Annotated in this window: 53 protein-coding genes, 2 tRNA genes and 1 other RNA gene (1 of these 56 running past the window's edge); 32 read left to right on the top strand and 24 right to left on the bottom strand. The window is 69.3% G+C overall.

The window, feature by feature from the left end:
* Positions 1-247: 247 nt before the first annotated feature.
* From ACFOSH_RS34010 to ACFOSH_RS34020, 3 genes are all read right to left on the bottom strand, one after another.
* Positions 248-1,336: a chitinase gene (locus ACFOSH_RS34010; protein WP_378244028.1), complete on the bottom strand. Its 1,089-nt coding sequence runs from the start codon at positions 1,334-1,336 to the stop codon at positions 248-250.
* 156 nt (positions 1,337-1,492) lie between these two features.
* Entirely contained in the window at positions 1,493-1,963 is a 471-nt protein-coding gene (locus ACFOSH_RS34015) for a heme-degrading domain-containing protein (protein ID WP_378244030.1), read from the bottom strand.
* A gap of 33 nt (positions 1,964-1,996) precedes the next feature.
* Positions 1,997-3,226, bottom strand: coding sequence for a M20 metallopeptidase family protein (locus ACFOSH_RS34020; RefSeq protein ID WP_378244033.1), 1,230 nt, complete (start codon positions 3,224-3,226; stop codon positions 1,997-1,999).
* 76 nt (positions 3,227-3,302) lie between these two features.
* Between ACFOSH_RS34020 and ACFOSH_RS34025 the strand changes: the two genes are divergently transcribed.
* From ACFOSH_RS34025 to ACFOSH_RS34035, 3 genes are all read left to right on the top strand, one after another.
* Positions 3,303-3,785 carry a tRNA adenosine deaminase-associated protein gene (locus ACFOSH_RS34025; RefSeq protein WP_378244035.1) on the top strand — a complete coding sequence of 161 codons (483 nt, stop codon included), beginning with the start codon at positions 3,303-3,305 and terminating at the stop codon, positions 3,783-3,785.
* 23 nt (positions 3,786-3,808) lie between these two features.
* The gene (locus ACFOSH_RS34030; protein WP_378244177.1) at positions 3,809-4,261 is read left to right on the top strand and encodes a nucleoside deaminase; all 453 of its coding nucleotides are present in this window, start codon (positions 3,809-3,811) and stop codon (positions 4,259-4,261) included.
* An 84-nt stretch (positions 4,262-4,345) separates the two neighbouring features.
* Positions 4,346-4,552: a CsbD family protein gene (locus ACFOSH_RS34035; RefSeq protein ID WP_034314526.1), complete on the top strand. Its 207-nt coding sequence runs from the start codon at positions 4,346-4,348 to the stop codon at positions 4,550-4,552.
* 48 nt (positions 4,553-4,600) lie between these two features.
* Here ACFOSH_RS34035 and ACFOSH_RS34040 read toward each other — a convergent pair.
* Both ACFOSH_RS34040 and ACFOSH_RS34045 read right to left on the bottom strand, forming a co-directional pair.
* A tRNA-Ser gene (locus ACFOSH_RS34040) sits at positions 4,601-4,688 on the bottom strand.
* 42 nt (positions 4,689-4,730) lie between these two features.
* Positions 4,731-5,282 (bottom strand): DUF305 domain-containing protein, encoded by a 552-nt coding sequence (locus ACFOSH_RS34045; protein WP_378244037.1) that lies wholly within the window; start codon positions 5,280-5,282, stop codon positions 4,731-4,733.
* 125 nt (positions 5,283-5,407) lie between these two features.
* Here ACFOSH_RS34045 and ACFOSH_RS34050 point away from each other — a divergent pair, with 125 nt between their 5' ends.
* Entirely contained in the window at positions 5,408-5,539 is a 132-nt protein-coding gene (locus tag ACFOSH_RS34050) for a hypothetical protein (RefSeq protein ID WP_378244039.1), read from the top strand.
* A gap of 214 nt (positions 5,540-5,753) precedes the next feature.
* Here ACFOSH_RS34050 and ACFOSH_RS34055 read toward each other — a convergent pair whose 3' ends face one another.
* Together ACFOSH_RS34055 and ACFOSH_RS34060 are read right to left on the bottom strand one after the other, a co-directional pair.
* On the bottom strand, positions 5,754-5,924 hold the full coding sequence (locus tag ACFOSH_RS34055) for a hypothetical protein (protein WP_378244041.1): 171 nt from the start codon (positions 5,922-5,924) through the stop codon (positions 5,754-5,756).
* A 124-nt stretch (positions 5,925-6,048) separates the two neighbouring features.
* The gene (locus tag ACFOSH_RS34060) at positions 6,049-7,377 is read right to left on the bottom strand and encodes a BNR-4 repeat-containing protein (protein ID WP_378244043.1); all 1,329 of its coding nucleotides are present in this window, start codon (positions 7,375-7,377) and stop codon (positions 6,049-6,051) included.
* Positions 7,378-7,550: 173 nt separating this feature from the next.
* Here ACFOSH_RS34060 and ACFOSH_RS34065 point away from each other — a divergent pair, with 173 nt between their 5' ends.
* Entirely contained in the window at positions 7,551-10,037 is a 2,487-nt protein-coding gene (locus ACFOSH_RS34065; RefSeq protein WP_378244045.1) for an endonuclease/exonuclease/phosphatase family protein, read from the top strand.
* A 71-nt stretch (positions 10,038-10,108) separates the two neighbouring features.
* Here ACFOSH_RS34065 and ACFOSH_RS34070 read toward each other — a convergent pair whose 3' ends face one another.
* From ACFOSH_RS34070 to ACFOSH_RS34100, 7 genes are all read right to left on the bottom strand, one after another.
* Positions 10,109-10,927 carry an LLM class flavin-dependent oxidoreductase gene (locus ACFOSH_RS34070; RefSeq protein ID WP_378244047.1) on the bottom strand — a complete coding sequence of 273 codons (819 nt, stop codon included), beginning with the start codon at positions 10,925-10,927 and terminating at the stop codon, positions 10,109-10,111.
* A gap of 51 nt (positions 10,928-10,978) precedes the next feature.
* A complete protein-coding gene (locus ACFOSH_RS34075; protein ID WP_378244049.1) occupies positions 10,979-11,350 on the bottom strand; it encodes a hypothetical protein in 372 nt (123 codons plus the stop codon).
* Complete coding sequence (locus ACFOSH_RS34080) at positions 11,343-14,084, bottom strand: FtsK/SpoIIIE domain-containing protein (RefSeq protein WP_378244051.1); 2,742 nt, start codon at positions 14,082-14,084, stop codon at positions 11,343-11,345. The genes ACFOSH_RS34075 and ACFOSH_RS34080 overlap by 8 nt, the downstream gene beginning before the upstream one ends.
* A gap of 15 nt (positions 14,085-14,099) precedes the next feature.
* Entirely contained in the window at positions 14,100-14,345 is a 246-nt protein-coding gene (locus ACFOSH_RS34085; RefSeq protein WP_016337967.1) for a hypothetical protein, read from the bottom strand.
* A gap of 2 nt (positions 14,346-14,347) precedes the next feature.
* Positions 14,348-14,608 carry a hypothetical protein gene (locus ACFOSH_RS34090; protein WP_037320341.1) on the bottom strand — a complete coding sequence of 87 codons (261 nt, stop codon included), beginning with the start codon at positions 14,606-14,608 and terminating at the stop codon, positions 14,348-14,350.
* A 140-nt stretch (positions 14,609-14,748) separates the two neighbouring features.
* Positions 14,749-14,833, bottom strand: a tRNA-Ser gene (locus tag ACFOSH_RS34095).
* Between the two features lie 72 nt (positions 14,834-14,905).
* A complete protein-coding gene (locus tag ACFOSH_RS34100; RefSeq protein ID WP_378244053.1) occupies positions 14,906-15,652 on the bottom strand; it encodes a PP2C family protein-serine/threonine phosphatase in 747 nt (248 codons plus the stop codon).
* A gap of 77 nt (positions 15,653-15,729) precedes the next feature.
* Between ACFOSH_RS34100 and ACFOSH_RS34105 the strand changes: the two genes are divergently transcribed.
* From ACFOSH_RS34105 to ACFOSH_RS34125, 5 genes are all read left to right on the top strand, one after another.
* Positions 15,730-17,391 (top strand): N-6 DNA methylase, encoded by a 1,662-nt coding sequence (locus ACFOSH_RS34105; RefSeq protein ID WP_378244055.1) that lies wholly within the window; start codon positions 15,730-15,732, stop codon positions 17,389-17,391.
* A 44-nt stretch (positions 17,392-17,435) separates the two neighbouring features.
* Entirely contained in the window at positions 17,436-18,320 is an 885-nt protein-coding gene (locus tag ACFOSH_RS34110) for a serine/threonine-protein kinase (RefSeq protein ID WP_378244057.1), read from the top strand.
* Positions 18,321-18,414: 94 nt separating this feature from the next.
* Positions 18,415-19,077 (top strand): L,D-transpeptidase, encoded by a 663-nt coding sequence (locus ACFOSH_RS34115; RefSeq protein ID WP_378244059.1) that lies wholly within the window; start codon positions 18,415-18,417, stop codon positions 19,075-19,077.
* A gap of 139 nt (positions 19,078-19,216) precedes the next feature.
* On the top strand, positions 19,217-22,036 hold the full coding sequence (locus ACFOSH_RS34120; protein WP_378244061.1) for a PQQ-dependent sugar dehydrogenase: 2,820 nt from the start codon (positions 19,217-19,219) through the stop codon (positions 22,034-22,036).
* A gap of 88 nt (positions 22,037-22,124) precedes the next feature.
* The gene (locus ACFOSH_RS34125; RefSeq protein ID WP_378244063.1) at positions 22,125-24,944 is read left to right on the top strand and encodes a PQQ-dependent sugar dehydrogenase; all 2,820 of its coding nucleotides are present in this window, start codon (positions 22,125-22,127) and stop codon (positions 24,942-24,944) included.
* Positions 24,945-25,025: 81 nt separating this feature from the next.
* Here the strand turns inward: ACFOSH_RS34125 and ACFOSH_RS34130 are convergent, their stop codons facing one another.
* Positions 25,026-26,549, bottom strand: a complete 1,524-nt coding sequence (locus tag ACFOSH_RS34130; RefSeq protein WP_378244065.1) for a 3-hydroxyacyl-CoA dehydrogenase — start codon at positions 26,547-26,549, stop codon at positions 25,026-25,028.
* A gap of 171 nt (positions 26,550-26,720) precedes the next feature.
* Between ACFOSH_RS34130 and ACFOSH_RS34135 the strand changes: the two genes are divergently transcribed.
* Positions 26,721-26,915, top strand: a complete 195-nt coding sequence (locus tag ACFOSH_RS34135) for a hypothetical protein (protein WP_378244067.1) — start codon at positions 26,721-26,723, stop codon at positions 26,913-26,915.
* A 9-nt stretch (positions 26,916-26,924) separates the two neighbouring features.
* Positions 26,925-27,548 carry a TetR/AcrR family transcriptional regulator gene (locus ACFOSH_RS34140; protein ID WP_378244069.1) on the top strand — a complete coding sequence of 208 codons (624 nt, stop codon included), beginning with the start codon at positions 26,925-26,927 and terminating at the stop codon, positions 27,546-27,548.
* Here the strand turns inward: ACFOSH_RS34140 and ACFOSH_RS34145 are convergent.
* The gene (locus tag ACFOSH_RS34145) at positions 27,532-28,221 is read right to left on the bottom strand and encodes a TetR/AcrR family transcriptional regulator (RefSeq protein ID WP_378244071.1); all 690 of its coding nucleotides are present in this window, start codon (positions 28,219-28,221) and stop codon (positions 27,532-27,534) included. The genes ACFOSH_RS34140 and ACFOSH_RS34145 overlap by 17 nt on opposite strands.
* Before the next feature lie 117 nt (positions 28,222-28,338).
* Here ACFOSH_RS34145 and ACFOSH_RS34150 point away from each other — a divergent pair, with 117 nt between their 5' ends.
* Positions 28,339-28,800 carry a nitroreductase family deazaflavin-dependent oxidoreductase gene (locus ACFOSH_RS34150; protein ID WP_378244073.1) on the top strand — a complete coding sequence of 154 codons (462 nt, stop codon included), beginning with the start codon at positions 28,339-28,341 and terminating at the stop codon, positions 28,798-28,800.
* A gap of 131 nt (positions 28,801-28,931) precedes the next feature.
* Here ACFOSH_RS34150 and ACFOSH_RS34155 read toward each other — a convergent pair whose 3' ends face one another.
* The 3 genes from ACFOSH_RS34155 to ACFOSH_RS34165 form a co-directional block, all read right to left on the bottom strand.
* A complete protein-coding gene (locus ACFOSH_RS34155; protein ID WP_378244075.1) occupies positions 28,932-29,138 on the bottom strand; it encodes a hypothetical protein in 207 nt (68 codons plus the stop codon).
* Positions 29,139-29,206: 68 nt separating this feature from the next.
* A complete protein-coding gene (locus tag ACFOSH_RS34160) occupies positions 29,207-29,863 on the bottom strand; it encodes a response regulator (protein WP_378244077.1) in 657 nt (218 codons plus the stop codon).
* Positions 29,860-31,035, bottom strand: coding sequence for a sensor histidine kinase (locus tag ACFOSH_RS34165; protein ID WP_378244079.1), 1,176 nt, complete (start codon positions 31,033-31,035; stop codon positions 29,860-29,862). Before ACFOSH_RS34165 ends, ACFOSH_RS34160 begins: the two co-directional genes overlap by 4 nt.
* 52 nt (positions 31,036-31,087) lie before the next feature.
* Between ACFOSH_RS34165 and ACFOSH_RS34170 the strand changes: the two genes are divergently transcribed.
* On the top strand, positions 31,088-32,161 hold the full coding sequence (locus ACFOSH_RS34170; RefSeq protein WP_378244081.1) for an AAA family ATPase: 1,074 nt from the start codon (positions 31,088-31,090) through the stop codon (positions 32,159-32,161).
* Here ACFOSH_RS34170 and ACFOSH_RS34175 read toward each other — a convergent pair.
* Positions 32,155-32,796 carry a hypothetical protein gene (locus ACFOSH_RS34175; protein WP_378244083.1) on the bottom strand — a complete coding sequence of 214 codons (642 nt, stop codon included), beginning with the start codon at positions 32,794-32,796 and terminating at the stop codon, positions 32,155-32,157. The two genes, ACFOSH_RS34170 and ACFOSH_RS34175, sit on opposite strands and share 7 nt — an antisense overlap.
* A gap of 169 nt (positions 32,797-32,965) precedes the next feature.
* On the opposite strand from ACFOSH_RS34175, the gene ACFOSH_RS34180 reads away from it, so the two are divergent.
* Together ACFOSH_RS34180 and ACFOSH_RS34185 are read left to right on the top strand one after the other, a co-directional pair.
* Positions 32,966-33,715 (top strand): response regulator transcription factor, encoded by a 750-nt coding sequence (locus tag ACFOSH_RS34180; protein ID WP_378244085.1) that lies wholly within the window; start codon positions 32,966-32,968, stop codon positions 33,713-33,715.
* Entirely contained in the window at positions 33,693-35,165 is a 1,473-nt protein-coding gene (locus tag ACFOSH_RS34185; RefSeq protein WP_378244087.1) for a sensor histidine kinase, read from the top strand. The genes ACFOSH_RS34180 and ACFOSH_RS34185 overlap by 23 nt, the downstream gene beginning before the upstream one ends.
* Before the next feature lies 1 nt (position 35,166).
* Here ACFOSH_RS34185 and ACFOSH_RS34190 read toward each other — a convergent pair whose 3' ends face one another.
* Complete coding sequence (locus tag ACFOSH_RS34190) at positions 35,167-36,057, bottom strand: serine/threonine dehydratase (protein ID WP_378244089.1); 891 nt, start codon at positions 36,055-36,057, stop codon at positions 35,167-35,169.
* Positions 36,058-36,102: 45 nt separating this feature from the next.
* On the opposite strand from ACFOSH_RS34190, the gene ffs reads away from it, so the two are divergent.
* Positions 36,103-36,199: signal recognition particle sRNA small type (ffs, locus tag ACFOSH_RS34195), an RNA gene on the top strand.
* Positions 36,200-36,285: 86 nt separating this feature from the next.
* Here the strand turns inward: ffs and ACFOSH_RS34200 are convergent.
* The gene (locus tag ACFOSH_RS34200) at positions 36,286-37,119 is read right to left on the bottom strand and encodes a spermidine synthase (protein WP_378244091.1); all 834 of its coding nucleotides are present in this window, start codon (positions 37,117-37,119) and stop codon (positions 36,286-36,288) included.
* Between the two features lie 29 nt (positions 37,120-37,148).
* Between ACFOSH_RS34200 and ACFOSH_RS34205 the strand changes: the two genes are divergently transcribed.
* A complete protein-coding gene (locus tag ACFOSH_RS34205) occupies positions 37,149-39,230 on the top strand; it encodes a DNA polymerase III subunit gamma and tau (RefSeq protein ID WP_378244095.1) in 2,082 nt (693 codons plus the stop codon).
* Between the two features lie 74 nt (positions 39,231-39,304).
* On the opposite strand, the gene ACFOSH_RS34210 is transcribed toward ACFOSH_RS34205, so the two are convergent.
* Entirely contained in the window at positions 39,305-40,138 is an 834-nt protein-coding gene (locus ACFOSH_RS34210; RefSeq protein ID WP_378244179.1) for an N-acetylmuramoyl-L-alanine amidase, read from the bottom strand.
* 101 nt (positions 40,139-40,239) lie between these two features.
* On the opposite strand from ACFOSH_RS34210, the gene ACFOSH_RS34215 reads away from it, so the two are divergent.
* The gene (locus ACFOSH_RS34215; protein WP_005166259.1) at positions 40,240-40,596 is read left to right on the top strand and encodes a YbaB/EbfC family nucleoid-associated protein; all 357 of its coding nucleotides are present in this window, start codon (positions 40,240-40,242) and stop codon (positions 40,594-40,596) included.
* Between the two features lies 1 nt (position 40,597).
* Complete coding sequence (gene recR, locus ACFOSH_RS34220; RefSeq protein WP_378244098.1) at positions 40,598-41,194, top strand: recombination mediator RecR; 597 nt, start codon at positions 40,598-40,600, stop codon at positions 41,192-41,194.
* Between the two features lie 372 nt (positions 41,195-41,566).
* Here recR and ACFOSH_RS34225 read toward each other — a convergent pair whose 3' ends face one another.
* A complete protein-coding gene (locus ACFOSH_RS34225) occupies positions 41,567-42,679 on the bottom strand; it encodes a UDP-N-acetylglucosamine 2-epimerase (RefSeq protein ID WP_378244100.1) in 1,113 nt (370 codons plus the stop codon).
* 61 nt (positions 42,680-42,740) lie between these two features.
* Between ACFOSH_RS34225 and ACFOSH_RS34230 the strand changes: the two genes are divergently transcribed.
* The 12 genes from ACFOSH_RS34230 to ACFOSH_RS34285 all read left to right on the top strand — a co-directional run.
* Positions 42,741-43,772, top strand: a complete 1,032-nt coding sequence (locus ACFOSH_RS34230) for a glycosyltransferase family 2 protein (protein ID WP_378244102.1) — start codon at positions 42,741-42,743, stop codon at positions 43,770-43,772.
* Positions 43,769-45,067 carry a hypothetical protein gene (locus tag ACFOSH_RS34235; RefSeq protein WP_378244104.1) on the top strand — a complete coding sequence of 433 codons (1,299 nt, stop codon included), beginning with the start codon at positions 43,769-43,771 and terminating at the stop codon, positions 45,065-45,067. The genes ACFOSH_RS34230 and ACFOSH_RS34235 overlap by 4 nt, the downstream gene beginning before the upstream one ends.
* A 72-nt stretch (positions 45,068-45,139) precedes the next feature.
* Complete coding sequence (locus ACFOSH_RS34240; protein ID WP_378244106.1) at positions 45,140-47,119, top strand: DUF6541 family protein; 1,980 nt, start codon at positions 45,140-45,142, stop codon at positions 47,117-47,119.
* A gap of 59 nt (positions 47,120-47,178) precedes the next feature.
* Positions 47,179-47,880: a glycosyltransferase family 2 protein gene (locus ACFOSH_RS34245; protein WP_378244181.1), complete on the top strand. Its 702-nt coding sequence runs from the start codon at positions 47,179-47,181 to the stop codon at positions 47,878-47,880.
* A gap of 12 nt (positions 47,881-47,892) precedes the next feature.
* Complete coding sequence (locus tag ACFOSH_RS34250; RefSeq protein ID WP_020632199.1) at positions 47,893-48,330, top strand: DUF2304 domain-containing protein; 438 nt, start codon at positions 47,893-47,895, stop codon at positions 48,328-48,330.
* Between the two features lie 29 nt (positions 48,331-48,359).
* The gene (locus ACFOSH_RS34255; protein ID WP_449224202.1) at positions 48,360-48,878 is read left to right on the top strand and encodes a uridine kinase family protein; all 519 of its coding nucleotides are present in this window, start codon (positions 48,360-48,362) and stop codon (positions 48,876-48,878) included.
* A gap of 343 nt (positions 48,879-49,221) precedes the next feature.
* Positions 49,222-50,895: an ABC transporter substrate-binding protein gene (locus ACFOSH_RS34260; protein ID WP_449224201.1), complete on the top strand. Its 1,674-nt coding sequence runs from the start codon at positions 49,222-49,224 to the stop codon at positions 50,893-50,895.
* Positions 50,896-50,980: 85 nt separating this feature from the next.
* Positions 50,981-51,982 carry an ABC transporter permease gene (locus tag ACFOSH_RS34265; RefSeq protein WP_378244111.1) on the top strand — a complete coding sequence of 334 codons (1,002 nt, stop codon included), beginning with the start codon at positions 50,981-50,983 and terminating at the stop codon, positions 51,980-51,982.
* A complete protein-coding gene (locus ACFOSH_RS34270) occupies positions 51,979-52,914 on the top strand; it encodes an ABC transporter permease (RefSeq protein WP_378244113.1) in 936 nt (311 codons plus the stop codon). Before ACFOSH_RS34265 ends, ACFOSH_RS34270 begins: the two co-directional genes overlap by 4 nt.
* 6 nt (positions 52,915-52,920) lie before the next feature.
* On the top strand, positions 52,921-53,916 hold the full coding sequence (locus ACFOSH_RS34275) for an ABC transporter ATP-binding protein (RefSeq protein WP_378244115.1): 996 nt from the start codon (positions 52,921-52,923) through the stop codon (positions 53,914-53,916).
* Complete coding sequence (locus tag ACFOSH_RS34280) at positions 53,913-55,031, top strand: ABC transporter ATP-binding protein (RefSeq protein WP_378244117.1); 1,119 nt, start codon at positions 53,913-53,915, stop codon at positions 55,029-55,031. Before ACFOSH_RS34275 ends, ACFOSH_RS34280 begins: the two co-directional genes overlap by 4 nt.
* 111 nt (positions 55,032-55,142) lie before the next feature.
* Positions 55,143-55,388 carry the beginning of an SDR family oxidoreductase gene (locus ACFOSH_RS34285; RefSeq protein ID WP_378244119.1) on the top strand. It continues 396 nt past the right edge of the window, so the window shows 246 of its 642 coding nt (coding positions 1-246); its start codon is at positions 55,143-55,145; its stop codon lies off the right edge, out of view.

Raw genomic sequence — 55,388 nt, forward strand, 5'->3', positions numbered from 1 at the left:
CACCGGCTTCAACGACATCAGCAGCCACACTCCACAGATCCGCGATCATCACAAGACCCTGACCAGCGTAGACGCCACCACCCCGAATAAACCAACAGCATCGTGTTGGATGACCGGAAATCCACACACCCCTCACCCTGAGTGACACCTCGCGCCCTCGTCGGACACGTCGACCCGACACCGTTGCCCTACCCCTCGATAACCGTCCTCACCACTCACGAGCCGCGCCCCCCGTCGGTTTCCGGACTCAGCCGAAGTACGAGCCGAAGTTCTTCGAAAACTCCCACCCGGTGAACTTGTCCCAGTTGATCGACCACGTCATCAGCCCGCGCAGCGCCGGGAAGGTGCCGTGCGGCTTGTAGGCGCCACAGCCGCTTCCCTTCATCAGGCAGTCCAGCGACGCGCGCACGTCCGCCGGTGTCGTGTGCCCGTTGCCCGCCGACGGCGCCGCCGGCAGGCCGATCGCGACCTGCTCCGGCTTCAGCGCGGGGAAGACGTTCGCGGCGTCGCCCGCGACGGGGAAGCCGGCGAGCACCATGTCGGTCATCGCCGTGTGGAAGTCCGCGGTCCCCATGGTGTGGTACTGGCCGTCGAGCCCCATGATCGGGCCGGAGTTGTAGTCCTGGACGTGCAGCACGGTCAGCGAGTCCCGCAGCGCGTGGATCACCGGCAGGTAAGCCCCCGATCGCGGATCGGCGCTCCCGTTCGGACCGGGGCCGTAGAACTGGTGCCCGAGCTGGACGAAGAACGTCTCCGGCGCCATCGTCAGCACGAAGTCGTTGCCGTACCTGGCTTTCAACGTCTTCAGTGCGGAGATCAGGTTGACCACCACGGGAGTCTTCGGGTTCTTGAAGTCGGAGTCGCCCGCGTCCAGGGACAGCGAGTGGCCCTCGAAGTCGATGTCGATCCCGTCCAGGCCGTACTTGTCGATGATCGCGCTCGCCGAGCTGACGAACGCGTCCCGCGCGGCGGAGGTGGTCAGCTGGACCTGGCCGTTCTGGCCGCCGACCGAGACGACCACCTTCTTGCCCTTCGCCCGCTGCGCCTTGATCCCGGCGATGAACTCCGCCTCGGATTCGACGTTCGGGCATTCCGCCACCGGGCAGAGGCCGAACCGGAGTTCGCCCGAGGTCACCGACGTCGGCTCGGCGAAGGCGAGGTCGATGATGTCCCAGTCTTCGGGGACGTCGGCGATCCGCGTGTAGCCGGAACCGTTGGCGAAGCTCGCGTGCAGGTAGCCGACCAGGGCGTGGGCCGGGATCGCGGCCTGGGCCGTGGCGGGCATCAGCAGGCCCAGTAAGAGGAAAACGATGCCGACGGCGGTTTTCCGGCGCATGGGGACTCCCTCGGGTGTGGTTCACGTCACGTCAGGGATTGGACTAGACCACTAGGGAGTTTGTCAAGAAATAACCGGAACTCGTCCGGTTTTGTCGCCGACGGAGGGAGTTGTCCACACGTGAACAACCTGTGGACAACTCCGTGGATTGTCTACTTAGGACAGTGTGGCGAGGAAGGTTTCCAGCTGCTCGACGACGAACGCGTGATCGTCGGCCTGGGGCAGTCCCGAGACGCCGACGGTGCCGACCGGGCCGACCCCGTCGACGATCACCGGGAACACGCCGCCGTGCGCGGCGTAGAGGTCCGGATCGAGACGGGAGTCGGCCTCGAACGTCGTGCCCTTCGCGCGGAACCGTTCGCCGACGAGGAACGAGCTGTGCCCGTAGCGGTCGACGACGCGGCTCTTGCGGTCGATCCACGCGTCGTTGTCGGACGAAGTGCCCGGCAACGACGCGTGGAACAGCCGCTGGCCGCCGCGGCGCACGGAGACCGTCACCGGAAGGGCGCGGCTCCGTGCCGCCGCGAGCAGGTGGGCGCCCAGCTCCAGCGCGGTCTCGTTGTCGAACCGGCGGAAGACCAGGCGCTCCTCCTGTGCGGCCAGGACGGCCAGGGTGTCATCGCTCATGGCACCCATTAAATCAACACTGTTGTGTAATGGCTACCGAAGCGCGTCCAGGGCGAAGGCGGCGTACATCGCGACGCCGTTGGCCATGGCGTCTTCCTCGAAGACCACACGGTTCGAGTGGTTCGCCTCGACCGTGGCCAGGTCGGCGTCGGGCGGGCAGGCGCCGAGGAAGGCGAAGGCGCCCGGAACGCGTTGCAGGACATAGGAGAAGTCCTCCGCGCCCATCACCGGGTTCTCCATGAACTCGGAGTTGTCCGCCCCGAGGACCTCCGCCGCCAGTTCCAGCACCCGCCCCGCGACCTTCGGATCGTTCACCGTGACCGGGTAGCCGGGGAGGACCTCGGCGCTCACGCGGACGCCGTGCGCCGCGCCGACGGCCTCGCACACCCTCGGCAGCTCCTCGCGCACGAAGGCCTGCGTCCGTTCGGACAGCGTGCGGATCGTGCCCTCCAGGAACGCCGTCTCCGGGATGATGTTCGTCGTGGTCCCGGTCTCGATGCGGGTGACGGAGACCACCGCGGGCTCGAACACGCTGACCTTGCGGGTCACCATGGTCTGCAGCGCGCTCACCATCGCGGCCGCCGCCGGCACCGGGTCGATCGCCTGGTGCGGCGCCGAGCCGTGCCCGCCCCGGCCGGTGACGGTGACGTGGAAGCTGTTGGCCGACGCCATGATCGGACCGGGCCGCGTCTGCACGATCCCGGCCGCGACCTGGGTGAAGATGTGCAGGCCGAACGCCTTTTCGACACGCGCGCCCGAGGCGTCGAGCACGCCTTCGTGGATCATGTGGCGCGCGCCGTGCTCGCCTTCCTCGCCGGGCTGGAACATGAACACCACCGACCCGGCGAGCTCGTCGACGTGCTCGCTGAGCAGCCGCGCGGCCGACGCCAGCATGGCGACGTGGGTGTCGTGCCCGCAGGCGTGCATGGCGCCGTCGTCTTCGGAGGCGAAGTCGAGGCCGGTGTCCTCGTGCAGCGGCAACGCGTCCATGTCGCCGCGGAGCAGGATCGCCGGGCCGGGCTTCCCACCCCTCAGGATCGCGGTCAGCGAGGTGGTCGATTTGCCCTCGGTGATCTCCAGGGGCAGGCCCTCGAGGGCCGCTTTGATCGAGGCCTGGGTCTTCGGCAGGTGGAGGCCGATCTCCGGATTCCGGTGGATCTCTCGGCGGAGCTCTACGGTTTTCGTTTGAAGCGCGCGGGCTTCGTCCAGCAAACCGGCGAAGCGGGCATCGGGGAGCGTGGGCAGGTCGGTCGGTCCGGTCATGTCTCGATAGTGGCGCATGCGGCGCTTCAGGCGCACCGTGCGTGCGTTCCGAATGCGGGCGGAATACGGTGTGCGCATGGCGGTGCAAGAGCCGATCACGGGGTTCGCGGTGGCCGTGGTGCGGGAGGACGGTCGGTGGCGGTGCAGCTCTCTTGATCCGGGGGCACTCGCCGAGCTCGACGCTGCGATCACCGAGCTCGGAAAACTGCGGTCGACAGGTGCCGCCTTCGGGCTGCTGGCGGTCGACGACGAGTTCTTCGTGATCGTCCGGCCGAGTCCCAGAGGGCCCTCGCTGCTGCTGTCCGACGCCGCCGCGGCGCTCGACTACGACATCGCCGCCGACGTCCTCGACGTGCTGAGAGTCGACCCGCCGGACGAGGACGACGACGCGGTCTGGCCGGAAGGCGATCTGGAGATCCTGGCCGATCTCGGACTGCCGGGGGCGGAACTCCAGGTGATCGTCGGCGAGGTGGACCTCTATCCGGACGAACAACTCCAGATGGTCGCGCAGCGGTGTGGATTCGCCGCCGAGTTCACCAAGATCCTGGACGAGATCTGAGCCCCACCGCCTCCGCCGCCGACATCGCCGCCGTCCAGGCGGCGATCGAAGCGGCGCGAGGTACGGGTGAGGACGTGCCGATCGGCGCCGTCGTCCTGTCCCCGGACGGGACCCCGCTCGCCTCCGCGCGCAACGCCCGCGAAGAACTCGGCGACCCGACGGCACACGCGGAGATCCTCGCGCTGCGGGCCGCGTCCGAGATCTACGGCGACGGCTGGCGGCTCGAAGGCTGCACGCTCGCGGTGACCCTGGAGCCGTGCACGATGTGCGCGGGCGCCCTCGTGATGGCGCGGGTCGCGAAGGTCGTCTTCGGCGCCTGGGAGCCCAAGACCGGGGCTGTGGGCTCGCTGTGGGACGTCGTCCGCGACCGGCGGCTCAGCCACCGCGCGGAGGTCGTCGGCGGCGTGCTGGAGCCCGAATGCGCGGCCCTGCTCGAAGACTTCTTCCACCGAAGACGGGGTAACCGCACCGGGTGACAGATGTGTCGGTCCCGGTAGGACGGGTATCCCTGCGGTAAGCGGCCGCAAACGGTGGCCGCAGTCGAAGGAGGAACACCCGCCATGAGCGTTTTCGACAAGGCGAAGGACAAAGCCGAGCAGGCCATCGGCGCCGCCAAGGAGAAGCTCGGCGAGAAGACCGACAACCAGGACCTCGCGAACTCCGGCCGGGCCGACCAGACCGAAGGCCAGGTCAAGGAGACCGGGCACGACCTGCGCGACCGCGCGGAAGGCGGCGTGCAGGACCTCAAGGACAAGTTCAACAAGTAGGCCTCACGCGGAAGAGCCCGGTCTCCGTTGAGACCGGGCTCTTCGCCGCGGTGGCGGTGGGATTTGAACCCACGGACGGTTATTAGCCGTCACACGATTTCGAGTCGTGCTCCTTCGGCCGCTCGGACACGCCACCGCCGAGAACAATACCGGAGGGCGTTGGAGGGCCTTCAGGGGGTCAAGAAAGCTGCGCGGTGATCTCGTCGATCGCCGCCGTCTGGTTCTCGACGATCTCCTGCGCGAGCCTCTTGGTCTCGGCGTGCTCGCCCGACGACAGCACGGTTTTGGCCATCGTGACGCCGTTGCGCAGGTGCTCCGCCATGAGCGGGAGCCACGTCTTGTCGAACTCGGCGCCGGTCATGTTCTGCAGCGAGGCGACCTGCCCCTCGGTGATCATCCCCGGCATCGCGTGCCCCGCGTGACCCGCCGCGGGGAGCACGGCGGCGTTCCACGCCTGCAGCCAGCCGGTCATCGTCTGGACCTCGGCCGACTCGGCCTTGGCGATCTTGGCCGCGGTGGCCTTCACATACTCGGAAGCCGACCGTTCCGAGGCCAGGTTCGCGACCTGGATCGACTGCTGATGGTGCGGGACCATCTGCTGGGAGAACGTGATGTCGGCCTGGTTGGCGCCGGGAGTACTCGCCGCCGGCGCCGCGCCCGTGGCCGTCGAACAGCCCGCGAGCACCCAGACGACCAGCCCGAACAGTGCCATCGGCAGTCGCCGTCGCATCGATACCTCCGTAGTCAGGGGAAACCGGCCCCTCCGCTCTGTGATACGGCTGTGACCTTCCGCCGGTTCAAAACCGGATTAGCCTTGGTCGGCTGACGGATCCGAAAGCCCGCGACGGCCGGATCGTGCTGTGGCGCGACTACCTCGACTGGACGACTTTCCTGGCCGCCAGCGCCAAGGGCGCGGGGAAGGCGGCGGTCGCCGGGGCTAAGTCGCTCATCGGGAAGTACAAGGCGCGGCAGGAACTCGAACACTGACGCTTCAGCCGTGGGGAGGTTAGGCGTGACTCGCGTGATCAGAGACGGATCTCGCGAGTGCGGCGTCTGATCACGTGAGTTCCGGCTTCGATCACGCGAGTGCGGCGGTGCGTGAAATGACGCACCGCCGGTGTACGGGCTCCGTCTCCCCCGACGGGTCCCGTGCACCGGCGGTGCGCCCCCAGTTCCCCCCGCTCGCCCTCCCCGGCGAGCGTCAGAAAGTCATGTGCCGTTCGCGCAGATCGGCTTCCCGCAGCACGGCGTCGAGCCGCGCGCCGCCGAAGTGCGCCACCGGGCGCCTGTCGCGTCCGCGGTCGCGCAGGTCGACGGCCAAGGCGATACCCAGCAGCAGAACCAGTGCCGTACCAGCGATGAGCCAGCCCATCGGACACCTCCTCCGGCGACGTGAGGGAGGATTTGTGTCCTCGCTCACGTCGCCAAGGTAACTCCGGAAATGCCGGGTTGAACCCGGACTTGAGGTTCATTTAAGGCAGGGGAACACCAATGGGCTATTTGTGCGGTGCGCCCGCTACATAGATGTCACCGTCGGCCACGGAGACGTCACGCGCGCTGGACGCGCCGGTCGCCAGAATGCGGGCGGGGTCCCGGAAACCGGCGATCACCTCGACGCGCTGGACCGGTTTCGGTGTGGTGATCACGGTTTCCGGCTTCCACTCGCGTCCGTTCTCGAGCAGGAAAGTCTCGATGCCCGGCTGTCCGTCGCGGGTTCCGTAAACGCGCCAAGTGCCGCCAGAGAGCGGTTCGATCTCGCGCAATCGGAGTCCGTTCGCGACCTCGCGCACTTCCCAGTTCCGGCCGTTCCACGCGCCCGCGAAATCGCGCGGCGAGCCCGTCGCGTCGAACTGGAACCAGGTGACGAACGGTTTGCCTTCGCGCTGGGTGCCGACCTGCAGGATGTAGTCCGGCGACTTCAGTCCGCCCGGCAGCTCCAGCGGGGTTTCGACGACTTTGAGGTACCGCTCCTGCTCGGCGTCGTCGACCTGCGTGCCGAGGTCGCGGCCCGCCGCCGAGTGGAAGCGCAGGGTGTGGACGTCGAACGACAGGTAGTAGACGTTCCGGTGGTAGACGTCGTGCTTGTGCTGCTCCGGCCCGCCGCCCGCGAGCGTGTAGACGAACTGGATCCGCCCGGACGACGGCAGGTACCGCAGCTGCCCGACGTAGACCTCGTCCATGTGGTCGGCCCGGCCCAGCGAGCCGAACGCCCACTGCTTCCCGGTCAGCTGCACGGAGTTCTTCCACGTCTTCCCGTCGTCGCGGGAAACGATGTACTTCATCGGGCGGAAGTCGGTGGCGGCGCCGGGATCGAGCTCGTTGGTGGTCTCGCGGTAGAACATGAACAGCGTGCCGTCGGCGGTCTTGACCGGCATCGGGTAGCTCGCCGAGTCACCCGCGGGGACCTCGGTGTCGGTCCAGGTGCCGTCGAGGGAATGGGCCCGCGGCGCGCGGCTGATCACGGTCCGCGTGTTGTGCATGCCGCGGAAGATCAGCAGGTGGCCGTCGCCCGCCAGCAGCATCGTCGGGTAGTTGTGCGGATCGGACTCGCCGTCGGCGATCTTCTTCGGCGCTGTCCAGGCGCCTGTCCGGTGGTCGTAGGCCTGGACGTAGGTGTCCGCGGCCTTGCCGGACCACGAGATGAAGGTCTTGCGCGCGACCGGGTCGAAGATCCCGCCCGCGTTCGGCCGCCGGTCGGTGCGGGACGCGACCGAGCTCGCCGGGGTCATCAGCTCGAAAGCGGTCTTTTCCGGCGGCTTGGCGGCCGCCTGGGGAACCGGGATCACGAGACCTGCCATGACGAGCGCGCAAAGAAGTCCGCGCATGAAGACGCCTCCTGGTGCTTCGCAGGCGGCGGATCTTGATCCTCTCACGCGAGAACACGGCGGAACCAGGGGCCGAACGGGCTAGCGGTGACGAATCGTTGTCTTGTCGTCTTCCTCATTTCACTTGTTCGGGGGAGTATTCCTCGACCGATCTTGCGAAGAGGGGACTCAGCGTGACCACATCCCGACGTGCTGCCCGGAGAAGGGCCCTGACCGTGGCCGTCGCCTCCGGGCTGGTCGTGAGCGGTACGGCCATCACAGCCGCTCCGGCCGCGCTCGCCGCGCCCAGCGCCGACGCCGTGATCGCCGAGGTCTACGGCGGTGGCGGCAACTCGGGCGCCACGCTGACCACCGACTTCGTCGAACTCGCCAACCGCGGCACGGCCGCCGTGAGCCTCGACGGCTTCAGCGTCCAGTACGCGCCCGCGTCGGGGAACAGCTGGCAGGTCACGCCGCTGACCGGCGGCGTCGCGCCGGGCGCGCGGTACCTCATCGCGCAGGCGAAGGGCTCGGGCGGCACCGTCGCGCTCCCGACGCCGGACGCCACCGGCTCGCTGGCCCTGTCCGCGACCGCCGGCACCGTCGCGCTCGTCCAGGGCACCACGGCGCTGACCTGCAAGACCGCCGCCGACTGCGCCGCCGACTCCCGGATCAAGGACCTGGTCGGGTTCGGCCCGGCCGCCGTCATCCGCGAGGGGACCGCGGCGCCCGCGCCGTCGAACACCGCGTCCGTCGCCAGGGGGACGACGCTCGCGGACACCGACGACAACGCGGCCGACTTCACCTCCGGCGCACCCACCCCGACGAACAGCAAGGGTGAGACGCCGGGCGAGACCGGCCCGCCGCCGGTGGACGCCAAGATCCACGACATCCAGGGCGCCACCCGGATCTCGCCGTTCAAGGACCGGAAGGTCGCCGGGGTCACCGGCGTCGTGACCGCGATCCGGAGCTTCGGCTCGGCCCGCGGGTTCTGGATCACCGACAGCGCTCCCGACGCGGACCCGCGCACCAGCGAGGGCCTGTTCGTCTTCACCGGCTCGACCACGCCCGCCGTGGCCGTCGGTGACGCGGTGACCGCCACCGGCACCATCCGCGAGTTCTACCCGGACGCCCCGGCGACCTCGCCGTACCAGTCGCTCACCGAGCTGACGAGTGCACAGTGGACGGTCGATTCGGGCGGGAACGCCCTTCCTGCCGCGACTGTCGTGACGCCGGACTCGGTCCCGGACACCGTCGCCCCCGCGCCGGGCGGCAGCATCGAGCCGCTGCCGCTGGAACCGGCGAAGTACTCGCTGGACTTCTGGGAGTCGCACGAAAGCGAGATCGTCAGCGTCTCCGACGCGCGCGTCGTCGGTCCGACGTCGTCGTTCAACGAGCTTTACGTGACCACCAAGCCGAAGCAGAACCCGAGTGTTCGCGGCGGATCGGTGTACCTGGACTACGACCGGCTCAACACCGGCGTGCTCAAGGTCGCGTCGCTGATCCCGTTCGCCGAGCAGCCGTTCCCGAAGGTCAACACCGGCGACGCGCTCACCGGTGAGACCTCCGGCCCGGTCGAGTACAGCAACTTCGGCGGCTACACGCTGTTCGCGACGAAGCTGGGTGCCGCCAAGGACAACGGGCTGCAGCGCGAGAGCACTCGCGCGCAGCGCGGCGGTGAGCTTTCGGTGGCCACCTACAACGTCGAGAATCTGTCCGCTTTGGACAGTGCGGAGAAGTTCGGCGAGCTGGCGAAGGCCATCGCCACCAACCTGGCGAAGCCGGACATCCTGAACCTGGAAGAGATCCAGGACAACAACGGGCCTGCGAACGACGGCACCGTCGTGGCGGACCAGACGTTGCAGAAGTTCGTCGACGCGATCGTCGCCGCCGGCGGCCCGCGCTACGAATGGCGGCAGATCGACCCGGAGAACGGCAAGGACGGCGGCCAGCCGGGCGGCAACATCCGCGTCGGCTTCCTGTTCAACCCGGCCCGGGTGTCCTTTGTGGACCGCAAGGGCGGCGACGCGACCACCCCGGTCGGCGTGGTCAAGGAACGCGGCAAGACCCACCTGACCGTCTCTCCCGGCCGGGTCGACCCGCTGAACGAGGCCTGGGAGGCCAGCCGCAAGCCGCTCGTCGGCGAGTTCGTCTTCCAGGGCCGCACCGTGTTCGTCATCGCGAACCACTTCAACTCCAAGGGCGGCGACCAGCCGACCCACGGCCGCAACCAGCCGCCGGTCCGGAGTTCCGAGGTGCAGCGGGCCAAGCAGGCGACCCTGCTCCGTGGCTTCGTCGACAAGGTGCTCGCGTCGGACAAGAACGCGAACATCGTCGTGGCCGGCGACCTGAACGACTACCCGTTCTCGCCCGCCGTGAAGACGCTGACCGCCGGTGGCACGCTGAAGGACCTCATCGCGTCGCTGCCCGAGAGCGAGCGGTACAGCTACGTTTTCGAGGGCCAGTCGCAGGTGCTGGACCACATCCTGGCGTCGAAGGCGCCGCGCGGGGCCGACTACGACGTCGTCCACCTGAACGCCGAGTTCGCGAAGCAGGCGAGCGACCACGACCCGCAGGTGCTGCGGTTCCGGCCGAGCGCGGGCAATCCCGTCCAGGACGCGTTCTACGACCTGGCGGACTACCTGGAGAAGGTGCTCGGCCCTTACCTGCCGAAGCCGTAACCCACGCCATGAAAGGTCCTTTCCTTGCAAAATTTGCAAGGAAAGGACCTTTCATGGCACGCGGGGGGAGGTCAGGTGCCCCGGAGTTCGGCCACCACCGGAGCGAAGGCGTCGAGGGCCGCGGCGTTGATCTTCACGTACGAGATGCCCAGCTTCTCCCGACGGGAACGCAGCACGTCGGCTGCTTCGGCAGGATCACCGGGCAGTACGGTGATCGCGCCGGCGGCGGCGAGGTCGGGGGCGTCGACGCCGAGCGCCTGGCGCATCCACGGTGTCGGCTCGGCATCGATCGCCAGCAGGTTCAGCCCCAGTTCGATGTCGCCGAAGCGTTCTCCCGCCGAGCCGCGTACGAGGTCCACAATGGACTGAGCGACGGCGGTGTCGCTCAGCGGCGGCAGGGCCAGCGAGATGATGTCGGCCTTCCGGGCCGCGAGATCCAGCACCTTCGGGCCCGCGCCGCTGATCAGCAGGGGCGGCCGATCTCGGGCGCCTGCCAGCAGGTCCACCGTCGCGGCGAGTTCGGCGAGACGCTGTGAGCCGGTGCCGAACGGGCGTTTCAGCCCGGCGGCGACGATTTCCGCGCCCGGCCGCCCGGTGCCGAGGCCGAGTTCGAACCGGCCGCCGGACAGGGTGTGCAGGCTGCGGGCCTGCCAGTCCAGCTGGTACCGGTCGCGGAAAGCGTCGGCCAGCACGAACGTGCCGAAGCGCAGTTCCGAAGTCGCCGCGAAACCGGCGGGCAGCACGGCGAGCGGGTCCAGCCCGCCGATCGGATCCGGGACCAGCACGGTGTGGTAGCCGAAGGATTCCGCCCGGCGCGCGAGATCGGTGAACGGCCCGAGTTCCGGGTCCACCGCGGCGACGACGCCGAAGCGGAAGGGTCTGGTGGTCATGCCCACCATCGTGCCCGCGTCCGGCGCCGGAAGCCCTTCGCCCAAAGCGAACTAGGACCGTTTCGCGCGCCATCCCAGGGCGAGGACGGCCTGCACGAGTTCCTGATAGCTCGGCTTGACCTCTTCCAGGTACTTCTCCAGGTACCCGGCCCGCGCTGTCGACACCGGTCCCGGTTCTTCGTCCTCCGGTAGCCACGAGAGGCCTTCGACGTTGTGCTGAGCCATCTTCCACCACCGGGAGGCCCTGTCGACGGCGCGCTGTTCGCGTTCGGCGGCGTCCGCGACGGCCTGGTGTGCCTCGGCGAGCCGGGCTTCCAGTTCGTCCGCGCGGGCGACTTCCCAGCTTCGGAGGTTCTCCGCCGAGGCGCGGGCGAGGCCGACGATCTCCTTGTACCGCATGGCCGCGGTGATGCCGTCATCCATCGAGAAGCCCTTCCGGACGCTGGAACGGGATGATCACCTCGGGGGCGCCGTGGGTGGTGCGGTCGAAGAACAGGGCCCGCCCCGGTCGCGGCGACCAGTGCACGACCTGTCCGGCGGCGAACGGCGCCAGCTCGTTGCCCTGGACGTCCAACGCCGCCCAGCTGCCGATGTCGTCGGTGCCCGCGAAACCGAGGGTGTCCTTCAGTCGCGCGATGCTGCGCCACCAGCCGATGATGTGGACGCCGTGCGTCGGACCCTGCTTCAGCAGCACCCGAAGCTGGTCCAGGCCGCTCTTGAGCTGTCCTGGCGCCTTGGCTTCCAGCGCGGGAATCGAAGCGTCGACGCCGTACAGCAGCAGCACTTTCGCTTTGTCCGAAGTGGACAGTTTCTCCGCGATATCGATTACCCGGCCGGGCAAGTCGTCCACCAGTGTCGCGGCGTGTCCCTCCTGGCTCAGGCGCTCGGCCAGCTCGGCCACCGCGGGGAAGGACGCTTCGATGGGGCACGAGAGCACGAACTCCACCGAATCGTGCGCGTACTGCTTGGCGAGGGACCGCGCGGCGGAGTCCATGATGGACAGTGCCTCCGCGGTGGCCGCGCCGAGTACGGCGATGTTCCGTCCCGGCGCCTTCGGCAGGTCGACCCCGCAGGCGGCCTCGCCGACGTCGATGGACTGGCCGAGCAGCGCGCGCGGCCTGCTCGTCGGCTTCAGGTCGGTGAACGCCGGGAACTGTTCCAGCACAGGGGAATGCGCGCCGTCGAACAGCCGGGGCCGCTTGAACGACTCCGAGTAGCGCTCCCAGAGCCGGTGCTGCAGCTTGTTGAAGACGTCCCTGCTGCTCGCGTCCGGTACGTGGGCGAGCTGGTTCCCGTGCGCCACCCCGGAATCGTGGTTGATCACCGCGTGCCACTTCGGCGCCGAAACCGCCGCGTTGTTGGTTTCGGACAGCACGCGCCGTGCCTTCGGCATCGCGATCCGCAGCGTGCACTGCTCGAACACCGCCGGCTTTCCCCAGAACGCCTCGATCCCGGCGACGTCCTGGCTCGCCAGCACCAGGTGGATGCCCTGTGACCGGCCTCGCCGCGCGATGTCCTCCAGCAGCTGGGTCGCCGTCGCCGTCACGCCGTCGCGGCCGGCGAACAGGTACTGGAATTCGTCGATCACCGCGACGATCCGCGGCCAGTGCCCGCCGGGGTCCTGTTCGCGCAGGTCCGCGAGGTTGGTGACCTCGTGCAGTTTCGCCGCGGCGGACCGGCGGCGCAGCTCCTCGGCGAGGAACCGCAGCAGGGCGAGGCCGAACTCGCGGTCGGTGTTGACGTTGACCCCGATGAGCTTGGCGTGCGGCAGCCAGCTGGCGTCCCGCCGTCCCGGCGCGAGCCCGGCGAACGACACGCCTTCCTTGAAGTCCAGCAGGTACAGCGCGAGCTCGTCCGGCGAGTACCGCGCCGCGAAGCTGCCGAGCAGCGAGTACAGGAAGTTCGTCTTCCCCGAACCGCTCGGCCCGCCGATGAGCACGTGCGGGCTGGCGTCGCCGATGACGACCTCCACCGCCTCGCCCTCGAAGAACCCGACCGGCGCCCGCAGTTCCCGCGCCGAGCTCTCCTTGCCCAGCTCGGTGGGCAGGAGGTCGGCGAACGCGCGCGGCCCGCCCTGTTTGGCGATCAGCGCTTCGGCGATCCGCCCGGCGGCCCGGATGACCTGTCCGGACGGCATCGGCGGATCGAGGTCGACGAGCAGGTCGGGGCCGGTCATGCTGCTGATCGCGTGCCGGTCGTCGTGCAGGCTCAGCGATTCGACCGACGTCGACAGCATGGTCGGCACGTCGATCAGGATCAGGCAGATACCGGCCGCGAGCGCCCCGGTGGCGACGCGTTTCAGCTCGCGGGCGCGTTCCGGTTCGAGGGTTTCCCCGTTGCCGTAGAGCACCGCGACGCGGAACGGTTCGACGCGCTGGCCGCTCGCGCGCCGGATCTCCCGCAGCGACGTGTGCCCCGCCTGCATCCCGGTCGCGTGGATGCGGCGGATGTGCCCGGCCAGTTCGTCGAGGAGGTCTTCGAGCCGCCCCGGGTCGTACAGGGTGAGCGCGCTGGTGCGGCTCAGCGGGTAGAGGTCCGGCAGGATCGCGGTCAGCTGCCCGACGTCCCACAGGTGGATGCGCACGGCGCCGGGCTCGAAGGTGCTCAGGATCCGCATCAGCAGGTTCTGCACGATGCCGTCGACCGCGTCCCGGGTCTTCGGCGCCGACCTGATCGACAGATGCGACTCGTCGAGCAGGGGCACCGCGACGTCGAACGTGCGCGGGACGTCCTGGCCCGGCACGGTCGCCGAGCCGACGCGCCACAGCCCCGGCGCGGTGATGCCGGGATTCCCGCCGACCCGGCCGAGCCAGTTGCCCGCCTGCTGGCTCGCGGGCCCCGGCGCGTTGCCCGCGACGAGTTCGCGCAATCCGTTCGGGCCCGCTTCCCACTCCGCGTAGAACTGGCCGCGGATGCTGCCGAGCCGGCCGAACACCTCGTTCGCGGCGGGATGCCGCGACCATTCGGTGTACTGCTCCGAGGTGGAGTTGTTCATCCCCACCCGGACTATGTGCTGTTCGAGTTCCAGTTTGGCCAGTTCCGCCTCGGCCTCCCGGCGGGCACCGGCGGCGGCGCCGAGGACGAGCCCGATCTGATGCCGGACCCGCTCCAGCGCCGTGGCGACGCGATTGCGCTGTTCACTCGCTTTGCTGCCCATACCGGCTCGCCGATCTCAGAGGCGTGATTGGTAACCGCTGACCAGGTCGTCAGCGGCGGAAAGGCGCGTCAGGAGGTTTTCCATTCCCTCGTCTGCCTGTGCCAGCTGCGGCGGCACCCAAGGGACGGCTTGGGCCTGCGGTTCCACGATGGCGCGCCGGGACTCTTCGAGCAGGCTTCTGGCCCGCTCGGCATGGGCGCGGCCGTCGGCGAGGCCGGTTTGGACGGCCGTCAGCAGCTGGTGCAGTTCTTCGAGGTACATGCTTACAGGCGGGTCGAGTACGACTCGGCCGACGAGATGCCGGCCTGGATGGTGCTCTGCATCCCGGTGATGCCCTGCAGGGCTTCGGCGAGAAGCCCGTGCGCCTGGCTCACCTCGTGCTGGGTGCTGCCCTGGGTGGCCTGTGAAAGCGAAAGCTGGGCTTCTTCGAGAGACTGCGCTGCCTGCTGAAGTGCGGCAATACCCGCGGATGCCTTCTCGTTCGCGAGCGCGATACCAGCGCGGATCTCTTCGACTCCGGCCATTTTGGCGGACTCCTTGGGACGTCGGGGGCTGGAACGACCACGCTTAAACTTAGCGTGATCATCTGACTCTGTTAAGTGAAGGTCCTGCGAAGTAATCAACAAGGCCCCGGACATCGAGACGTCCGGGGCCTTGCTGACGGCGGAGGATACAGGATTCGAACCTGCGAGGGCGTGAACCCAACACGCTTTCCAAGCGTGCGCCTTAGGCCGCTCGGCCAATCCTCCGTGGAGAACATTACCGGATGCCCTTTCACTACTTCGAAGGCGGGTCTGACCTGGCCTTCCGGCTGGTAGGGCTCATGCGGGCGAGGGGGCGAGCACGTCGGCGACGACGCAGGTGATGTTGTCCGGTCCGCCGCCCTCGTTGGCCAGATCGATCAGTCTCGGGACGGTCTCCTCGGGATCTTGGAAGGCGCCCAGGACGTCCTTGATAACGGTTTCGACAACCGTTGCCGTTAACCCATCCGAGCACAGGAGAAGACGGTCTCCGGGGGCCGCGTCGAAGGTCCAGATGTCCGCTTCGCCGCTTCCGGTGCTCAGGAGCGCCTTCATCAGCAGTGAGCCGCGAGGGTGTCCTTCGACCTCCGACGGGTCGATGCGCCCGTCGTCCGCGAGGGCCTGCGCGAGGGTGTGATCACGGGTGAAGCGCTGAAGCGTGCCGTCGCGCAGGAGGTAGCCCTTCGAGTCGCCGATGTGGACGGCGGTGAAGTGCGCGCCGTCGAACAGCAGGGACGTCAGGGTGGTGCCCATGCCCGCCGTCTCAGGCCGTTCCTCGGCCGTCGCGGCCAGCCTGGCGTCGATGGCGCGAAGGCCGCCGGAGAGCACCTCGAACAGGTCGACGTCCGCGAGGTCGAAACCGTGGAGGTCCGTGTCGAGCCGGGACAGGACGCCCACCGCCTCGGCGCTGGCCACCTCGCCGTGCGGCTGGCCGCCGATGCCGTCGGCGACCGCCAGCATCCTCGCGCTCACGTAGTACGAGTCCTGGTTGACCTGGCGACGCTGCCCGATGTCCGAGCCGGCGGCGTACCGAAGGGTGTACCTCATGGACCCCAGTAAAGCAGTTGTGTACTGAGTTCACAAACATAGGGTTGGAATGGTCAGGTTTCGGTTACGATGCCGTGATGGAGGAGCAAGCCACCGTCGGCGCGGCGGACATCGCGCGAATCGCCGCCGTCGGCCGCGCGGCCGTGAGCAACTGGCGTCGACGTTACGGAGATTTTCCGCCGCCCGTCGGCGGGACGGCGTCGAGCCCCCTCTTTTCCCTGGTCGACGTCGAAAACTGGCTGCGTGAGCGCGGGAAACCGTTCGAAATATCGCTCGGGGACCGGGTCTGGCAACGGCTGCGGAACCTCGGCGAAGACCTGTCACTGGCCGACAGGGTCGGCCGGGTGGGCGCCTTCCTTTCGCGGTGGGGTGTCCGGGAGTGGACCTTCTCGCCCCGTTACGACGACGCCGAGCTGCTCGAACTGCTGGACCGCTTCGCCGCCGAGCAAGGCGCGCGCGAGGCCTTCGAGTTCCTGTGCGAACGCTACGTCGAGGCGCACTCCCGGCGGCTGTCCGTCACCGCGGAACCGGTGGCGGCGCTGATGTCCCGGCTCATCGGCCCCGCACCCGGCGTCGTCCTCGATCCCGCGTGCGGGCTCGGGACACTGCTCCTCGTCTCCGGCGGGACCCGGCTGCTCGGCCAGGTCGACGATCCGGCGACCTCGTGCATCGCCGCGCACCGGCTGCTGCTCGCGGGCGCGGACATGGAGATGTACGGCGCGGACGCCCTGTCGATGGACTCCTACGAGGGACTTCTGGCGGACGCCGTCGTCTGCGATCCGCCGTTCAACGAACGGGAATGGGGTTACGACGACCTCGTCGGCGACCCGCGCTGGGTGTACGGCCAGCCTCCGCGCGGCGAACCGGAACTGGCGTGGGTGCAGCACTGTCTCGCGCACGTGAAACCCGGCGGGCTGGTCGCGATCCGCATGCCGTCCGCCGCCGCCGGCCGCCGGACCGGGCGGCGGATCCGCGGGAACCTGTTGCGGGCCGGGGCGTTGCGCGCGGTGGTGACCGTCGGCGGTGCGGACCTCTGGCTGCTGCGGCGCCCGGAATCCGGGGAGCGGCCGCCGTCCCGGCTGCTCCTGCTGGCCGATCCGTCCACTGTGGAGGAACAGTGGCGGGAGCATCTGCGCGGCGCCGAGGTGCCGGGCGCGGTCCGGATCATCGACCTGCTCGACGAGGAGATCGACCTTTCCCCCGCCCGGTATCAGGCGCGGGGCGAACACGCGGGCGAGGCGTTCCTCGAAGTCCGGCGGCATTTCGAGGAGATCCGGCCCGACCTGCCGTCGCTGGCGGTGTCCGACGAGAAGCCCTCGTTCACCACGATCGGCGAGCTGCTGAAGTCCGGTGTCCTCACCGTGCCGGATTCGGTGGAAGCGGGGGACGTCCTCGCGTCGCCCGCCGTACCCGCGTACGTCCACAGTGGAGCGTCGTTCGCGGCCGAGCCGACGATGTCGAGGTACCGCACCGATCCCGAGCGGATGGACGCCGCGTTCCTCGCCGGCTGCCTGCGCGCGGCCGGGCAGCTCGCACCGTCCTCCTCGACCAGGATCGACCTCAGGCGCACCCGGATCCCGCGCCTGCCGATCGAAGCGCAGCGTGCGCACGGGGAGGCGTTCACCCGGCTCGCCGCCTTCGAAGACGCCCTCCGCGAGGCGGCGGAATCGGGCCTGGAGCTGGTGAGGCTAGGCTTGGCGGGGCTTACTGAAGGACAGTTGATCCCGGAGACTGGATAGATGCTGGAAGCGAAGCTTCCCCGTTGAGGGTGGGGGGGACGAGGTTGCTTATCGCGGACCGTTACGAACTCGACGAGCTACCGCTCGGCCGGGGTGGGATGGGCGCGGTCTACGCGGGCCACGACCGGCATCTCGGCCGCCGAGTCGCGGTGAAGTTCCTCGGGCTCCCCGGCGGTCCGGACGCCGAACTCGAACAGCGCTTCATCCGCGAGGCGCGGATCCTCGCCACCCTGGAACACGCGGGCGCGCCGACGTTGTACGACTTCGGCACCTACGACGAGCGGTTGTACCAGGTCATGCAGTTCATCGAGGGGGTGACCGTCGCCGATCTCGCCGCCGAACACGGTCCGCTGCCGGTGCCGTGGGCGGCCGCGATCGCGGCGCAGGCGTGCGCCGTGCTGTCCGCCGCGCACGCGCTTTCCATCTGTCACCGCGATCTCAAGCCCACCAACCTGATGCTGTGCCCCGACGGCAGCGTGAAAGTGCTCGACTTCGGGCTCGCGATGCTGCGCGAGACCGACGTCGCCCAGTTCACCCGCGCCGGGCAGATCCTGGGCACCCCCGCCTACATGGCGCCCGAGCAGATCCAGCGCGGGATCGCCGGGCCCCGCAGCGATCTGTACGCGCTGGGCTGCGTCCTGCACGAGATGCTGACCGGCAGGCAGTTGTTCACCGGCCCGACGGCGTACGCGGTGTTCGAGAAGCAGGTCAAGGAGAGCCCGGCCGAAGTGGACGGTGTCCCGGGTGGACTGAACCAGTTGCTCGCCGACCTGCTGGAAAAGGATCCGGAACGACGTCCCGGCGACGCCGACGAACTTTTCGGGCGGCTGGCCGTGTTCGCGCGGGATCTGCCCCCGCTGCCCGGATACCTGGACGAAGGCGCCAATCCGGGCCGGATGTACGCGCGGGTCGTCGGCCGCGTGCCCTGAGATGCGATCGTGACCTTCCGATCAACAACCCCGGGCCGGTGACCTCCGTCTTTACCCATGTCAGACGGACCACGGACAATCGGGGGTAAGGGTTGTGAAGAAGTTCCTGGTGGGGGTGACCGCACTGGCCACGGCGCTGGTGCTGACCGCGTGTTCCGGCAACGCCGGCGGCGGCGCGCCCGGTGGCGGCGCCGTCGCGCAGGGCGACCCGGCAGGAGGGGCCACCTCGGCGCCGTCTACGTCAGCGCCGGTTCCGACCACGTCGTCCGCCGCGCCGACCACGTCGTCCCAGCCGCCGAGCAGCAGCTCGAAGCCCAAGCCGACGCCGTCGAAGCCCAAGCCGACCCCCAAACCCACGCCGAAACCCGAGGTCAAGCCCGCCGCGAACGCCGCCGACGTGCCGTGCAAGGCCGCGCTGGCCTCGCCGGGCGTCAGCGCCTGCGTGGACCTCTCCGCGCTGAAGACGTGGCTGCTGCAGGACGGCAAGGTCATCTACGGCCCCGTCAAGCAGCTGCCCGGCAAGAAGGGCCACGCGACGCCGACCGGCGTCTTCCACGTTTCGAACAAGGTCAAGAACTACCACTCCAGGGAGTTCGACGCGCCGATGCCGAACTCGGTGTTCTTCCTGCCGGGGATCGCGTTCCACACCGGCAGCCTTTCGGTGTACTCGCACGGCTGCATCCACCTGTCCGCGGCGGCTTCGCAGAAGTACTTCACGACCCTGCAGAGCGGCAGCGTGGTTCAGGTCGTGGCCTGACCTGCAGGTACCCGCTCGGCTGCGAAGCGTGAGAATGATTGCGGTTCGATTGCTTTGAGATAAATGAAAGCTTCAAGCGGCAATGACTTCCCCGCTTCCGGCGACGTGCCCAGGACACGCCGGAAGCGGGGAAGTGACGATGACCAGGAGCCGGGTACTCAGACGCACACTTGTCACCCTGTCGGTTTCCCTCTTGCTTCTCCCGGGATGGGTGGGCGCTCCGGAAGCGACCGGGGCGCCCACTCTTCCGTCCGGCTTCGTCCTCCGCGACCAGCCGAGCGGCCAGGCCGCCTTCGACCTGACCGATTTCGCTTATCTGCCGGACGGTTCGGTGCTCAGCACCGGCAAGAGCGGCAAGGTCGCCTGGGTGCCCGTCGCCGGTCCGGCGCGGACGCTCGCGACGCTGCCCGTCCACGCCGACGGTGACCTCGGCCTGGTCGGCCTCGCCGTCGCCCCGGATTTCGCCGTGTCACGCCGGATCTACCTCGCGCGGTCGTTCGACACCGGCGGTGGCGCGTTCACCATGCGGGTGGCCCGCTGGACGGTGACCGGCGCGGACCTCCCCACCGGCCTCGCGAACGAACGAGTGCTCGTCGACCTTCCCGGTTTCCACGACGTCCACGGCATCACGGGACTCGTCGCGGCGGCCGACGGGACGCTGTGGATCTCCATCGGCGACGCCGCCGACTTCACCAGGATGGATCCGGGCGCGTTGCGCGCACTCGATCTCGATCAGCTCTACGGCAAGATCCTGCACGTCACCCCCGACGGCGCCGGCGTCCCCGGCAACCCGTACTTCTCCGCCGCGGCACCGGATTCGAACCGCTCCAAGGTCTTCTCCAGCGGCTACCGCAGCCCGTTCCGGTTCTCCCTCGACCCGCGCCTCGGCCTGCCCGTCGTCGGTGACGTCGGCTGGAACACCTGGGAAGAGGTGGACGTCGTGCGGCCGGGGGCGAACCACGCCTGGCCCTGCTGGGAAGGGAACGTCCCGACGCCGGGGTACTCGGGCCTCGCCGGTTGCGCGGGCGTCGTCAACACGCCGCCGATCACCGCCTACCACCACGGTTCCGGCGCCGACGAAGGGAACAGCGTCACCGCCGGGATCGTCTACAGTGGATCGTCCTATCCGGACGAATACCGGGGCGCGTTCTTCTTCGGCGACTACGTCACACAGAAGATCTGGACGATGACCTACGACAGTCAGGGCAGGCTCGTCCAGGCGCCGCAACGGCCGCCGAAGTTCACCGGGATCGGCGGTCCGGTCAGGTTCGCGGCCGCGGCCAACGGCGACATCGTGTACGCCGACATCATCAGCGGGAACCTGCGGCGGCTCAGCTATCCGGGGACGGACGCGGAACCGGTCGCGGTGGCGACGTCGAGCACCGAGCCGTCGACGAGGACGGTGACCTTCGACGGCTCCGGTTCCTACGACTTCGACGGCGATCCCTTGACCTATCTCTGGGATTTCGGCGACGGCACGAGTCAGACCGGTGCCCGGGTGACCCACACCTACGGCACCGGAGTCGCGAGGGCGACGGCGCGCCTCACCGTCACCGACCGGCTCGGCGCCTCCGACGGCACGGATGTCGTGGTGGTGCCGGGAAACCATTCGCCGGAGCCGGCGTTGACGGATCCCGGTGCGCGGACCTTCGCGGTCGGGGAACCGGTCGTCGTCGGCGCGGTGGCGACCGACGCCGAGGACGGTTTGCTGCCGGTCGGCTGGACCACGCTGATCCGGCACTGCCTGGAAGAGGCGACCTGTCACGCGCATCCCGGCCCGGCGGGAAGCGGCCCGGTGCTCACGACGCTCTTCACCGACCATCAGGATTCCCGGGTCGAGATCACCGCGACGGTGACCGACAGCGCCGGGGTGACGGCGAGCAGGACCTACGTCGCCCTGCCGCGTGAACACCGGCTGACGCTGACCTCCAACGTCCCCGCGGCGCTGAGCATCCCGGCGGAAGGCGGGGTCAACACCGCGATGGTGACCGAGGACGCGACGTTCGAGGTCGTGGCGGAGGAGATCGCCGCGGACGGCGTTTCGACGTTCGCGAACTGGTCCGACGGGCGTACCTCGCGCACGGTGACCGTCACCGTCCCGGCGCACGACGTGGCACTGGCCGCGAACTATCTCACCCCGATCGACAAGCGCTACCGGTCGGAACCCGCGCTGCGGCAACGGCTCGGCGCGCCGACCGGGCCGGAGGTCGCCGACGGGACCGTGCGCTACCGGCCGTACACCGGCGGCAGGCTCTACTGGAGCGCCGAGACCGGCGTGAGGCAGATCGAGGGCCAGATCCTGGCGAAGTACCTCGCGCTCGGCGGGCACCGGAAGTTCGGCCCGCCCGCGACCGACGAGACCGCCACCCCGGACGGGACGGGCCGGTTCAACCACTTCCCGGACCGGTCCGGCACCCGGCAGTCCTCGACCTACTGGACGCCGTCGACCGGCGCGCATCCGGTGTACGGGCGGATCCGGGTCAAGTGGGCGGCGCTGGGCTGGGAGGCCGGGCCGCTCGGCTACCCGACGACGGACGAACTCCCGACCCCCGACGGGATCGGCCGGTTCAACCACTTCGGCAAGAACGCGTCGATCTACTACACGGTGCAGACCGACGCGCACGCGATCTGGGGCCGCATCCGCGTCCGGTGGGAGGCGCTCGGCTGGGAGACGGGCCCGCTCGGCTACCCCACGACGGACGAGACCTCCACTCCGGACGGCGTCGGCCGGTTCAACCACTTCACGAAGGCGGGCTCGGTCTACTGGACGATGGCCACCGACGCGCACGCGATCTACGGGGCGATCCGGCAGCGCTGGGCCGCGCTCGGCTGGGAGCGGTCGTACCTGCGCTACCCGACGACGGACGAGTTCACCATCCCCATCGGACGGCAGAACAGCTTCCAAAGCGGCTACATCACCTGGAACAGGAGCACAGGTCAGCTGCTCGACCGACGATGATGATCACAGTTCGATAAAGGCACTCGAAAGTGTGAAATGTCCAGCTTGACCCCGTCGATGAGACGTTCGACTGGGGAAAGGGGCTTCCGTGCCTTCGAGATTCCGTGCGCTCTGTCACGCCCTCGTGACGCTGCTGATAGTGACCTTGCTGGTGCCGTTGACGTCCACAGTGGCGTCCGCGGCGCCCACCCTGCCGCCCGGCTTCGTCCTGCGTGATCAGCCGAGCGGGCAGGCTCCGCTCGACCTGACCGACTTCGCCTACCTGCCCGACGGCTCGATGCTGACCACCGGCAAACAGGGCAACGTCGCCTGGGTGTCCACCACCGGGCAGGCGCAGAAGATCGCCACCCTGCCCGTGCGCAGCACCGGTGACCTCGGGCTGGTCGGGATCGCGATCGCACCCGACTACGCCACCTCCCGCGCGGTCTACACGGCACGCGCGATCGACGTCGCGGGCGGCATCGCCCTGCGCGCCTCGCGATGGACGGTCTCCGGTACGGCCGAGCCGACCGGGCTGACCGCGGAAAAGGTGCTCATCGAGGGCGCCGCCAACACCGACATCCACGGCATCACCGGCGTCGTGGCCGCTCCCGACGGCTCGGTGTGGGTCTCGACCGGCGACAGCTCCCGCTTCCAGGGCGCGGCCGACCCGTTCGCGCTCAACGTGCGCGACCTCGACAAGATCTTCGGCAAGATCTTCCACGTCACCGCGGACGGCGCCGGCGTGCCGGACAACCCCTACTACACCGCGGCGAACCCGAACTCGTTGCGCTCCAAGGTTTTCGCGAGCGGCTTCCGCAGCCCGTTCCGGTTCAGTCTCGACGCCGGCACCGGCCTCCCGGTGGTCGGCGACGTCGGCTGGGGCACCTGGGAAGAGATCAACTTCGTCCAGAAGGGCGCGGACCACGGCTGGCCGTGCTTCGAGGGCAACCAGCCCGCCGACGGTTTCTCCACGATGGCGCAGTGCGCTTCGGCCGTGAACACCCCGCCGATGCTGGCTGTCCGGCACGGCACGGGCATCGACAACGGCAACAGCGTCACCGCCGGCATTGTCTACAATGGAGAGTCGTATCCGGAGGAATACCGGGGCGCGTACTTCTTCGGCGACTACGCCACGGAAAAGCTGTGGACGGCCAAGTACGACACGCAGGGCCGGGTCGTCCGCCCGCAGGAGACGCCGCCGAAGTTCACCGGCATCGGCGGTCCGGTCAAGTTCCTGGCCGCGGCCAACGGCGACATCGTCTACGCCGACATCTACAGCGGCAAGCTGCGACGGCTCAGCTACACCACCGGGAACAAGGCGCCCGTCGCGGTGGCCACCTCCGAGACGAACCCCGAGACCCGCACGGTCTCCTTCGACGGCAGCGGTTCCTATGACTTCGACAACGACCCGCTGACCTACGAGTGGGACTTCGGCGACGGCACCACCGGCACCGGGGCGAAGGTCAGCCGCACCTACGCGGCCGGCACCGAGAAGTTCACCGCCAAACTGACGGTGAAGGACGGCCTGCAGGCCGCCGGGAGCACGGACATCGCCGTGGCGCCCGGGAACCACTCGCCGAAGCTGACCATGACCGACCCCGGCGACCGCCTGTTCGCGGTCGGCGAGGAGGTCAAGGTCGGCGCGGCCGTCACCGACACCGAGGACGGCGACCTGCCGGTCACCTGGACCACGCTGGTCCGGCACTGCCCGGAGAACGCCGTCTGCCACGCGCATCCGGACCGCGGCGCCGCCGGTCCCGAGTTCACCATGCCGTTCACCGACCACACGGACTCCAACCTGGAGTTCACCGCGTCGGCGACCGACAGCGCCGGTGTCACGGTCTCGAAGACCTACGTCGCGAAGCCGAAGGAGCACCGGCTCACGCTGACCAGCAACGTCGCCGCGGCGCTCGGCATCACGCCGGAAGGCGGGGCCTCCTCGGCGATGGTCGTCGAGGGCGCCACGGTGGAGATCCAGGCGGCCGAGGTCGCTTCGGACGGTTCGTCGACCTTCACCGGCTGGTCCAACGGGGCCACCGGGCGGCTGACGAACATCACCATGGGCACCGTCGACCAGACGATCACGGCGAACTACATCACCCCGATCGACAAGCGCTACCGCGACGAACCCGCGGTGGCGCAACGACTCGGCGCGCCGACGGCACCCGAGGCCGTCGACGGCACCGTCCGCTTCCGCACCTACGAGCGCGGACGGCTGTACTGGTCGAAGGAAACGGGCGTCAAGCAGATCGAGGGCGAGATCCTCAAGAAGTACCTCGCCCTCGGCGGCCACAAGGAGTTCGGCCCGCCCGCGACCGACGAGATGACCACGCCGGACACGACCGGCCGCTACAACGACTTCCCGCTGTGGCCCGGCAAGATGCAGTCGTCGATCTACTACACGGTGAACACGGGCGCGCATCCCGTGTTCGGCCGGATCCGGGTGAAGTGGAAGGCGCTGGGCGCGGAGGCCGGTGAGCTCGGCTACCCGACCACGGACGAGCACATCACGCCGGACAAGGCCGGTCGCTACAACCACTTCAGCAAGAACGCGTCGATCTACTACACGGTGCAGACCGACGCGCGTGCGATCTGGGGCCGGATCCGCGCGAAGTGGGAGGAGCTCGGCTGGGAAGCCGGCCCCCTCGGCTACCCGTCGACCGATGAACTGGGGACTCCGGACGGCATCGGCCGGTTCAACCACTTCACCAAGGCCGGCTCCGTCTACTGGACGATGCAGACCGACGCGCACGCGATCTACGGCGCCATCCGGGAACGCTGGGAGGCGCTCGGCTGGGAGGCCTCGTACCTGAGGTACCCGACGTCCGACGAGATGTCCGTCTCCGGCGGGCGGCAGAACAACTTCCAGGGCGGGTACGTGTTCTGGAACGCTTCGACCCGCGTGGTGACCGACCGCCGCTGGTAAGCGGTAAACGCGCGTGAAGGCCCCCTTCCCTCGGCTGAGCCGAGGGAAGGGGGCCTTCACGCGTTTCGCGTGGCGTGTGGGTCAGCTGAGCAGGTCGGCGGGGGAGGTGCCGGCGGAGGTGAGCGGCAGGCCGAGCGCGACCCGTTCGGTGAGCCAGCCGCTCGGCCGGTAGCGCTGGTCGCCGGTGCTCGCGACGAGCCCGCGCAGGACCCGCAGCACGAAGTCCGCGCCCGCTTCTTCGCCCCACGTCAGCGGTCCGCGCGGGTAGCCGAGGCCGAGCCGGACGGCGGTGTCGATGTCCTCCGGCGTCGCGAGCCGCTGCCCGGCGATGAAGCAGGCGGTGTTGACGATCGACGCCAGCAGCCGCTGGGCGATCGGCGCGGGGCCGTCGCGGACGACGGTCACCGGAAGCCCTGTCGCGGCGAGCGCTCCCCAGGCGGTGCGTCCGGCGGCCGGGTCGAGCGCGGGGTGTACCGAAAGCGTCAGGCGTTTCCCGTAGCCGCCGAGGGGATCGACCCCGACGACCCGGTCCGCCGGGAGACCCGCGGCGAGCGCGGTGTCCACTGTGGACGATCCGACCGGGCTGACGATCAGGACGGTGTCCGGGTAGGCGGAGTGCACGACCTGGATGCCCGCCGCCGAGAGCAGCGTGCCGAGGCGTTCGTCCTCGACCCACACCGGAGTGTTCGGGGCTTCCGGCGCGGCCGGTTCCGGCTCCGGCTGCTGCCGTCCGTCGACGTAGCTGTAGAAGCCTTCGCCGTTCTTGCGCCCGAACAGCCCGGCGGCGACGCGCGGGCGCGTCAGCCACGACGGCCGCAGCCGCGGTTCGCCGTGGAAACCGCTCCAAATGCTTTCGAGCACGGCGTGCGAGACGTCCAGGCCGGTGAGGTCGAGCAGTTCGAACGGGCCGAGTTTCAGGCCCAGCACGTCCCGCGCGACGCGGTCCACTTCGGCCGGGCTCGCGATCCCTTCGGAGAGGATCTGCAGCGCCTCGGTGCCCAGCCCGCGGCCGGCGTGGTTGACCAGAAAACCCGGTGCGTCGCGGGCGAGGACGGGTTCGTGTCCCCAGCCGCGGACGAGTTCGGTCATGGCGGGCGGCAGCCACGCGGCGGTCCGCGCGCCGGGCACGATCTCGACCAGCCGCATCAGCGGGACCGGGTTGAAGAAGTGGAGGCCGAGCAGCCTGCCGGGATCGGTCAGCGCGGCACCGATCTCGGTGACCGAAAGCGAGCTGGTGTTGGTGGCGAACACGGTGTCCGGGCCGCAGACGCGTTCGAGTTCGGCGAACAGCGCGCGTTTGATCTCCAGGTCTTCGCGGACCGCCTCGACGACGAGGTCGACGCCGTCGGCGGGGGCCAGCGGGCCGTCGGCCGCGATCAACCTGCCCTTCGCGGACTCGGCGGCCTCCTCGGTGATTTTGCCCTTCGAGGCGAGCTTGCCGAGCATCGCGCCGACCTGGGCGATGGCCTCGCCGACCGCCTCGGGCCGGGCATCGGCGAGCTCGACCTCGAGCCCCGCCGTCACGGCGAGCTGGACGATGCCCCGGCCCATCACCCCGGTTCCGATGACCCGGATCCTGCCGACCTGCTCCGCCCACTTCTCCACCGCGAGCCGCCTTTCCCTCGATGTCGTCTCCGCGCGTGACGCTAGCCGCCACGCCGGTACCTCGCCCGGAAGGGTGATCCGCGTACCGACCGGCGTAAGGCCGCCGAACCGGTGCGGTCCCATCCGCGAAAACCGAGTGTTCCGCGCACCACCCTCGAAGGGAAACCTCCCATGGCCACCGTCCCCGCCGCCGCAGCCGTCCGGACCACGCCGTTGCTCCTTGTCGCCGTTCTCTTCGGCGCCGTCGCCGCGTTCCTCGCGAGCCAGGCGTTGTGGCCGCTCACCGCGGTGGCCGTCGCGGTCGCCGTCGCCGTCCTCGCGGGCGGGGTGTGGCTGACCGGTCGTCAGGCGACGCGCGAACTCTAGGATCGCCATGTGACGGCGAAACGCTTGACGCGGGAAGAAAGCCGCGAGCAGACCAGGCAGCGCTTGCTCGCGGCTGCCGCCGAGCTGTTCTCCGAACGCGGGGTCAACGGCACGTCCGTCGAGCAGATCGCCGAACGGGCCGGCTTCACGCGCGGCGCCTTCTACGGCAACTTCGACGGCAAGCACGAGCTCGTCGTCGAACTGCTGCGCCGCCGGACCCGGCGTGAGGCCGAAGAGGTCACCGCGTTGGGCGAGGGTGCCGGTTCCTTCGCCGAGATGATGGAGCGGCTGCGCGCGTGGAACGTCGAGCGCGCCGAACACCTCGAAGGCTGGCTGACCCTGCGCACCGAGCTGGCCCTGTACGCGCTGCGGAACCCCGAGGCGCGTCCGCTCGTCGGCGAAGGCGAGAAGTCGACAAGGGCGCTGCTGGAGACGTCGGTCCGGACCGAACTCGCCGCGCGGGGCGCGGAACCGCCCGCCGACCCGGCCTTCCTCGCACTGATCCTGCACGCGCTCGAAGACGGTCTCCTGCTGCAACGCTTCCTCAGTCCCGAGGGGACCGGCGACGAGGACGCGGTGGACGCCGTCCAGCTGCTGATGCGGTCGTGGACCGCGCTCAGCCGATCATCCTGATCCCGGTGAACTCGGCCATCTGACGGACCCCGTGCGCGAAGAAGGCGTCCGACGGGTCGACGGAGCCGACGTACTGGCCGAACAGCTCGAAGTTGATCATCCCGAACAGCTGGGTCCAGGCCATGATCAGCCGGGACGCCGTCTCGGGGGCCAGGGTGATCTGGAGGATTTCGGTGACGGCGCCGAGCTGCTGAAGGAGCTCGGCGGGCATTTCGCCGACCTCGGTCTCGACCCGGAGGTTCGCGTCGCGCAGGACCGCGACCAGCGCGAACGCCACCCGCCCCGCGGGCGTGACGGTGTCCTGAGGGGCCTGGTAGCCGGGGATGGGCGAGCCGTAGATCAGTGCGTATTCGTGCGGCTGCGCCTTCGCCCAGGCGCGGACCGCGTGCCAGATCGACTCCCAGCGTTCCAGCGAAGCCTTCTCGGGGTCGTCGGCGGCCTCCGCGGCCTCGCCGACGGCGTTGTAGGCGTCGACGATCAGAGCTGTCAGCAGTTCTTCACGGCTTGAGAAGTAGCGGTAGAGCGCGGACGAGACCATGCCCAGCTCCCGCGCGACGGCTCGGAGCGAAAGCCCGAGCGCGCCGACTTCGGCGAGCTGACGGCGGGCTTCGTCCTTGATCTCGCGGGTGAGCTCGGCACGGGCGCGTTCGCGCGCGGTCTGGGTAGCGGCCATGCTCTCACTCTAGAGCATCGCACCTAAACGAGAGCACTGCTCTTGACGCGATGCGCCGCTCTGGTGTTCACTGCTCTTAACAGAGAGCACTGCTCTCCCAGACTTCAAGGAGACGAGATGACCACCATCGCCGCCACCGACAACTCCACCCGCTACATCAAGCCCGCCGCGGCGACCAGCGCGTTCAACGAGTTCGTGCTCAAGCTGACGAGGTTCGGTGTCAGCGTGCTGGGCAGCCGGGTGCTTTCGGTCCGCGGCCGCAAGAGCGGCGAACTGCGGTCGGTCCCGGTCAACCTGCTGAAGCTGGACGGCGAGCGCTACCTGGTCGCGCCGCGCGGTGTCACGCAGTGGGTGCGCAACCTGCGGGTCGCGGGTGAGGGGCAGCTCAGCGTCGGACGCCGCACCGAGGCCTTCACCTACACCGAACTGACCGACGCCGAGAAGCCCGAGATCCTGCGCGCCTACCTCAAGCGCTGGAAGTTCGAGGTCGGCGTGTTCTTCGACGGTGTCGACGCGAAGGCGTCCGACGAGAAGCTGCTGGAGATCGCCCCCGGCTACCCGATCTTCAAGATCGCGTGACGCGTGATCAGGCACCGATCACGCGTGACCAGAGCCGGATCACACGTGACTGGAGACGGAACACGCGTGATCAGACGGGCGACTCGCGTGATCCGGTGGGAATCACGGGTGTTCCGGCGGGAATCACGCGGTTAGTTGTCGGAAGGGGTCCGGCGCGAGCGGCGGGCGGTGGCCGCCACCAGCACCACCCCGACCAGGAACGCGACGAGTCCGATCAGGAACCACAGTTTCTGCCCGGTCATGAAGCTGCCGGTCAGCACGCCGGCGCCCTGGAGCACCCAGACGCCGCCCACCAGCAGGAAGACCAGCCCGATCGTGAGCGTGACCCAGCGCTTCATTCCCAAGCTCCCCGCCTCGACGTGTCCTCCGGGAATTCTGGCATCGGAAGCCCGGTCCGGCGAACCGATCACCGGCCGCCGACGAGACCGTTCCGGAACGCGTAGACGACGGCGTGCACCCTGTCGCGCAGCCCCAGTTTCGCGAGAATGCGGGAGACGTGGGTCTTCACCGTCTCCTCGCCCACGTGCAGATGCGCGGCGATCTCCGCGTTGCTGGAGGCGTTGGCGACCAGCATGAGGACCTCGCGTTCGCGTGAGGTGAGCCGTTCCAGCTCCGCCGGTTCGGCGGCCACGGGTTCGATGCTGGTGGCGAAGGTCGACACCAGCCGCCGGGTCACCGTCGGATCGATCAGCGCGTCGCCGCGCGCGGCCACCCGCATGGCCGAGACGAGTTCTTCGGGGGCGAGGCTCTTCAACAGGAACCCGCTCGCACCGGCCCGCAGCGCGCGGTAGACGTACTCGTCGGAGTCGTAGGTCGTCAGCACGAGGACACGGGTGTCGTTGCCCGGCGCGGACATGATCGCCTCGGTCGCGGCCAGACCGTCCAATTTGGGCATCCGGACGTCGAGCACCGCGACGTCCGGGCGCAGCGCGGCCGCCCGCGCGACGGCTTCGCGCCCGTCCGCCGCTTCGCCGACGCATTCGAAATCCGCCTGGGTGTCCAGTACCGCGCGCATCCCGGACCGGAACATCGCGTGATCGTCCGCCAGCAGAACCCGGATCACTCCGCCTCCAAAGGAAATCCGACTCGAACCCGCCAGTGCCGCCCGTCGTTGAGCGGTCCGCATTCCGCCTGCCCGCCGAACAAGGCGACCCGTTGCCTGATCCCGGCGAGACCGCGTTTCGTCGACTCGGCGGGCGACTTCCGGTTCGGGCGGCCGATCTCGTTCGTGATCGCGAGGACGACTTCCGTCTGCCGGTAGGCGAGGTCGATCTCCACCGTCCCGCCGGAACCGTGCCGGAGCGCGTTCGTCAGCGCTTCCTGCACGATGCGGTACAGCGCGATGTCCACCGATCCCGGCAGTTCCCGCGGTCCGCCGTGACTGGCCAGCCGTGCGGGCAGCCCGGCGGTGCGGAGATTGTCGAGCAGTTCGTCGAGGTTGTCCAGCCCCGGTTGCCGCTGCGCGTCGCCGTTCTCCTTGCCGTGCAACAGATCCAGCAGGCGCCGCAGATCGGCCATCGCGGCCCGGCTCGACGATTCGACGGCGGAGAGCGAGCGCCGGACGGCGGGTTCGCCCTCCGGCAGCCCCAGCCGCGCGGCGCCGGCGTGCACGCCGATCGCGCTGACGTGGTGGGAGATCACGTCGTGCAGGTCGCGGGCGATCGTCGTGCGTTCTTCGATGACGGCGCGGCGCACGGCTTCGGCTTCGTGTTGCTGCTGTTGTTCCTCCGCGCGCTGCAGATCGGCGATGTACGCGCGCCGCGCGGTCGTGTAGCGGCCGACCATCCACGGCAGCAGTCCGCTGACCCCGACGTCGATGAGCACCAGCCGCCAGTCCCGGTCGCCCCGGTCGGCCGGGATGAGGATGCAGGCGAAGAGCCCGGCGAGCATCGCGGCCAGCGCCGCCAGTGCGGGTTTGGTCGTCAGCCAGGCGCCCGCGCGGTAGCCCGCGATCAGCACGCCCGCGTTGGTGGCCTGCAGGTAGTGGTCGAACGGGTACAGCAGGAGCGGCGCGGCGAGGAGCAACGCGCCGTGCGCGGCCGAAACCCAGCCGGAATACCGCGAAGGCCCGGCGAGGGCGGCGTTGGCGAGGATCCCGCCGATCAGGATCACCCATGCCTGCCAGCCCAGCGAGAGCGGTGGTCCGTCGATGAGGAACAGCCCGGCGTCGGCGACCAGGCAGACGGCCGCGACCGCGCAGGCCTGCCTCGCCAGCGAACCACTGATGTCCCGCACACGCCCAACTCTGCCCTATTCCGGTGGACAGGGGTTCCTAAGATCGAAAGCCATGGGGACCGAGAAGACGCCCGTGCTCTGGACGACCGGTCCGCCGGGAGCGGGGAAGTCGACCACCGCGTGGGGTCTGTACACCCGTGTCGGGGAAGCGGGCGGCAACGTCGCGTACGTCGACATCGACCAGCTCGGACTGATCGGCCCGCCACCGGGCGGGGGCGACGCCTCGCACGCCATCAAGGCGGCCAATCTGCTGCGGGTACTGGAGATCCTGCGTCGGCGGGGCGCCAGGCAGCTCGTCGTTTCCGGGGTGGTGGATCCCGAAAACGGTGTCGAGCGGGACTTCGAAGGCCGCGACTTCGACCTCACGCTCGTCCGGCTGACGTGCGATCGCGACGAACTCCGGAGCCGCTTCCTCGACCGCGGTTCGCCCGCCGCCGCGCTGCCCGACCTCTTCGCGGTGGCGGACGCCTATGACCGCACCGGTTTCGGCGAAGCCATGGACACGACCGGGCAGCGGGCCGAAGAGACCGTGGACGCGCTGTTCCGGCGCTGCGCCGTCGAGGATGGACCGGTCCGGCCGCCGGACGCCGTCGAAACGCTGCCCGGGCCGGTGACCGTGGTGACCGGCCCGACGGCGGTCGGCAAGTCGACGGCCGCGTTCGGCGCGCTGCGGGACCTCTGGGCGCGTGAGCTGCCCGTCGCCTACGTCGACCTCGCGCAGTTCGGGTTCGTGAGTCCCGGCCCGGATCCGGCCGTCGAGGCGGCGAATCTCGCGGCCGTCTGGCACGGCTACCGCGAGGCCGGAGCGAAGCGGCTGCTCGTCGTGGCCAGGGAATTCCTCCCGGAACACAGGCGGGTCTTCGACGAGGTCACCGTCGTCCATCTCGACGCGGACGAAACGACGCTCACCGAACGCGTCCGGCGCCGGGCCGAAGGCGAATCCGCGCTGCTGGCCGGTGACGAACTCCGCGGCGCGCCACCCGGCGTGCGGGACCGGGTGGCCGCCCGCGCGATCGCCGAGGCGGCCCTGACGCGGCGGGCCGGCGGCGACCGCGTCGTCCTCGACACCTCGGGTCAGGAACCCGCCGAGACGGCCGCCGCGCTGCTCGCCGTCCTGGATCAGTAGCCGAGCCTCGGCCCGTCCTGTCCCGGCTGGCCCTGATCCGGTTGGCCTTGGCCCGGCTGTCCCTGACCTGGCTGACTCTGCCCCCGCTGGCCACCGTTCTGCCCGCGCTGGTTCTGCCCGGCCTTGCCCAGGGTCGTCGCCGTCGCGGTGTCCCCGGTGACCTTGGCGGTCACCGTCACCGTCTCGCCGGTCTTGGGATCGCCGGTCTTCCTGGTCGACGCATCGATCGTGTAGACCTGCTTGTAGCCGTCCTTGCTGGTCAGGCTGACGGACGTCGCGCTGATCTCGGTGATCTCGCCGGTCTGCAGCCGTTCGGTGCGGTAGCCGCCCTTGCCGTCGGAGACGACGAAGTCGCCGTGCAGCGCGTCACGCGGCATGCCCCCGCCAGGGCCGACGAGCATCCGGCCGCCGCCGGGGCCGCCCATCATCCCGCCCGGACCCTGTTCGGCGCCGTTCGCGGCGGTCCCGGCCCAGATCGCGGCCCCGCCACCGGCGGCGATCACCACCGCCACCCCGGCCGCGATCGCGGTCTTGCGGCCCGACCAGGCCTTCTTCGGTTCGCCCGCCGGGACAGGGGCGCCCCAGGCGGCGGTCTCGCCCGCCGGGGGCTCGGCGGGTTTGGTCGGTTCGGTCATCTGGTCGCCTCCGTGTACTCGGTTGCGGCCATGGTGTTCGCCGTCGCTGTGCGGAAGCTGTGCCGGCGGTGGGCACGCGCTGTGATTCCCGCCCGGCCGGGTGATCGTTCACAGGAAACGCACAGCGGGGACACAGAGAAGGCTCATCGGCGCCGCGCAGGATGGCAGCATGACCAGTGTGAACGTCCCTTCGTCCGGTACCGCGAAGGCCGGCCTGCGCCGTGCCGACGGCAGCCCCGTGCGGGTGCTGGTCGTCGACGACGAGGCGACCTTGTCCGAGCTCGTGTCGATGGCCCTGCGCATGGAGGGCTGGGACATCCGCACGGCCGCCGACGGCACCGAAGCGGTCCGCGTCGCCAGGGAATTCCGGCCGGACGCGGTGGTACTGGACGTCATGCTGCCGGACATGAGCGGCCTGGACGTCCTGCGCCGCCTGCGATCCGAGGTGCCGAACCTGCCGGTGCTGTTCCTGACCGCGAAAGACGCGGTGGAGGACAGGATCGCCGGGCTCACCGCGGGCGGCGACGACTACGTCACCAAACCGTTCAGCCTGGAGGAGGTCGCGTTGCGGCTGCGCGCGCTGCTCCGGCGTGCGGGCGGAGTCGCCGGGCCGAGCGGTTCGACGCTGGTCGTCGGCGACCTGACCCTGGACGAGGACAGCCGCGAAGTGCACCGCGGCGGCGCTCTGGTGCCGCTGACCGCGACCGAGTTCGAACTGCTGCGGTATCTCATGCGCAACCCGAAGCGCGTGCTGTCGAAGGCGCAGATCCTGGACCGGGTGTGGAGCTACGACTTCGGCGGCCAGGCCAACATCGTCGAGCTGTACATCTCCTACCTCCGCAAGAAGATCGACGCCGACAGGGAACCGATGATCCACACGATGCGCGGCGCCGGGTATGTCCTCAAGCCCGCGGGGTAGGCGGCCTTGGTCCCTGCGGCGGCGGCTGATCGCGCAGGTCGCGGGGCTGCTCGCGCTCGTCTGCCTAGTGGTGGGCGTGGTGACCGAACTGGCGTTGCGGGATTTCCTGATCGGCCAGCTCGACGCCAGGCTCGCCGAGACCAGCGAACGCGCCGGCCGTCCGCCGCCACCGGGCCGCCCCAGCGGGGACAGGGTTCCCGAGGGCCTGCGCGCGTACGGGCAGAGCACCGGTTCGCTGTTCGTGACCGTGTCCCCGGACGGGCGCGCGCTCGCCGCCGTGCTCCGGTCCAGCTACGACGCGAAGATCCCCGACCCGTTCCCCCACGACCCGGTCGGCCCGGCCCAGGTCGCCAAGCTGCTGCGGTCGACGCCGATCGACAAGCCGACCGACGTGGACCTCGGGTCGCTCGGGGAGTACCGCGTGGTGGCGAAGCAGACGTCCAGCGGTGGCGTCTCGATCTCCGGGCTGCCCACCAAGGACGTCACGGACACGTTGTGGAGCCTGGGTTTCATCTTCGGCGGGGTGGCCGTCGGCGGCATCCTGCTGGCGGGCGCGCTCGGCGCGGTGACCGTGCGGCGCACCATGAAACCCCTCGACCGGCTGGCCGCCACCGCGACCAGGGTCGCCGAACTCCCGCTGGACCGCGGCGAGGTCGCACTGTCCGAACGAGTGTCCGAAGTGGACACCGATCCGCGGACCGAGGTCGGCAAAGTCGGCTTCGCGCTCAACCGCATGCTCGGCCACATCGCGGCCGCGCTTTCCGCCCGCCAGGCCAGTGAAAGCCGGGTGCGCCGGTTCGTCGCGGACGCCAGCCACGAACTGCGGACGCCGCTCGCGGCCATCCGCGGCTACGCGGAACTCACCCGGCGGTCCGGCTCCGAGGTGCCGCCGGACATCGCGTTCGCGATGGGCAGGGTGGAGTCGGAATCGACGCGGATGACCGGCCTCGTCGAGGATCTGCTGCTGCTCGCGCGGCTCGATTCCGGCCGCCCGGTGGTGCACCAGCCCGTCGATCTGTCCCGCCTGGTCGCGGACGCCGTCGCCGACGCGCACGTCGCCGGGCCGGAGCACCGATGGCTGCTGGAGGTCCCGCCGGAACCGATCACCGTCCTCGGCGACGCGGATCAGCTGCACCAAGTGGTGATCAACCTGCTGGGTAACGCGCGCACGCACACCCCGGCGGGTACCGAGGTCACCACGGCGTTGTCCATAGTGGATTCGACGGTGACACTGTCCATTGCCGACAGTGGGCCGGGGATCCCGCCGGAGATCCTCCCGGAGGTCTTCGAACGCTTCGCCCGCGGCGACGATTCGCGGTCGCGGGCGGCGGGCAGCACCGGACTCGGCCTGGCCATCGTCGCGGCCGTCGTCGCCGCGCACGGCGGGCAGGTCGGGGTCGCCAGCCGCCCGGGCCGGACCGAGTTCCGGGTCGCGCTGCGGGCGGGCTGACTCAGGGAGTCCACTCGCTGTTCGCGCCGCACAGGATGACGCAGGGCAGGTCGCCTTCGGTCCGCCCGGCCAGCCACGCGGCGAACGGGACAGCGGCCGCCGGCTCGACGGCGAGCCGGAACTCCTCCCAGAGCCGATCCCGCGCGGCGAGCAGTTCCGCGTCGCTGACCAGCACGGACGTCGCCCGCGTCCGGAGCACGGCGAACGGGACGCTCCCGACCCTGGTCGCGCCCAGCGCGGATCCCGCCACCGAGTCGATCTCCACGTCCACCGGCTCACCCGCCTCCAGCGCCGCGCCCAGCGCGCGGCACCGCTCCGGCTCGACGGCGAACGTCGGCGACCCGGCCAGCGACGTCCCCGCGACCAGCCCGCCACCACCGACCGCGACCACGAACGCGTCGACGTCCGGCGCGTCCTGGACCACTTCGGCCGCCACGGTGCCCTGACCGGCGACGACGGCGGGATCGTCGTACGCGTGCAGGTACCGAGTGCCCGGCTCAGAGGCGGCTTCGACAGCCTTCGCGGCCGCCTCGGCGTACGTCGCGCCATGCCGGACGAGCTTCGCGCCCGCGGCCTCGATCCGGTCCGTCTTCGCCTGCGGAGCCGACTCCGGCACGTACACCGTCGCAGGCAGATTCAGCAGCGAAGCCGCCGTCGCCACGCCCAGCCCGTGGTTGCCGCCGGACGCCGTCAGCACCCGCTCCGGCAACGGCCCGCTCACCAGCGCGTTCACCGCGCCCCGCAGCTTGAACGACCCGCTCCGCTGCAGATGCTCCAGCTTGAGGACCAGTGGCCGTCCGTCGACCTCGGCGCGCAGCACCGGCGTGCGTCGCACGAACGGGTGGACGGCTTCGGCGGCCTTGAGGACATCTTCCCAGGTCGGAGTACTCATACCCCCCACTGTCCTCCATGCCTGGACGGGAGTGACTACACTGGTCCACGGATCCCGCGCGGCGTCCATCTTGTGAACCTCCCCAGGGCCGGAAGGCAGCAAGGATAAGCAAGCTCTGACGGGTGCGCGGGATCCGCCTTCATTTGTGGGGTGCGACCCCACACCCGCCCGGCGGGGCTTCGCCCCCCGGACCCCCGACGGTCGGTTCCTCAGGTGACCAGGTGCGGCTTAAAAGATTCCGAAGACGTCTTTTGGTGGGATCGGCGAGGGCAGGGCTTCCGCGTCGGTGATGGGTTTCGCCTTGCCTCGCAGGTCACGGAGGTCTTCTCCGGCGACGCAGCGGGCCGGATAGGCCGAGGAAGCGGCTCGGCGGGTCAGGTCGGTCACGGGGAGTTCCGTGCGGGAAGCGGCGACCACGATGTTGCCGAAGCGGCGGCCCCGGAGGACGCCCGGCTCGGCCAAGATCGCCAGGTGGGGGAACGAAATCGCCAGTGTCGCCAGGAACCGGCGAAGGAACGGCAGGTTCGGGCCGTCCGAGACGTTGGCGACGTAGGTCCCGGCAGGCCGGAGGACCCGCGCGATCTCGTTCGTGAATTCCACGGTCGCGAGCCCGCCGGCCAGGACACCGCGTTCGAAGGCGTCCACGATGACGAGGTCGGCCGAAGCGTCGTACCTGGCCGAGACGCCTTCGCGGCCGTCGCCGACGCGGACCTTCAGCCCCTTCAGGCCCAGCTGCTCGCGGACGACCGCGACGAGTTCGCTGTCGGCGTCGAACACCAGCTGCCGCGAGCGCGGCCGTACGGCGGCGACGTAGCGGGGAAGCGTGCAGGCCGCTCCGCCGACGTGCAGTACGTCGAGCGGGCCTTCGCCGAGGCAGTCGACGACGTCGGCGATCCGGCGGATGTAGTCGAACTCGAGATCCGTGGGATCGTCGAGGTTGACGTGCGATTGGGCGACGCCGTCGACGGAGATCATCCAGGCGTTGGGGCGGTCCGCGTCGCGGAGCAGTTCCGCGGTTCCGAAGCGGACCGGATACGTGCCTGGGGTCGGTGCTGGTCTCACCGTCGGACCTTCCCGGTAGTCTCGCGGCCGTGGCATTAGCGCTGTACCGAAAGTACCGTCCGGCTACCTTCGCCGAGGTCGTCGGGCAGGAGCATGTGACCGATCCGCTGCGTATCGCGCTGGCGGCCGGGCGCATCAACCACGCCTACCTCTTCTCCGGCCCGCGCGGCTGCGGGAAGACGTCGAGCGCGCGCATCATGGCGCGTTCGCTGAACTGCGCGAAGGGCCCGACGCCGGATCCGTGCGGCGAGTGCAACTCGTGCCGCAACCTCGCGCCCGAAGGCCCCGGCAGTGTCGACGTCACCGAACTCGACGCCGCCAGCCACGGTGGTGTCGACGACGCCCGCGAGCTGCGGGACAGGGCCTTCTACGCCCCGGCGGACTCGCGCTATCGCGTCTTCATCATCGACGAGGCGCACATGGTCACCACGCAGGGCTTCAACGCCCTGCTGAAGATCGTGGAAGAGCCGCCCGAGCACCTGATCTTCATCTTCGCGACCACCGAGCCGGACAAGGTGCTGCCCACCATCCGGTCGCGGACGCACCACTACCCCTTCCGGCTGATCCCGCCGAGTTCCATGCGCGAGCTGCTCGAACGCAACGTCGCGGCCGAAGGCGCGAAGGTCGAGCCCGCCGTGTATCCGCTGGTCATCCGCGCGGGCGGGGGTTCGGCGCGCGATACGCAATCGGTGCTGGACCAGCTGCTGGCGGGAGCCGGGCCGGACGGCGTCGACTACCCGCGGGCGGTGTCCCTGCTGGGTGTCACCGACGTCGCGCTCATCGACGGCATGGTCGACGCGCTGGCCGCGGACGACGCGACAGCGGTGTTCACCACCGTCGAGAGTCTCGCCGAGGCCGGGCACGACCCGCGCCGCTTCGCCACCGACCTGCTCGACCGCCTGCGCGACCTGGTGATGCTGCGCTCGGTGCCGGACGCGGGTGAGCGCGGGCTGGTCGCCGCGCCGGACGACGAGCTCAAGAAGATGAAGGAGCAGGCGGGAAAGCTGGAGCCCGCCACGCTCTCGCGCTACGCCGACATCGTCCACAATGGACTCCTGGAGATGCGGGGCGCGACCTCGCCCCGGCTGGTGCTGGAGTTGCTGACGGCGCGGATGCTGCTGCCGTCGATCGCCGAGGGCACCGACGCGCTGCTCGCCCGTCTGGAGCGCCTTGAGCGCCGTGCCGCTTCGGCCCCGGCGCCCGTCGCCGGTGGCGCGGCCCCAGCCGTTCAGGCCGCCCCTGTCGCTCCGGCTGTTCAAGCGGCCCCGGTCGCGCAGGCCGCTCCGGCGTCGGCTTCCGTCGCTCCCTCGGGCGAGCCCGTCCGAGAATTCCAGCGGCCGTCGCAACGCGCCGCCGCCCCCGCTCAGCAAGCCGCACCGGCCCCCCAGTCCGCCCCGCAGCCCGCAGCCCAGCCCGCAGCCCAGCCTGTAGCGCGGCCCGAGCCTGTCGCCGAACGGCCTGCCGCGCCCACCCCGCCTCCGGCCGCGCCCGCTCCTGCGGCGGCGTCGAGCGGCGAGACGGACGTGGACGGGATCCGTGGCCGGTGGCCGCAGGTGCAGGCCGCGATCCGCAAGGTCCCGGGCGGCGCTGTCACCGGGGCGATGCTCACGCAGGCGAGTGTGGTGAGCGTCGAGGGCACCGCCGTCACGCTCACGCACAGCGCGGAACCGGTGGCACGCCGGCTTTCCGAGCCTCAGCACACGGAACGCATCGCGGCCGCGTTCAAGGCGGTCTTCGACGGCGACTGGCAGGTGCGGTGCGTCCACGGCGCCGCGCCGGTCCGGCAGGCCGCCGCGCCCAAGGCCGCGCCTGCCCAGTCCTCGTCTGAGCGGTCCTTCACCCGCCGGTCCGCCGAAGCGTCCGGTGCCGCTGTTTCGGCGCCTCCCGCGCCGAAGCCGGAGCCGGAACCCCAGCGGCCGAAGGTGACGACAGCCGAGCCGGACATCCCGCTCCCGCCCGAGCCGGTCGAGGAAGACGAGGACCTCTACAACGAGGACGCGAGCCCCGCTCCGCCGCCTCCGCCGCTCCCGCCCGAGAAGGACCCGGAGGAGATCGCCCGGAAGCTCCTCGCCGACCACCTCAACGCCCGTCCGCTGGAGGAACGCAAGTAGTCCTCTGAACGCGGTCCTTGCGCACGCAAGTACCGCATCCAGAGGACGAAACGCGGAAGGGGAACGGGCCTTGGTCAGCCCGCGAGGTAGTCCTCGATGGCCTTCGCGATGACGGCGGCGTACTGCTGTCGTCCTTCTTCACTCGACATAGCCGCGGCCTCGTCGGCGTTGCGCATGTTCCCGCATTCGACGAGCGCGGCGGGCCGGGTCGAGAGGTTGAGCCCACCGAGGTCGGCGCGCGGCGCGAGCCCGTTCGAGCCGAGGTAGGTCGACGTCGGGAAGCCGCCCGCGCGGATGCCGTCCCGCAACGCCGTCGCGAGTTTCATCGAAGGCGCGCCCTGCTGGGCGTTCAGGGGCGGTGCCGAGTAGGCGACGTGGAATCCGTGCGCCCCGGCCGAATTCGAGCCGTCGGCGTGGATCGACACGACCGCGTCCGCCTGCGCGTCGTTCCCGATCGCGGCTCGCTCGTCGACGCAGGGCCCGACGCCGGTGTCGTTCTGCCGGGTGAGGACGACCCGGATTCCCTTGGCGGCCAAGGCCTGCGCGACCCGCTGCGAGACGTCCCAGGTGAACGCGTGCTCGGAATAGCCGGAATTCGTCGCGGTTCCGGTGGTGTTGCACGGTTTCGTCCTTCCGCGCCCGGCCGGGACCTGCTTGTTGATCTCGCCGGGCCTGCCGGAGTTGCCGCCGTTGTGCCCGGGATCCAGCACGACGACCTTGCCCGTCTTCGGCGGCTGCGTGGCCGGGGGCGGCGGTGGCGCGCTCGACGACGGCGGCGTGCTCGGTGGGGGACTCGGTTGCGGAAGGGTGGTGAGGACCGTGGTGGTCCCCGGAGCGGAGGGATTTCCGGGCGGCGGCGCGGCGGTCTCCACGCCGCACGCCGCGAACAGCGTCAATCCGATCGCCATCACCAGTGTCAGCCGTCGTCGCACGGCGCCAACGGTGCCATACGCGTGACGGCTAGGCTGGTAGGCGGCACAGGATTTTCCAGGAGAGGACCGATCGGATCATGGTGCAACCCGGTGGCGGCTTCGACCTGTCGCAGATCATGCAGCAGGCCCAGCAGATGCAGCAGAAGCTGGTCGAGGCGCAGGAAGAGCTGGCCAACACGGAGGTGACCGGCACTTCCGGCGGCGGCCTCGTCACCGCGACCGTGTCCGGTGACAGCCAGCTCAAGTCGTTGGCCATCGACCCCAAGGTGGTCGACCCCGACGACGTCGAGACCCTGTCCGACCTGGTCGTCGCGGCCGTGCGGGACGCTTCGGCCAACGCGCAGAAGCTCACCGAACAGAAGCTCGGCCCGCTCGCGGGCGGCCTCGGTGGCGGGATGCCGGACCTCGGCGGTTTCCCCGGGCTCGGCGGCTAGCTTGTACGAGGGTGTCGTCCAGGATCTGATCGACGAACTCGGGCGGCTGCCCGGCGTCGGTCCCAAGAGCGCGCAGCGGATCGCCTTCCACCTGCTGGCGGCCGATCCCGCGGATATCGCGCGTTTGCAGGAAGTGCTCGGCAAGGTCAAGGAAGGCGTGCAGTTCTGCGAGGTCTGCGGCAACGTCTCGGAGCAGGAGTCCTGCCGGATCTGCCGCGACACCCGCCGCGATCTCACGGTCATCTGCGTGGTCGAGGAGCCGAAGGACGTGCTCGCCGTCGAGCGGACGCGCGAGTTCAAGGGCCGCTACCACGTGCTCGGCGGCGCGCTGGACCCGTTGTCCGGCATCGGGCCGGAGCAGCTGCGCATGCGTGAGCTGCTCGCGCGGATCGGCGGCGCGGAGATCAGCGAGATCATCATCGCGACCGACCCGAACACCGAAGGCGAAGCGACCGCGACGTACCTCGTGCGGATGCTTCGCGACTTCCCCGGCCTGACCGTGACGCGGCTGGCGTCGGGCCTGCCGATGGGCGGTGACCTGGAGTTCGCGGACGAGCTGACGCTGGGCCGCGCCCTCTCCGGCCGACGAAAGCTCTAGCTTTCGCCGCACTTGGACCGCAGGTCCGTGAAGGCCTCCTTGAGGGACCCAGAGTCCCTCAAGGAGGCCTTCACGGACTTCAGGCAGGGGAGTCTGGCGTGGGGCGGGAGTCTGGCGTGGGGCGGGTTGGTCGTGAGTGGCAAGTGTCGTTCTAACCCCACTTGCCACTCACGACCAACCCGCCCCACTCGGTGCCGTCACCCCACCCGCTCGAAGTACATGAAGGCCCCCTTCATTGCGCTAGACGCAGTGAAGGGGGCCTTCATGTACTTTGGCAGGGTGTGAGGGCGAGTTCTCTCGGCTGAGTTCCGTGACGGGGGCCTTCACGGAACGGCGCCCCTTCGGCGCGTTTGCGGCAGCGCGCGATAAAAATCAGCAGTAGCCGAGGCGCGCCAGCGTGTCGACGATGATCTCCGACGGGTGGAACTTCTCGACCCACGACTCACCGCGGCGGTTCTCGTAGGTGTCGAGGAAGTTCTGCAGCTTGTCCCCGCGCATCTCGGTCAGCACGACGGTCTCGCCGAGGTGCTGCGGCGTCTCGGTGCGCTCGCGGTGCACGGCGCACGGCAGGCCGAGGTAGTAGCACTCGGCCGAGAGGCCGCCCGAGTCGGTGACGACGTACTCGGCGCGTGCGACCAGCGGCAGGAACTTCAGGTACCGCATCTTCGGCTGGATGATGAAGTTCTTCTCGTCGAAGAGGTTCGCCAGGCCCAGCGCGCGGATCTTCTCGCGCTCGGGCGCGCCCGCCATGTAGAGGATCGGCATCTGCTTGCTCTGCTCGCGCAGGATCTCCAGCGCCTCGCGGTACTTGTCCGCGCGCGAGACCAGCTCGAAGCGGTGCAGGGTGGCGAGGCCGAACTTCTCCGGCAGCCCCTCGATGTCGAGCGGGCCGTTGATGGCGAGCCGCATCGCGTCGATCGCGGTGTTCGCCTCGGTGTCGACGACGACGCCGCGGGCGTTGCGGAGGTTGTTCACCTCACGCGCGCTCGGCGCGAAGTGCATGTCGACGATCTTCGCGGCGATCTTCCGGTTCAGCTCCTCCGGCAGCGGCGACATGATGCTGCCCGACCGCGCCCCCGCCTCGACGTGCCCGACCCGCGACTTGAGGATCCGCTTCCCGATGAGCGAGCCGTACGGCGTGGTGAAGGTGTCGCCGTGCACCAGCACCAGCGGCGGGCGCCCGTCCTCGACCAGCGCGGCCTTCAGCTCGGCCCGGCGGCTCCACGCGGTCCGCAGCACCTGCGCGGCCCAGCCGGGCACCTGCGCGGGCGACTCCAGGTTGTGCGCCTTCTCCTTCGGCACGAGCCAGACGTCGGGCTCCGGGAGGTTCAGGTCGGCGAGAACGTCCGAGACCTCGTCGACGTGCTGGGCGGTGAACCAGATCTTCGGCCGGACCCCGCGCTCGAGGATGCCGTGGTAGACCGGCGCGATTTTGATCAGTTCCGCCGTGGTGCCGAGAATGAAGGAAATCACCGGAAGAGCCATTCTGTCGGGGTCTGCGGTGCCCGAAGGATACTGGTGGGTCGCGCAAGGTAGCCTCGCCGGGGTGAGTGCGAATTCGCTCCTCCCGGCCCTGTCCGTCGTGATCCCGGTCTACAACGAGCAGAACTGGATCGACCGCAGTGTCGGCGCGCTGATCGCGTCGGCCCAGGCGGCGAACTGGCCGGTCGAGGTCGTCGTGGTCGACGACGGCAGCACCGACGGCACTGGCGACAAGCTCGCCAAGCTGCAGGAGCTCTACGGCATCACGGTCCTCACCCAGCCGAACAGCGGCCGGTTCGAGGCTCGCCGGGCGGGGATCGCGAAGGCGTCCGGGCGGCAGATCCTGCTGCTCGACAGCCGCGTGATCGTGGACTCCGGCTCGCTCACCTTCCTGCGCGACCAGCTCGTCGACCATCCCGAGCGCACGGTGTGGAACGGTCACATCAACGTCGCGTCCGAACACAATCCGTATGCGGGATTCATGGCGGGGCTGGTCAAGATCCCGTGGCGCCGTTATTGCGCGAACCCGCGGTTGATGTCGTTCGGTATCGACGAGTTCGACGTCTTCCCTAAAGGCACCGGATTCTTTTCCGCGCCGAAGGACGTTCTCGAGGATTCGTCCAACGCGTTCGAGTCGCTCTTCGAAGACGTCCGTTTCGCCAGTGACGATACGGGTGTTCTGCGCTGGATCGCCGAACGGCACCGTATCTTCCTCGCCCCGGACTTTTCCGCGACCTACCACGGTCGTGATTCCTTCAAGAAGTTCATCGGGCAGTCGTATTTCCGCGGCACGACGTTCGTCGATTCGTATCTCGCGTCCCCCGGCCCCGCGCGCAACGGCTTGTTCGCCGCGATGGCCGTCGGCGTACTCGGACTCGGAGTCGCCGCGAAGCGCCCGAAGACCGCCGTCGCGCTGGCCGCCGCGGGTTCCACCGCCGCCGGGTTCGCGGTGACGAAGTTCGGCGCGACCAAGGCCGAGGCCAAGGCCGTCGCCCAGCTCACGCCGGTGTTCGCCGCCGGGTTCGGCGCCGGTGCGCTCCGCGGCCTCTTCATGGCGCTGCGGGCCCGGCTCGGCCGAAAACAGCAGGGTAAATGAGCAGCGCGGTGAGCAGCGAAAAACTGGCCAAGGACACCGGGAAATCCGCCGGCCGCATCGGCGTCTACCTGCTGATCGCGATCGCGCTCGGCTATGTCCTCACCGTGGTCTGGGGCCGGACCCTGTCCAAGGCTGACAACGCTGTCTTGCTCTCCTTCTGGGGCATGCTGATGGGGCTGGGCGCCGCCCTGTCCCCGCTGGAGCAGGAGATCTCGCGCCAGTCCGCGCACGCCGCGCTCGACGGCCGCAAGGCGGGCCGTCCGGCGGTGATCGCCTTCGTCACCAGCGCGGTCGCCGTGGTGGTCGTCGCCCTGATCACGCTGATCCCGCCGATCACGGACAAGGTCTACGGCGGCCAGTTCGCGCTCGCGGTGATCGTCCTGGCGGGCGGGCTTTCCTTCGCCTTCCAATTCGCCGCGCGCGGGCTGCTCGTCGGGCAGAACCACATCCGGTCCTACTCGTGGCTGATCCTGGTCGAGGCCGCCGTGCGGATCCTGGTGGTCGCCGCCCTGGTGCTCGCCGGGCTCACCCAGCTGTACTGGTTCGCCATCGCCGCCGCGACCGGCTCGTTCGCCTGGCTGCTCTTCGCCCGCGGCGCGGCCCGCCTGGTCGATCCCAAGCTGGACGCTGCCGAGCCCGCGAAGCCGATCGTCACGAACATGCTGATGCTCCTCGCGGGCGCCGGGCTCACCGCGAGCGTCATCACCGGCTATCCGGCGCTGGTCAGCCTGCTCGCGCCCGGTGGCGACAAGGACAAGCTCGGCGTGCTCTTCCTGGCCCTGTTCGTGGCCAGGACGCCGCTCACGCTGATGGCGCCGGTCCAGGCCCTCGCGGTCCCGACCGTGGTGCGCCTGTCCAGCACCGAGGAGGGCAAGCACCGGCTGCGCAGGCTGCTCGCGCTCGGGTCGGTGGGCGCGCTGGCGCTCGCGGCGCTCGGCGCGCTGATCGGCTGGCTGATCGGCCCGTGGGTGGTGCGCCTGGTCTACGGCGCCCAGAACGACCCCGAGTCCTGGTGGATGGCCGGGCTGGTCTGGTCGTCGGTACTGCTGGCCACGATGCAGCTGCTCGCCGCCGTCCTCGTCGCGCAGGCCAAGGCCAAGAAGGTGCTGATCACCTGGGCCGCCGTCGTCGCCGCGACCGTGCTGGTCCTGCTGTTCTTCCCCGGCGACACCGTCGTGCGGGCCGTCGTCGGGCTCGCCGCGGGACCGACGGTCGGGCTACTGGTCGTCATGTCTTTCGTGGTGAGAGGCACGCCTGAGGCGGGCAACGCGAAGCCGTCCGAAACGTCTCGATAGTGTGGCCGCGCCATCGCGCGCCGCGAACGGGGTGGCGTTCTTAGCGCCGAATAGGGTTGGACAGCGAATTCGATGAACGTTCTTTTGGTCTTGCTGGCGTTCTGGCTGCCGGGGCTCGTCTTCGGCGCCGCGATCAGGCTGCGCGGCTGGACTCTCGCCGCCGCGGCCCCGCTGCTGACCTTCGGCCTCGTCGCCATCGGCATCCCGATCCTCGGCCGGTTCGGCATCCGCTGGACCATGCTGAACGTCGGCCTGTGGGTCCTGCTGCTGTCCGTCGCCGCTTTCGTCCTCTCGTTCCTCGTGCTCCGCTTCACCGCGAAGCGTCACGCCGACTGGGCCGAGGACGAAGACGACGACGAGACGAAGCGGTCCCTTCGCGACCACCTGCTGATCGGCGCCGGTGTCGTGGTCGGTCTCGGCGTCGGCACGGTGACCTTCCTGCGCGGTTCGCACTCCCTGGAGAACGTCCAGCAGGGCTGGGACGCCCCGTTCCACGGCAACCTGGTGCGCTGGATCGCCGAGCACGGCGACGCGCGCGCGTCGACGGTCGGCACCATCGCGAACCTGCCGAACCAGACCGACTACTTCTACCCGGACACCTACCACGCGCTGCTCGCCCTGGTCTTCGGCAAGGGCGGCCTGACGATGATGCCGACGCTGAACCTGGCGGCGCTCATGGTCGTGCTGGCCGTCCCGGTCGGGGTCGCGGCTATGTGCCGCGCCTGGCGCATGCCGGTCCTCGCGACCGCCGCCGCCGCGGCCGTGTCCACCTGGTTCACCGCGTTCCCGTACGACTCGCTGTGGCGCGGCCCGCTCTGGCCGTACGTCGCCGGGGTGGCGCTCGTGCCCGCGATGCTCGCGCTCGCCCGCCTGCTGCTCAAGCCGAACGGTATCGCCGGACCGGTCGCGATCGGCGTCGGCGTCGCCGGGCTGGCCGGCCTGCACACCAGTTTGATCTTCGTGATCATGGTCTATTTCCTGCTGATCCTGCTCGCGGTGCTGTTCCGCTTCGAGAAGATCAGCTGGCGCCGCAGCGCCGCCTCACTGGTGGCCACGATCGGGCTGGCTGTCGTCCTCGGTTTGCCGACGGTCCTGCCAGCGCTCTACAACGCGGGCGGCGTGACGAGCGCGTTCTGGGCGTCGGAGGCCAGCGTGTCCGGCGCGCTCGGGCAGACCATCACGTTCTCGCCGATGGCGGCGTTCCCGCAGTGGTGGATCGGCATCCCGGCGATCATCGGGGTGTTCTTCCTGGTCCGGCACCGGCGGATGCTCTGGATGGTCGGCGCGTACGTCGTCCTCGGCGGCCTGTTCGCCGCGACGATCTCACTGGAGACCCCGCTCATCCACACCCTGACCGGGGTGTTCTACAACGACCACTGGCGGCTCGGCGCGCTCGTGCCGCTGGCGGGCGCCGTCGCGTTCGGCGAGTTCGTGCACACCGCGTCGGGCAAGTTCGCCGAGAAGATCGGCGAGCGCAAGCCGAACCTGAACCCGTTCACCGCGACCATCGCGGGCGCGCTGGTGATCGGGCTGGTGGTGTCGGTGCTGAGCCGCGGCGGCTACATCGGCCGCAACTCCGCCCGGCTCGCGCTGAACTACGGCTCGGACGGCCCCTCGGTCAGCAAGGGCGAGGAAGAGGCCTACGACTGGCTCGGTAAGCACGTCGTGCCGGGCGAGCGCGTCATGAACGACAAGGCCGACGGCTCGGTGTGGATGTACGCCCTCTCGGGGGTCCAGCCGGTCGAGTGGACCAACTACGGAGCCGAGTTCACCACCAAGGCCGGCTGGCTCAGCGTGTTCCTGAACGACATCAACCGCGAGCCGCGCGTGCGCGAGGCGCTCACCGACCTCAAGGTGCGCTACGTGCTCGTCGGCAAGGGCAAGGTGGCCCCCAACGCGCAGTCCGCGGTGGGCCTCCAGCGCCTCGACATCACTCCTGGTTTCAAACGCGTCTTCCACAACCTCGACGCGTCGGTCTACGAAATCGAAGGTCAGCAAGGTGTGGTCGCCGCCGGCGCCACCACCGGGTCCGACACCGCTCACGGCCAGTAAGAAGATAGAGTGATCCAGTGTCCAGTACGTCCGTGACCACCCGCCGCGTACTCATCGTGATGCCTGCCCTCAACGAGCAGGCCAGCGTCGGCGAGGTCATTTCCCAGGTCAAGCAGTCCTTGCCGGACATGGACGTGCTGGTGGTCGACGACGGCTCGTCCGACGACACGGCCAAGCTCGCCCGCGCGGCGGGCGCGGAGGTGGCCCGCCTGTCGGTCAACCTCGGCGTCGGCGGGGCGATGCGCACCGGCTTCCGGTACGCGGCCGCCCGCGGCTACGACGTCGTCGTCCAGGTGGACGCCGACGGCCAGCACGACCCCGAAGAGGTCGCCGCCCTGCTGGACGCGCTCGACGACGCCGACATCGCGATCGGCTCGCGGTTCGCGGGCAAGGGTTCGTACAAGGCGAGCGGCCCGCGGAAATACGCGATGGTCGCGCTCTCTCTCGTTTTCTCCCGGCTCGGGAAGACCAAGCTCACCGACGTGACCTCCGGGTTCAAGGCGATGGGCCCGCGCGCGATCAAAATGTTCGCCGCGTACTACCCGGCCGAATACCTCGGCGACACGATCGAATCCCTGGTGATGGCGATCCGCGCCGAACTGAAGATCAAGGAAATCCCGGTGATCATGCGGGAACGGGCCGGTGGTACACCGAGCCATTCACCGGTGAAATCGGCCGTCTACCTCGGCCGCGCCGGACTCGCCCTGCTGCTGGCGCTGGTGCGCCGCCGCCCCGCCGTCGACTCGTCGGATTCGGCGTAAAAGGAGCTGATCATGGCTGGCTGGCGCATTCTCAGCATCGTCGTCGCCTGTCTGGTGCTGTTCGTCGTCCTCGAGATGATGCGACGGCGGAAACTGCGGGAAAAGTACGCGGGTGTTTGGCTCGTCCTCGCCATCGGCGTGGTCGTGCTCGCACTCGTTCCGCAGGCCGCCGACTTCTTGGCCCGGGTAACCGGCGTGCAGACGCCGTCGAACTTCGTATTCCTCTTGGCCGGTGTCGTGCTGGCCTTGGTCGCGCTGCATCTGTCGACCGAGGTCGGGCATCTCGAAGAAGAGGTCCGCACGTCCGTCGAGGAGATCGCGCTGCTCCGGTGCGAACTCGCCGACGCCCAGCGTGACCTGGAAGAACGTGTCGCCGCGCTCGAAGCGAGGACGGCCACGCCCGACAACGTCAAAGGGCTCCCCGAAGTGAGCCCCGCACGCGCACGCTGATCGACGCGCTCCTGGCGGCCCCGCCGAGACTGGGGACCGTCCGCGTACTCGCCGTCGACGGGCCTTCGGGCTCCGGGAAATCCACCTTGGCCGGGAAGATCGTGGCCGGGCTCGCCGCACGCGACGTCCGGGTGGCGCTGGTCAGCACCGACGAATTCGCCACCTGGGACGAACCCGTTTCGTGGTGGCCCCGGCTGGAAACCGGTGTCCTGGAACCCCTGCGGGCGGGCAGATCCGGCCGCTACCGGCGGGTGGCCTGGTCCGGCGGCGTCGCGTCGCCCGGTGAAGAAGTCGAGATCCCGGTTCCCGAGGTCCTGGTACTGGAAGGCGTTTCCAGCGGTCGCGCGCGGATCCGGCCGTCGTTGTCCCTGCTGACCTGGTTGGACGGTGGGAGCGAGGCCGAGCGCCTCGACCGTGCCACCGGCCGGGACGGCGAAGAATCGCGGGCGGATCTGCGGCGCTGGCAGTTGTTCGAGCGGGGCTGGTTCACCGTGGACGGTACGAAGGCGGCGGCGGATTTCGTGGTCGTGAGTGGCGTTTCGGGTTAGAACCCGAAACGCCACTCACGACCACCGGGACCGACCACCCCACCGCCGTGGTCTCACTGTCCACTTCTGTCAGTGATCCAAAGAGCCTAGTGGTGGACACCCATTTGAGTTAGTGGACCGGCACTCTGCGCGTTAGTGGAGCGGAATTGATTACACTCCGTCCGGAATTGCCGACACTTTGCGGTCGTATTGACCTTCGTGTAGCGCGATCGTAACCTCGCGTGCTTAAGTGCGGGCTGAGTTCCCGCTAGTGTCGGCGGGCACACCGATCATCCGCGGAGTTCGAGTTTCCGATCGACGCCGACGGTGCCTAAACACCGAAATTCTCCTCAAGGGGTGCCAGATGCAGCAACTGCGGGTGACCCGAGCACGCCGTGTGGCCCTGATCGGGCTTGCCGGCGCACTCGCGGTCTCCATTTCCGCCTGTGCCGATTCGAAGCGTGAAGAAGGCGCAGGGGGTGGCTCAGGAGGCACCATGGTCTTCGGCGCCGCCGGTAACCCGAAGACTTTCGACCCGCTCTTCAACGACGACGGTGAGACCTTCCGCATCATCCGCCAGATGATGGACACGCTGATCATGAACAAGCCGGGGACCGCGGACCTCGAGCCCGGCCTTGCCGAGAAGTGGGAAGGCAGCAACGAAGGCAAGACCTGGACCTTCTCCCTGAAGAAGGGTGTGAAGTTCCACGACGGCACCCCGTTCAACGCCGAAGCGGTCTGCTTCAACTTCAACCGCATGTTCAACATGAAGGGCGCCGCGGCCCAGAGCCAGATGATCTACTACGGCGACGTCTTCGAGGGCTTCGCCAAGAACGAGGGCGACGCCTCCGGCTCCCCGGTGTTCAAGGACTGCCAGGCCAAGGACGAGTCGACCGCGATCCTGAACCTGAACAAGAACAAGGGCGCCTTCCCGGCGGCCTTCACGCTGCCGTCGTTCTCGATCCAGAGCCCGGACGCGCTGAAGAAGTACAACGCGGACAACGTCACCCAGAGCGGTGACTCGTTCTCCTACCCCGAGTACGCGCTGCAGCACCCGACCGGCACCGGCCCGTTCAAGTTCGACAGCTGGGACCAGGCCAAGGGTGAGATCACGCTCTCCAAGGCGACCGACTCCCCGACCCAGACGGCCAAGCTCGACAAGCTGGTCTTCAAGGTCATCCCGGACGAGAACGCCCGCAAGCAGGCATTGAAGGCCGGCGACATCCAGGGCTTCGACTACCCGTCGCCCGCGGACTACGGCCTGCTGCGCAACGACGGCGAGCAGGTGCTCATCCGCCCGTCGTTCAACGTTCTGTACCTGGGCATCAACCAGAAGAACAACCCGAAGCTGAAGGACCTCAAGGTCCGCCAGGCGCTGGCCTACGGCCTCAACCGCGAGCAGTTCGTGAAGTCGAAGCTCCCCGAGGGCGCCGAGACCGCGACCCAGTTCGTGCCGAAGGCGATCGACGGCTACAACGACAACGTCACGAAGTACCCGTACGACCTCGATCGGGCCAAGAGCCTGCTCAAGGAAGCCGGCGCCGAGGGCATGACGCTGAAGTTCTACTACCCGACCGAGGTCACCCGGCCGTACATGCCGAACCCGGCGGACATCTTCACCTCGCTGTCCGAGGACATGAAGAAGATCGGCATCAAGGTCGAGCCGATCGCCCAGCCGTGGAACGGTGGCTACAAGGACGCCGTGCAGAAGCGCGGCGAGCAGGACGTCCACCTGCTCGGCTGGACCGGTGACTACAACGACGCCGGCAACTTCGTCGGTACCTTCTTCGGCCGCGAGAAGGCGGAGTTCGGTTTCAACAACCCCGAGCTCTTCAGTGCCCTCGCCGCCGCGGACGCCGCGCCCGCCGGTGAGGCGCACACCAAGGCGTACCAGGAAGTGAACAAGCAGATCATGGATTACCTGCCCGCCATCCCCATCTCCTACGGCCCCCCGGCGATCGTCGTCGGCCCGAAGGTGAAGGGCCTGGTTGCCAGCCCGCTGACCGACGAGCGTTTCTACACCGTCACGGTCAACTGATCCTCCACCACTGAGTCGCAGGGGGTGGGTGCTACCGCACCCGCCCCCTTCGGCCCATTCCCGGGCTGGCAACAAAGGAACGCACGTGCTCCGTTTTCTCGTGCGTCGGCTGCTACAAGCGATACCGACGCTCTTGATCCTGTCCATTTTGATCTTCGCCTGGCTCCGGTCCCTGCCCGGTGGCCCCGCCGGCGCCCTCCTGGGTGACAAGGCGACCCCGGAGAAGATCGCCGACCTCAACCGGATTCTCGGCCTCGACGATCCGATTTTCGTCCAGTACTTCAAGTTCCTCGGCCGGGCCATCACCGGCGACTTCGGCAACTCGCTGGTCTCCGCCCAGCCGGTCATGTCGGAGATCGGGAACTTCCTCCCGGCCACCCTCGAGCTCGGCTTCTGCGCGATGCTCATCGCGGTGTGCCTCGGCATTCCGTTCGGCTACCTGTCCGCCCGCTTCCGCGGCGGGCCCGTCGACAACGTCATCATCGTGCTGTCGCTGGTCGGCGTCGCCGTGCCGGTGTTCTTCCTCGGTTACATGATGCAGGACGTGCTGGCCGCTCCGCTGGGACTTCCTTCACAGGGCCGTCAGATGGCGGGGCTCGACGCCACCACCGTCACCGGGTTCGCGGTCTTCGACGGCATCATCACCCAGGAATGGGACGCCGCCTGGGACGCGATCACCCACCTGATCCTCCCGGCGTTCGCGCTCGCCACCATCCCGCTCGCGGTGATCGTCCGGATCACCCGCGCGTCGGTGCTGGACGTGCTCAACGAGGACTTCATCCGCACGGCCAACTCGAAGGGCCTGACCCAGCCGGTCGTCCGGCGCCGTCACGTGCTCCGCAACGGCCTCCTGCCGGTGGTCACCGTCATCGGCCTGCAGACCGGTGCGCTGCTCGGCGGCGCGGTGCTGACCGAGCGGGTGTTCAACTTCCGCGGCCTCGGTTTCCTGCTCGCCGAAGGCATCGAACGGCGTGACTACCCGCGGCTCCAGGCGCTGCTGCTGTTCGGCGCCCTGGTCTACGTGCTGGTGAACATGCTGGTCGATATCTCGTACGGGCTCATCGACCCGAGGGTGCGTGTCCGATGAACACCTTGCTGAACAAGAAGAAAGAGCCGATCGACAAGCTCGCCGCGTCGTCGGCCAAGGGACACAGTCTCGGTGGCGAGGCGCTGCGGCGGATGCTGCGCAGCCCGGTGGCCATCACCGGCGCCGTGATCACCGGCCTGTTCCTGCTGGTGGCGATCTTCGCGCCGCTCCTGGCGCCGAAGGACCCCTACGAGCGGTACCTGCAGAGCCAGGTCATCCTCGGCCAGGGCATCATCCCCGGCGCGCAGCCCGGCTTCCCGCTCGGTGTCGACGACTTCGGTCGCGACTACCTTTCGCGGATGCTGGTCGGCGCGCAGAACACCCTGCTGGTCGGCGTGCTCGCGACGATCATCGGGGTCGCGGTCGGCATGCTCATCGGCGGCCTCGCCGGCGCGTTCGGCGGCTGGGTCGACACGGTCCTGATGCGGCTCGTCGACGTCATGCTGTCGGTGCCTTCGCTGCTGCTGGCGATCTCCGTCGCCGCGCTGTTCCAGAAGCCGAGCCAGTGGACCGTGATCGTGGCCGTGTCGATGGTCAGCGTGCCGATCTTCGCGCGGTTGCTGCGCGGTTCGATGCTCGCGCAGAGAAGCAGCGACCACGTGCTCGCGGCGACGTCGCTGGGCGTCAAGCGCGGGGCGATCGTGTTGCGGCACATGCTGCCGAACTCGCTCGGCCCGGTCATCGTGCAGGCCACGCTGACCCTGGCGACCGCGATCCTCGAGGCGGCGGCGCTGTCGTTCCTCGGTCTCGGCGACCCGGACCCGAACCGGGCGGAATGGGGCATCATGCTGAGCCGCAGCGCTCGGCAGTTCCTCGACATCCGCCCCGAGCTGGCGTACTACCCGGCCATCGCGATCATCGTGGTCGCGCTCGGGTTCACGCTGCTCGGCGAGTCCTTGCGGGAAGCCCTCGATCCGAAGAACAGGCGGTGATTTCTGATGGCACTCCTCGAAGTACGCGACCTCAAGGTCGTTTTCCAGCGACGTGGCGAGAAGCCGTTCACCGCGGTGGACGAGGTCAGTTTCGACGTCGAACCCGGCCAGACGGTCGGTCTCGTCGGTGAGTCCGGTTGCGGCAAGTCCGTGACCTCACTGGCGATCATGCGGCTGCTCGCGAAGCGCGGCAACCAGGTCAGCGGTTCGGTGTCGTTCGAAGGCACGGATCTGCTTCGCTTGTCGGACAAGGAAATGCGGGACCGCCGGGGTCGTGACCTCGGCATGGTGTTCCAGGACCCGCTGTCCTCGCTGAACCCGGTCATCCCGATCGGGCTGCAGATCACCGAGGTGCTGGAGCGGCACCGCGGGATGTCCCGCAAGGTGGCCTCGAAGGAAGCCGTCGAACTGCTCGACAAGGTCGGCATCCCCGATCCGTCGCGGCGGCTTTCCGAGTACCCGCACCAGCTTTCGGGCGGGATGCGGCAGCGCGCGCTGATCGCGATCGCGCTGGCCTGCCGTCCGCGGCTGCTCATCGCCGACGAGCCGACCACCGCGCTCGACGTGACGATCCAGGCGCAGATCCTCGCGTTGCTGCGGGAACTGGTGCAGGACACCGGGACCGCGCTGATCATGATCACGCACGACCTCGGTGTCGTCGCCGGTCTCTGCGACGAGGTCAACGTGCTCTACGGCGGCAAGATCGTCGAGCGGGCGGAGCGGCACGCGCTGTTCGCGGAACCGCGGCACCCGTACACGCACGGCCTGCTCGCCTCGATCCCGCGTCTCGACGCGGGCCGCGGCGAGAAACTGATCCCCATCAAGGGATCCGTCGCCGACAACATCCCGTGGGACGGCGGTTGCGCGTTCGCGCCCCGCTGCCCGAACGCTCTCGGCGTGTGCCGGGAGGTTTCACCGCAGCTGACCCCCGATCGCGGTGGGCTGCTGCGCTGCCACAATCCGGTGATCCCGGCCGTGGCCGCACAAGGAGGGGCCCGATGACGCACACCGCACCGCAGCCGGAAGTGCTGCTCGAGGTCAACGACCTCAAGGTGCACTTCCCGATCAAGCGCGGCGTCGTGGTCGACCGGACGATCGGGTACGTGTACGCCGTCGACGGCGTCGATTTGGCCATCCGCAAGGGTGAAACCTACGGACTGGTCGGGGAATCCGGCTGCGGCAAGTCCACTTTGGGCAGGGCGATCCTCCGGCTGACCGAGCTGACGGACGGCCACGTCGTCTTCGACGGCACGGACGTCGCCGGGCTCAAGGGTGAAGCACTGCGCAAGGCGCGCCGCCGGATGCAGATGGTGTTCCAGGACCCGATGTCCTCTTTGGACCCTCGGCAGTCGGTGGAATCCATTCTGACCGAAGGAATGAAGGCGCACGGCCTCGACAAGGACAAGGAAGCGACAGCCAAGCGGCTGCGCGAACTCCTTTCCGCCGTCGGGCTTCCGGAGTCCTCGCTGCGGAAGTACCCGCACGAGTTCTCGGGCGGCCAGCGTCAGCGCATCGGCATCGCGCGGGCGCTCGCCGTCGAGCCGGACCTGATCGTCGCCGACGAACCGGTGTCCGCACTGGACGTCTCGGTGCAGGCGCAGGTCGTCAACCTCCTGGAAGACCTGCAGGAGAAGCTCGGGCTCACCTACCTGGTGATCGCGCACGACCTCGCGGTGGTGCGGCACATCTCCGACCGGATCGGCGTGATGTACCTCGGCTCGCTGGTCGAGGAGGCCGACGCCGACACGCTGTACGAGAACCCGCTGCACCCGTACACGCGGGCGCTGCTTTCGGCGATCCCCGTGCCGGACCCGACGGTGGAGGACACCCGGGAGCAGATCCTGCTCGCCGGTGACCTGCCGTCGCCGGCGCGGCCGCCGTCCGGCTGCCGCTTCCACACGCGGTGCCCGTGGAAGCAGCAGAGCCTGTGCGACACCGACCGCCCGCAGTTGCGGGAGATCGGCGCGGGGCACCGGGTCGCGTGCCACTACGCGGAGGACATCCGCGACGGGCGGATCAAGGCGCACGAGGTCAAGGCGGAACTCGTCGGGGCCGGGGACCTGAACCCCGACGTCGGCGGACTGCCCGATGTCGGCTCGGCGGCCGAGATCCTCTAGTCCCGCTTGAAGTACATGAAGGCCCCCTTCCTTGCGCCTAGGTACAGGAAGGGGGCCTTCATGTACTTGGCACACAGCGCGGGTGGCGGTGATCAGGCAGACTCTTCTGTCATGCGGGTCACAGTGCTGGGTGCGTCGGGGCGGACGGGGATTCACGTGGTCCGGCTTCTGCTGGGGCGGGGACATCAGGTGCGGGCGGGTCTGCGCAGCCGCCGCCGGGCCGAGGAGGTCGCCGGTCTCGGCGCCGAAACCGTCGTCGCGGACGTCACCGCCGACGCGGACGACCTCGTCGAAGCTCTCGCCGGCTCCGAGGTCGTGATCAACACGATCGGCGCGCCCGACCCGGATCAGGCTTCG

It is taken from the genome of Amycolatopsis speibonae, assembly GCF_042647925.1.
Taxonomy (GTDB): Bacteria; Actinomycetota; Actinomycetes; order Mycobacteriales; family Pseudonocardiaceae; genus Amycolatopsis; species Amycolatopsis speibonae.

Bases quoted from the DNA above. Each gene is read 5' to 3' on its own strand.
- ACFOSH_RS34010 (WP_378244028.1), bottom strand. From the start codon at position 1,336: ATGCGCCGGAAAACCGCCGTCGGCATCGTTTTCCTCTTACTGGGCCTG.
- ACFOSH_RS34015 (WP_378244030.1), bottom strand. From the start codon at position 1,963: ATGAGCGATGACACCCTGGCCGTCCTGGCCGCACAGGAGGAGCGCCTG.
- ACFOSH_RS34020 (WP_378244033.1), bottom strand. From the start codon at position 3,226: ATGACCGGACCGACCGACCTGCCCACGCTCCCCGATGCCCGCTTCGCC.
- ACFOSH_RS34025 (WP_378244035.1), top strand. From the start codon at position 3,303: ATGGCGGTGCAAGAGCCGATCACGGGGTTCGCGGTGGCCGTGGTGCGG.
- ACFOSH_RS34035 (WP_034314526.1), top strand. From the start codon at position 4,346: ATGAGCGTTTTCGACAAGGCGAAGGACAAAGCCGAGCAGGCCATCGGC.
- ACFOSH_RS34045 (WP_378244037.1), bottom strand. From the start codon at position 5,282: ATGCGACGGCGACTGCCGATGGCACTGTTCGGGCTGGTCGTCTGGGTG.
- ACFOSH_RS34055 (WP_378244041.1), bottom strand. From the start codon at position 5,924: ATGGGCTGGCTCATCGCTGGTACGGCACTGGTTCTGCTGCTGGGTATC.
- ACFOSH_RS34060 (WP_378244043.1), bottom strand. From the start codon at position 7,377: ATGCGCGGACTTCTTTGCGCGCTCGTCATGGCAGGTCTCGTGATCCCG.
- ACFOSH_RS34070 (WP_378244047.1), bottom strand. From the start codon at position 10,927: ATGACCACCAGACCCTTCCGCTTCGGCGTCGTCGCCGCGGTGGACCCG.
- ACFOSH_RS34075 (WP_378244049.1), bottom strand. From the start codon at position 11,350: ATGGATGACGGCATCACCGCGGCCATGCGGTACAAGGAGATCGTCGGC.
- ACFOSH_RS34080 (WP_378244051.1), bottom strand. From the start codon at position 14,084: ATGGGCAGCAAAGCGAGTGAACAGCGCAATCGCGTCGCCACGGCGCTG.
- ACFOSH_RS34085 (WP_016337967.1), bottom strand. From the start codon at position 14,345: ATGTACCTCGAAGAACTGCACCAGCTGCTGACGGCCGTCCAAACCGGC.
- ACFOSH_RS34090 (WP_037320341.1), bottom strand. From the start codon at position 14,608: ATGGCCGGAGTCGAAGAGATCCGCGCTGGTATCGCGCTCGCGAACGAG.
- ACFOSH_RS34100 (WP_378244053.1), bottom strand. From the start codon at position 15,652: ATGAGGTACACCCTTCGGTACGCCGCCGGCTCGGACATCGGGCAGCGT.
- ACFOSH_RS34105 (WP_378244055.1), top strand. From the start codon at position 15,730: ATGGAGGAGCAAGCCACCGTCGGCGCGGCGGACATCGCGCGAATCGCC.
- ACFOSH_RS34120 (WP_378244061.1), top strand. From the start codon at position 19,217: ATGACCAGGAGCCGGGTACTCAGACGCACACTTGTCACCCTGTCGGTT.
- ACFOSH_RS34135 (WP_378244067.1), top strand. From the start codon at position 26,721: ATGGCCACCGTCCCCGCCGCCGCAGCCGTCCGGACCACGCCGTTGCTC.
- ACFOSH_RS34145 (WP_378244071.1), bottom strand. From the start codon at position 28,221: ATGGCCGCTACCCAGACCGCGCGCGAACGCGCCCGTGCCGAGCTCACC.
- ACFOSH_RS34150 (WP_378244073.1), top strand. From the start codon at position 28,339: ATGACCACCATCGCCGCCACCGACAACTCCACCCGCTACATCAAGCCC.
- ACFOSH_RS34155 (WP_378244075.1), bottom strand. From the start codon at position 29,138: ATGAAGCGCTGGGTCACGCTCACGATCGGGCTGGTCTTCCTGCTGGTG.
- ACFOSH_RS34170 (WP_378244081.1), top strand. From the start codon at position 31,088: ATGGGGACCGAGAAGACGCCCGTGCTCTGGACGACCGGTCCGCCGGGA.
- ACFOSH_RS34175 (WP_378244083.1), bottom strand. From the start codon at position 32,796: ATGACCGAACCGACCAAACCCGCCGAGCCCCCGGCGGGCGAGACCGCC.
- ACFOSH_RS34180 (WP_378244085.1), top strand. From the start codon at position 32,966: ATGACCAGTGTGAACGTCCCTTCGTCCGGTACCGCGAAGGCCGGCCTG.
- ACFOSH_RS34185 (WP_378244087.1), top strand. From the start codon at position 33,693: ATGTCCTCAAGCCCGCGGGGTAGGCGGCCTTGGTCCCTGCGGCGGCGG.
- ACFOSH_RS34190 (WP_378244089.1), bottom strand. From the start codon at position 36,057: ATGAGTACTCCGACCTGGGAAGATGTCCTCAAGGCCGCCGAAGCCGTC.
- ACFOSH_RS34210 (WP_378244179.1), bottom strand. From the start codon at position 40,138: ATGGCGATCGGATTGACGCTGTTCGCGGCGTGCGGCGTGGAGACCGCC.
- ACFOSH_RS34215 (WP_005166259.1), top strand. From the start codon at position 40,240: ATGGTGCAACCCGGTGGCGGCTTCGACCTGTCGCAGATCATGCAGCAG.
- ACFOSH_RS34225 (WP_378244100.1), bottom strand. From the start codon at position 42,679: ATGGCTCTTCCGGTGATTTCCTTCATTCTCGGCACCACGGCGGAACTG.
- ACFOSH_RS34235 (WP_378244104.1), top strand. From the start codon at position 43,769: ATGAGCAGCGCGGTGAGCAGCGAAAAACTGGCCAAGGACACCGGGAAA.
- ACFOSH_RS34240 (WP_378244106.1), top strand. From the start codon at position 45,140: ATGAACGTTCTTTTGGTCTTGCTGGCGTTCTGGCTGCCGGGGCTCGTC.
- ACFOSH_RS34245 (WP_378244181.1), top strand. From the start codon at position 47,179: ATGCCTGCCCTCAACGAGCAGGCCAGCGTCGGCGAGGTCATTTCCCAG.
- ACFOSH_RS34250 (WP_020632199.1), top strand. From the start codon at position 47,893: ATGGCTGGCTGGCGCATTCTCAGCATCGTCGTCGCCTGTCTGGTGCTG.
- ACFOSH_RS34260 (WP_449224201.1), top strand. From the start codon at position 49,222: ATGCAGCAACTGCGGGTGACCCGAGCACGCCGTGTGGCCCTGATCGGG.
- ACFOSH_RS34270 (WP_378244113.1), top strand. From the start codon at position 51,979: ATGAACACCTTGCTGAACAAGAAGAAAGAGCCGATCGACAAGCTCGCC.
- ACFOSH_RS34275 (WP_378244115.1), top strand. From the start codon at position 52,921: ATGGCACTCCTCGAAGTACGCGACCTCAAGGTCGTTTTCCAGCGACGT.
- ACFOSH_RS34280 (WP_378244117.1), top strand. From the start codon at position 53,913: ATGACGCACACCGCACCGCAGCCGGAAGTGCTGCTCGAGGTCAACGAC.